Here is a 44,529-nt window from a genome sequence, read left to right on the forward strand (position 1 = left end):
TACACCTGTTCCCATTCCGAACACAGTAGTTAAGCTCGTTTACGGTGACAATACTTGGCTGGCGACGGCCCGGGAAGATAACTCAACGCCTACACTTTAGCAGCAACGAAAGTTGCTGCTTTTTCTTTTTTATTCTAAAAAAACAACGAGTTTTTGCTTGTGGGGAAGAAAAAGCGAAAGCGTCGATTGGAGTACGAGAGAAGCCTTCTGATATAATGAGAAAGCGACGCCAGCCGTTTGCGGTTGGCGTCGCTTTTATGCGCCTTTAGGCGCTGCTATACCTTAGTTGGGTTGTTATGCATATCTGAGGAGGGGCTAAGTAAATAAGAAAGCTATGGGCGCGGTACGCTGCGCTGAACGCGTCTATCGCCGTTCTGAGAAGGAGCCGCTTCCGGACGACTTTGGAACGCGTGGGGCGTTCCTGCTTGCCGGCGGGACTGTTGTCCCGCCGGCAGTCGCAAACAGGAGGGATTTATGCCAGTCTGGAGAATACCATAACAGCAATTCCCAGTACGACGAGAATAACACCGGTCGCACGGTTAAGCGTTTTCGGTGCCGCCTTATTGGCAAAAACCGCTGCGATACGAGCCCAGACAAGCGTGAAAATCACGCAAAGCACCCACACAAGCGGATCCGGCATGCCGCCGATGGCGAAGTGCGAGACTGCACCGGTCAGCGCGGTGAACGTCATGATAAATACGCTGGTGCCGACTGCGGTTTTCAGTTCGTAGCCGAGCACGGAGGTCAAAATCAACAGCATCATCATGCCGCCGCCGGCACCGACAAAACCGCAGATAAACCCGATCAGCACACCGCAGACGATGGACTGCACAGCACGCCTGTGCGCAGATACGCCCATCATTGCCTCTTTGGTGGTCATAACCGGACGGACGATGAATTTTACGCCGAGCAGGAAGGTCATAAACACGGAAAAGCTGCCCATTGTCCGAGAGGGCAGCAGGCTGGCGATGTAACTGCCGACCACGGTGAACGTAAGCACGCTGACCATCATCAGCAGGCCGTTTTTCACATCGAGATTTTTGTTTTTACCGTAGGTGTAGGCGGACACAGCGCTCGCCAGTACGTCGGACGACAGGGCAATGCCGACCGCCATGTACGGGTCCATGTGCAGGAAGGTGATGAGCATGGGGCTGATGACGGCGGCAGCACTCATGCCCGCAAAGCCGGTGCCGAGTCCGGCACCCATGCCTGCGAAAAACGTAACAATAACCGTGAAAAGCAGGGTCATATCAGTGTACCTCCTGCAGAATTTCATCTAAATTGTGATTGATAACTGCGGCCGCATCGGCAAACGCCTGCCGCTGTCTTTCGCTCATGCCGGAGAGCAGCCGCGCGGCAAACTGTGCCTGCAGCGCGCGTCCCTTGTCGATGATCGGCTGCGCCTGCTTGGTGCACAGCAGACGGGTCTTGCGGCGGTCACCGGGCACGGGTTCACGGTGCAGATAGCCTTCCTCGACCAGTCGGTTGACGTTGACCGACACAAGATTCGCCTTGATCTTGCGCAGTTCTACAATGTCGCTTGCTGTGTCGCATTCCGGATTGTTAGCGAGGAACAGCAGGATGTCAAACGCAGTCTGCGGCAGGTTCAGCTCGCGGCACAGCGAGTGACACAGCGCACTGTATGCCAGATCGGTCTTGTGCGCAAATTCCATGTATGGATTCATGAAAACACCTCTTCAAAAATAGATAGTCTAAATTTGAAGTAATTATAACATGGGACAGCGAATGTGTCAATCACATATCAGCAGAAACAAAAAGAAATAAAAAATACCCTTATTCCGAAGAATAAGGGTATTTCTATTCACTGTATTACGCCAGTGGGCAACAATTACTTGTTGTCAACCTCTGCCATGTGCTCGATGAGCATCAGCAGCTTGTTGGAGTAGCCCCACTCGTTGTCGTACCAGGAAACAACCTTTACGAAGGTGTCGGTCAGGTAAACGCCAGCGTTAGCGTCGAAAATGGAGGTGCGCTCGTCGCCCAGGAAGTCAGAAGATACAACAGCATCCTCGGTGTAGCCCAGAACGCCCTTCAGGCCGCCCTCAGACAGCGGCTTCTCGGAAGCAGCCTTCATAGCAGCGCAGATGTCTTCCTTGGTAGCCGGCTTAGCCAGGTTAGCAGTCAGGTCAACAACGGAAACGTCCAGGGTCGGTACACGCATGGAGATACCGGTCAGCTTGCCGTTCAGCTTCGGGTAAACCTTGCCTACAGCCTTTGCAGCGCCAGTGGTGGACGGGATGATGTTGCCGCAAGCAGCACGGCCGCCACGCCAGTCCTTCTTGGACGGGCCGTCAACAACCTTCTGAGTGCCGGTTGCAGAGTGTACGGTGGTCATCAGGCCCTCGGTGATGCCGAATGCCTCGTCCAGTACCTTAGCGATCGGAGCCAGGCAGTTGGTGGTGCAGGATGCGTTGGATACGAAGGTCATATCCTTGGTGTAAGTGTTCTGGTTAACGCCCATTACGAACATCGGGGTGTCGTCCTTGGACGGAGCAGACATGATAACCTTCTTAGCACCGCCATCGATGTGAGCCTGTGCCTTCTCCTTGGTCAGGAATACGCCGGTAGACTCTACAACGTAGTCAGCGCCAACCTTGCCCCACGGAATGTTCTTCGGGTCCATCTCTGCAAAGAACTGAACCTTCTTGCCATCAACGGTGATGGAGTTGTCATCATACTCGATGGTGCCGTCGTAACGACCGTGCATGGTGTCATACTTGAGCATGTATGCCATGTAGTCCGGAGTCATGAACGGATCGTTTACCGCTACGAACTCAATGTTCGGGTTCTTCAGACCAGCGCGGAAAACCATACGGCCGATACGGCCAAAGCCATTGATACCTACTTTGATACCCATTTTACAGTGTTCCTCCTAAATGTTTTGATGAAGTTCTCTGTTGATGTTATTATTATACACTAAATGCGCAGTTTGCCGCAAGGTGTAATATTTGTGATTTTCTTGTCATTCTGCCTTGCATTTTTGTATAATTTTCTTTGCAATGACAGTAGCGGCAGTGGTATAATAAACACATCGTACAAAATATGGGGATTCGGTTTGTATAATCCCCCGATTTTCGGGATGAGAAAAGCACAGCGCGCGCCGTGCTGTTTTTTCACATCCTCGAAGACAGAGATTAGTATGCCAAATACCGCGCAGCATATACCGGACGCAGGAAAACATGATCGAGAATGACAGCAGCTTTCCCACAGTACAAAGGTAAAATTACACGGTGTTTTGGGAGGATAATGATGGAAGACGCATTTTTTTCGCAGCTGGACGGCAACGCAGTCCGCGAGCTGCTGCTGCGCACCGAGCTGCGGCATGCGGCGCTGTTCGCAGTGAGCGATACGCTGCGTATCGAGCGGTGCAGCGACGCGGCACAGCAGCTTTCCGGTCTGCACCCGATGGAGGAGCTGGATCCGTTCCTGAGCGGCAGCACGCGGAATATACTGCTCCGGTGCATAAATACACAGTCTGCCTGCACCGCAGAGGAGGACATCGACGGAACGGTCTACACGGTCGAGATGATCCCGCACCGCGGCGGTGCACTGCTGGCGTATCTGCGGCGCGACCGTGCCGCCTATGACGGCAGCCTGCGGGTCATTCAGGACAAAAGCTCGCGTTATCTGGGCGCTTTGATGGCCGAGGCCGAGCAGGTGGAGGATCCTGCATTGGCAGACGGGCTGCGGCGGCAGTGTATGCGGCTGTACCGGCTGCTGACGCACTCGGATTTACTGCACGATCCGCTGCTGACCGAGCAGCTTTCTCTGCGGCGCTGCGACCTGTCAGCGCTCTGCCGCGATGCCGTACAGCAGGCTGAGACGCATGCGCCTGTGGGCAGTGCAAAATTCATCGTACAGGTGCCGGAGCACGCAGACGCGCTCATTGACACGAGACTGGTGCGTACGGCAATCTATAACCTGCTGACAAACGCGCTGCGCGTAACACCGGAGGACGGTGAAATCACGGTTTCGCTGACCGATACGCGGGATTTTGTGACGATTGCGGTTGCCGATACCGGTCCGGGACTGGATCCGGCGAAGTTCGATGACCTGCTTTCCGGCTGGCGGCGCACCACCTCGATGGACGATTACCGGGCGCTCATGCGCGGCGGCACACCGCTTGGTCTTGGCCTGCCGCTCGTGGGTCAAATTGCGCAGGCGCACGGCGGACGGCTGCTGCTCACACAGAGAGAGGGCGGCGGCAGCGTGCTGCACCTGTGTCTGGCGCATTTGCCGCATACGCTCGAGGATGACCTGTTCCGTGCACCGACTATCATCGAGGACGGCTATACCGTCGAAGAAATTGAATTTTCCATCATGGAATGAAATAAAACAGCCTCAGAGGCGTGCAAAAATCACGCTCTGAGGCTGTTCTCTTATGTGTTGTCGGGAGAGGTGTACGAACCGCGGTAGACCTTAATGGACTCCGGCAGCCAATGCCCGTCCACAGGTTTCTGAATCTCGGTAATGGTGTATGCCAAACCGCGGTATTTGGCGTATACGATGGAGGTTTCGCCGTCGTACACGGCGATTTTCGTACCGTCAGGCATGGTTTTCTGCCGGACAGTGAACGATTCACCATCCAGTGTGCATGTACTGATAAAAAGCAGGCCGCCGGCCGGCATATAGCTGATGTTCAGACTTGCAGCCAGTACGCACAGCAGCGGAACGATCAGCAGGAATGCAATGCGTTTTTTCATAGAGCCGTCACCTCTTTCGCAGAAGCTGTCTCTCGGTATCTGCACTATAGCAGATAAAACGTATTTTTACAATTCGCGTTTTGACTGAAAACTGTGACGTGGAATTGACGTCCCAAAGACATAGCAAAACCACCTGTTATCACTGATAACAGGTGGTTTTGCACATTATTTGATCTGCTGAGACAGGTTGTACAGCACCTGTGCCAGCTCAACCGACTTGATCTGTCCCTTGGGATTGAATGCGCCGTGATTGTCGCCGTTCATCAGCTTGCTGGTCTGACAGAACGCAACGGCATCCTTCGCCCACGGAGCGATCAAAGAAGCATCGGTAAACGCGGTATTCGCACTCGTATCAGTCGAAACCGTAATCTTTCCGGCTTTTTCGAGCAGCGTGATGTAGCGCTGCAGCACTGCCGCGAACTCCTGACGGGAGATGGAGTCATAGGGACGCAGGTAGTGCTGGCTGTCACCGGTCATAATGCCGGATTCAAAGCAGAATGTCATGCCGGGACGATCAGATTCATAAATCTGGTTGTAGTCAGGTGCTTCCTTGATGGCCATGCCTGCATAGGATGCAGTCAGTTCAGGGTCAATGAGCTTTGCGCTGTTATAAATCGCGTTGGCAACCGCATAACGGTTCTCCGCCGGATTGAACCACGGGAAATATTCTTTACCGTCGATATGACCCGCCGGCAGCATGATGTTGTTCTCAATCACATAGCGGACTGCGGGCGTGAACCACGAGTTCTCCGGCAGCTCGTATTTCTGCTCGAACTCGGCATCGGTCAGGTCCTTGTCGTTCCTGGTGTAAAGGTTGTTTTCCTGCTCATCGGCGGTCTGTGTGGCGGATACGGTGGTATCAACGTTATCCGGAAGGTCGGCAGCGAGCGCGGTGGTGCTTATGGAGAGTGCCGTTGCACCGGTGAGGAAAAATGCCATTACCTGTTGAAATTTCATAGAGTGTACCTCCTTGTCTGCGGCAGAGCCGCAAGCCGATAGATGTATGACGTATATCATACTCTGTGACTATTATAGCATGGTCTGGCGGCAATACAAGCGGTGTAACACAGATGTAACGCAAACGACACAAAGTCGTCCGAAAGTTCCGCCCGTTGGTTGAAACTTTCTCCCTCTCAAAGTCAAAAAGTCAGCGCTATCCTTGCGCGGCTTCTTGGCCGCGCTGCGCGGTACACGCCCCGACTTTTGCTCTCATTAAATATTTTTAAGGATAGAGGCCTACGGGCTGGCATTTGCAATGCAAATGCTATTTAACATGCGCTATCGCGCGAAAATGTGTTAGCAACTGCCGTTATCGAAAAAAGAGCGGACCAATCGGTCCGCTCTCAGCGTATTCGCTTAAATGCTTTCGGTGATGATGTCCATAATTTCCTCGCGGGACAGCGTGCGCGGATCGACACGGAACAGGGCACCCATGGTGCTTGCTGCGTTGTCAGCAAGTTCGCCTGCGTCTTCCGGCTTTACGCCGTAGTCGGACAGGCGCAGCTTGTCCACGCCGCACGCCTGCTGCAGCTCAGCCAGCGCAGCGAGAAAATCGCCGTCCGCACGTCCAAGTGCGTGTGCAATGGCCTGCAGGCGGTCAGCCGAGGTGTCCTTGAAGCGGCTCCAGTATGCCTTGGACAGCATGATCAGACCCGCGCCGTGTGGCAGATCGGGATGGAATGCGCTCAGCGCATGCTCGATGGCGTGCTCGCCGCTGCAGCTCGACAGCGTTTCGACAAAACCTGCCAGTGTGTTCGCCAGTGCCACATCCGCGCGCGCATCGGCGTTGCTGCCATCCTTAACAGCCGCTGCCAGCGATTTGCCAATCAGCGTAATTGCCTGCAGCGCGAACATGTCACTCATGGGGCTTGCAGTCTTAGCCAGATAGCCTTCGGCCGCATGGAAGAATGCGTCAAAGCCCTGGTATGCCGTCAGATGCGGCGGAACGGTCATCATAAAGTCCGGATCGACGATCGAAATGGTCGGGAAGCACTTCTCACCGCCGCCGCCGATCTTTTCCTCACCGTTGGTGATAACTGTGAACGGGTCAGCCTCTGTGCCCGTGCCTGCGGTCGTCGGAATGGCAACAATCGGCAGCCCGGCATTGACCATGCGCTTGCCGCCGCCCGTGCCGCCGTGGATGTAGTCCCACCAGTCGCCGTCGTTGGTCGCCATAATGGCAACCGCCTTGGCTGTGTCGATGGACGAGCCGCCGCCGAGACCGACAACAAATGCAATGTTCTGCTCACGGCAGAGCGCAGCGCACTCGCGCACGCCCTCAATCGTCGGGTTCGGCTGTACCTTGTTGTATACCACGGTCGGATGACCGGCTTCCGCCAGCGTATCCGCCACCTGGGCTACATAGCCCAGTTTGGTGGTGGAGGTGCCGCCGGTGATGATCAGACCCGTGCCCTGCGGCAGACGTACCTTGGCCAGACGCTTGACCGATCCGGCACCGAAAAATAAGCGTGTCGGCATGTAAAAGCTAAAGTTTTCCACTATATAGACCTCTTTCAATTAATAATTAGGAATTAGTAGTTAGTAAATTTGTTAGAGTGAAGAGTAAAGAAAATGTAAGGATTTACCTTATTCTCCGCAAGCTTTCAGCAATCTGCTGAGATAGATTGTTTGTGCCACCCATTTCATGATGCTGTGGGCGCACACTGTGCGCCCCTACGGGTACACGGGTGCAAATGAATTTACAAACGGTGCGCCGAGGTCGTACCCCAGGGCACCTTCTCTTGCCCTAACAGGCAATTCACCTTGTCGCACCGTACGGTAAAGATTACTGATAATTGTAACTCGGAGGTGTCATCCGTTATATCCGGACCAGCGAGTTGCGCGCCATACCCGTGCCGCACCCGCGCGGCGTCAGCACAGGGTACGCTCGCTTCGCAAGCCCCAACACTTTTATTATACCAAATTCCACACTTGGAGAAAAGAGCCAAATCACCGAAATGAACGGCTTTTTGTTGTGCAATATGCAGCCTGAAAAGTCGTAAAAAACGCTTGACGTTGTGCAATATTGATGATATTATAATGACACAGAAAAGATAAAGGCAAACACCAAAGGCAAAGTAAAACAGGGGTTTTACTCCAAAAGGCGCAAACCTTCATCTAATCTGAAGGATGTCAATCCGGTTTGATACCCACGAAAGAGGTGAGTCCAATGGTATCAGAAGAGGCATCTTACCAGTTCGCGGGACTCGCCGCGGCGCTGTGACCGAAACGATCAAGGTGATAGCTGAAAAAATGAGCGAGTTCCAATTCCACAATTTGAACCGCCTGAAAAGCGCGATCGGCTTCTAAGCAAAGGTAACAACAACGGTAACTTTGGGGAAGCTATCCTCGTGAATTTAACTATCCGTACATGGCATACTAAGACAGTCAAGCGGATCGAGGCAGCAGGAAAGTAAGGTTCATACATGACAGAACCCTGATATTTGATGCGCCGGCGAACAAAACGAAGTATCTTACGATACCTGCCGGATGCTGCACCAGCCGATGGGCATACTGATGAGTATCTGCAGCATAGACATACCGCATCGGAACGAGATGATATCAAAGTCCGAGTAACATCCGGTTCGACAAGGCAGGCTGTATCACATCTTCCGCCGAGCAGTGACGCATCACCCACTGGAAATAGAGTTCCCGAATGTAGGAAAGGCAACCAAACGGATTATGTAGTTTGTGCAGTAAACGAACCTTAGCCGGGCGGTTCCGCGAACGTAAGATCGAAAGATGCCGAAAAAACAACCGAATACCAATCCAAATGCGATGGGAAATATCCTGTCGGGAAAAGAGGATCTATGGAGATTTGGAAGTAAAAGCCCTCGTTCATGTGTCTGTGAATGAGGGCTTTATTTTGTCCTTTTTGTCAATGGCAAAATAGATAAAATAAACGCTGAAAATCTGTATAACTGCACGAAAACACGGTTTTGGGTAAAGTTGCTTTGACGAAACTGTCAAAACCCTGCTATGATAAAAATGCGATGTAGTGCAATATATAGAGGAGCGATACTTATGAAAATAGACGGAAACGAACTGGCCATCCTGCAGAACGACCTTGATCGCGAGGGCAAGAAGGAAGAAGCGCTCAAGATTAAGCTGGAATTTCTGCGTCAGGTGCGCGAATCCGGTGACCACTGCCCGTGCAAGGAGGCGTGCCGCCATCACGGCAACTGCTTCGAGTGCGTGACTATCCACCGCGGACACCGCGACCATTTGCCGATGTGCCTGTGGGATATGGTAAATGAGCGGCTGGCGGCTCTCAGCCACATGACCGAAGGCACGCTGCGCGCCTACGAGGACCGCAAGGCCGCGGAAGGCACCGAGTGCGGTGACTGTTCCGACTGTCCCGGCTGCGGAGAATAAAAATATAACGGACAAACCAAAGCAGTTTGTCCGTTTTTATCTGCCGATAAGTGCATATGGCGCAAAGCCAATCAATTTGCGCGGCAGCGCGCGTTCCATTCCTCTTGTCGGCTGAAATGACGTTTTGTGACAGTATGAAAAAAGGACTTGAGTGAAAACTCAAGTCCTTCTGTCTGTCGAAAAAGTCGTATAGTCAGCATTTTTCAGCATTTCGCGCGGCAGCGCGCATGAAATAGCATTTGCTCTGCAAATGCTCAAAAAGGGGGAGCATGTATCACCATTTTTGAACTTCTGGAGGGAGAAAGTTTCTGTATAGGAACTTTCGGACGACTTTGGAACGGCCCACGGTCCGTTCCTGCTTGTCGGCGAAACTGTAGTTTCGCGACAGCCTCAAAGGACTTGAGTGAAAACTCAAGTCCTTTTGTGTATTCAGAAAGTATTCTTTACAGCAGCTCGTGCTTAATGCGGTCGAGTGCCTCCGGAGCCTGCTGATCCATCTTCTCCGGGAAGCCGAAGTAGGATACGCAGATGATATTGTCGCCGCCAACCTTCGGTGCGTCCGGCTTCAGCTGCTTGTTTGCGAAGTCCATATCACGCAGGGTCTCGAAGATGCCGTCGAAATCAACCTCGCCTTCACCCATAGCGGTGTGCTGATGGATGGTGTAGTCAGCACGGCCGTGCTGGTTCAGCCAGGGCGGATTTACGATGTAGCGGCAGTCCTTGGTCTGGTTCCAGGTGTCAGCCAGAAGAACGTGGGTCAGCTCATCGCCGGCGTACTTCAGCATGTGGCGAACGTCGCCCTTGCCCTGATCGTAGAAGAAGCCGTGGGATGCGGAGTAAACGTAGCCCAGGTTCTTGGAACGGAAGGACTTAACGATGTCGCAGGCCTCGTCGTTCAGCTCTACGAAGTCATACGGATGGGACTGGCACTCTACGCGGATGCCCTCACGCTCGATGATCGGGAGAAGCTCCTCCATAGACTTGAAGAACATGCCGTTGCAGATCTCCTGCTGGTTCGGGTCGCCGGAGAACTCGGTGTTGATGACCGGTACACCCATGTCAACCGCGATTTCGATCATACGCTTCCAGTTTGCAACTGCGTGCTGGCGCTGCTCCTCGGTCGGGCCGGACCAGCGGTAAACAACGATGAAAGAGGAAATCTCTACACCGGTCTCCTTGAGAGCCTGCTTGTACTCCTGCTGGCACTCCTTGGAGAACAGCGGGTGCTTGTAGAACGGGTTGATGCGCGGATGCGGGGACTGCTCGATGTACTTGTAGCCCCAGTCTGCTACCTTGTGAACATAATCGTTGATGGACATCTGCTTGGCAAGAACGTCAACGTCAAATGCGATTTTCATAAGAATGATCCTCCTTGTCTGTTTGCCATATCAAGGGTGGCTTCCCTGTTTGATGGCTCTATTATAAAGCGTTTCTGCCGTCTTGCCAATGATACAAATTACCCTAAACCTGCGAAATCCTGCTATTCGCTATTGCATCAAACGGATACTTCTGGTAGGATAGAGACAAGGAGAGTGACCGCTATGCTGATTCCCGAATTAGGTGTCCATCAGACCTCGGAACGGTACTTTTTTACGCCGTCTTCGCTTGCAAAGGAGCTTTTTTATTACCCAACGCGGCTCGGACATTACTTCTGCAGCAGCCGGTATTCCTTCAATCATCGGTCGGAAATTGCCTTGCAGGGTGACCACAACCAAAATATCATGCTGTTTTTTGTGCATGATGGCGCAATGGAACTGACGCTGAACGGTACGCCTGCCATCGCCGGCGCCGGACAGATTGTGCTGTTTGACTGCCGTGAGCCATACAGCTATGCCGCCTCGGACGGACTGGAGTTCACCTGGCTGCTGTTCAACGGCCTGAATGCCCGCGCATTCTATCAGAAAATCCTGCAGGCACGCGGCCGCAGGGCATTTTCGCCGGCCGCACCGGCGGAGATTGCGCAAATGCTGGATTCTCTGCGGAGCGCCTGCGCCGAGGACGCGCGGCTGAGCGAGGCACGGTGCTCGCAGCTGATCCACCGACTGCTGTGCCTGCTCTTGCTGGACGAGACCACCGAGAGCACCGCAGGCGGCGATCGTATTGCACAGGCCATCCGCTATATGAACCGGCATTTGTTCGAGCCGATCGGCGTGCAGGACGCGGCAGCAGCCGTCAGCCTGAGTCCATCGCATTTCTCACGGCAGTTCAAGGCGCGGACCGGCTATTCGCCATATGAGTATATCGTGCTGCGCCGCATCGATAAGGCGAAGTATATGCTGGCCTCTACCGAATTGTCGGTCAAGGAAATCGCCTACGCGACCGGCTACAACAGCGAGGAGAATTTCATTCACAGCTTCCGCAAGAACGTTGGCGTTGCACCCGGAATCTTTCGGAAGTATCCGGTCTAACCGCTTGACAAGTGCGAAAAACGCTGATAAAATAAAGCAGTCGAGTAGCAGAAGTGCGTAAATCCAGATGGATTTACGCACTTTTTTCTTTTGTGCAAAAGACAGGTTGTGGCAGCTTTCCGTAAAGACTCCGAAAATCCAATCAGGAGGTTTCGATATGGATCGGGACAAGGCAGAAAAACGAATGGCATCAGCGCCGGTGGGGAAGCTGATGCTGCAAATGGGTACGCCGATGATCCTCTCCATGATGCTTCAGGCGGTCTACAACATCGTGGACAGTTATTTTGTGGCGAACATGGCGGAGAACGGCGAGATTGCAGTCAATGCGCTGACACTGGCATTTCCGGTGCAGATGATGATGGTGGCGGTCGGCATCGGCACAGGCGTGGGCGCAAATGCGCTCATCGCGCGGGCGCTCGGTCAGGGCGACCGAGAAAAGGCGGGTGCGGCAGCAGGCAACGCGCTGAGCCTTATGGGTATCATTTACGTGGTGTGCCTGCTGTTCGGTGCATTCGGTGCGGGCGCGTATATCGGCTCGCAGACGAGTGACCCGACCGCACTGGCGATGGGCAGTCAGTATCTCCGCATCTGCTGCATGGCCTCGTTCGGTATTCTGTTTTTCTCAGTGTTTGAGAAAACCCTGCAGGCGACCGGCCGCTCACTCTATTCCACGATTGCACAGGTGGCAGGCGCACTGACGAACATCGTGCTTGACCCGATTATGATCTACGGTCTGCTCGGCTGTCCGAAACTGGGCGTAGCAGGTGCGGCATGGGCGACCGTGCTCGGTCAGATTGCGTCTCTGGCTCTGGCAGCCGTGTTCCATTTCCACCTGAACAGGGAACTGCCGTTCAGACGCAAGGCTCTGCGCCTGCGCCGCAGTATCGTCGGCGAGATTTACTCCATCGGCGTACCGGCCATCATAGCACAGGGTGCGATGAGCGTGATGAATTATTGTGTTAATCTGATTTTCGGCAGTCTGGACAGTTCGTATGTCACCGCTTATGGCATTGTGTACAAAATTCAGCAGTTTGTTTTGTTCGCGGCATTTGGTCTGCGTGACGCGATTACGCCGATTATGTCGTTCAGCTACGGCATGCAAAACGCGAAACGCATCCGCGAGGGCGTGCGCTGCGGTCTGTTGTATACCAGTGTTCTCATGCTGGTCTGCACTGCGGCTGTAGAAATTCTGGCGCAGCCGCTGGCAGGTATTTTCTCACTGTCCGCAGGCACGATGGGCCTGTGCGTGACCGGTCTGCGCGTGCTGGCGGTCAGTTTCGTGTTCGCAGGTGCAAACATTGCCATACAGGGCGTGTTCCAGGCCACCGAGGGCGGTGTGCAGTCGCTGCTCGTGTCACTGCTGCGTCAGCTGATCTTCGTACTGCCGGCGGCATGGCTGTTCGCGCGCCTGCTGCCGGCCGGCGTGTGGCTGGCGTTCCCCATCGCGGAGGTGCTGACCGCAGTAATCGCCGCCGTGCTGTTGCGGCATACCGCAGGGAAAGGCCGCCTGTCACAGCAGGATCACGCTGCTTCACTGAGCAAGTAAAATTCTGCCTGACAGAATATATGATTTTTTACACAGTTTTTTGTCGCTTCTCATGAATCATCCGACCGAGAGACTCGACACTGTGCACAAGCACAGAGGATATAATCTGTGAATAGTGCCCAAACGACTGAGAAATTGTGCTTATGTTAAGCGAAAAACGCTGAAAAATGAGAAAATCTATAAAAACCTCTTTTCTTTCTGCTGTTTTATGCTATAATGAAACTAACATAAAAGGGCTTCACGAAGTACAATCTCAGGAGGTAGTTATTATGACCAGAGGTATCCGTGTAAAGAATACGGACGACATTCAGAAGATCAACAAGATCGTAACCCGTTACGGTTTTGATATTTGGATTCACGGCAAGAGCGGTATGGTAGACGCAAAGAGCCTGCTCGGTATGTTCCTGCTGTCCCTGAACGAGCCGCTTCAGATCGTTCTCGAGGATGACGTTGATCCGACCGCACTGTTCAAGGATCTTAAGGATTACCTGGAGATCGACGACGAGGACTAATTTCTCTCGTATAACAGCTTTTGCAGTTCAATTTAACATTTTCGAAACGGTGCAGTCTTATTGACTGCACCGTTTCTGTTTTCTTATGCTATACAAGAGATTGAAATGATTTTTCCATTTCCTTTGCGCGGCTCCGGATGCTGTTCATACGGCGTATCCATTCCGGCGGATTACAAAACCCGAAGGGGGAAACTTCTTTACGAAGTTTCCCCTTCGGGTTTCTGTTTTATTTCACTGCAATCAGATGGTGTTGATATCAACCATTTCGCAGTTTTCGATCTTAACATCGCCCTCGAGGCAGCGCAGCAGCGCGGAAACCGTATCCATCGAGGTCAGGCACGGGATTGCACGCTCTACCGCGGTACGGCGGATGTGTACCGAGCCAAGCTCCGGATGACGGCCCTTGACCGAGGTAGCAACAACGTAGTCGATCTTGCCGGACTCGATCAGGTCGATGATGTTCGGGGACGGCTCATCCACATTGCGGATGGAGTTGGTTGCGACCATGTGACGGTTGAGCACGTTTGCGGTGCCGCTGGTAGCGTAAATATCAAAGCCAAGAGCCTCGAAGCGCTCACCGATGCGGATTGCCTCCTGCTTGTCCGAATCACGGACCGAGATCAGGACAGCGCCCTTCTTCTTCATCTGGAAGCCTGCGCCGGTCAGACCCTTGAGCAGTGCCTCACGGAAGGTCTTGGCAACGCCCAGAACCTCGCCGGTGGACTTCATCTCAGGGCCAAGCTGGGTGTCCAGATCACGCAGCTTCTGGAACGAGAATACCGGAACCTTGACCGCATAGTGGTCGCTTTCCGGATGCAGACCGGTGCCGCAGCCCATGTCCTTCAGCTTTTCACCGAACATGCAGCGGGTAGCCAGATCGACCATCGGCACGCCGGTAACCTTAGAGATGTACGGCACGGTACGGGACGAACGCGGGTTTACCTCGATAACGTAGATCTGATCGTTGTACAGAACGAACTGGATGTTGACCAGACCGAGAACAGCGAGGTTCTTTGCCAGAGCCTCGGTGTACTTAACAAGGGTGTCCTTGTGCTTCTGCTCGATATTGATGGACGGATAGATGGAGATGGAGTCGCCGGAGTGAACGCCTGCGCGCTCGAAGTGCTCCATGATACCCGGGATGAGGATGTCGTCGCCGTCACAGATGGCATCGACCTCGATCTCGCGGCCCATCATGTACTTATCGACCAGAACCGGATTCTCGACCTTGTTGCGGGTGATGACTTGCATGAACTCGCGGACATCGGCCTCCTTGTAGGCAATCTCCATGCCCTGACCGCCCAGAACGTAGGACGGACGAACGAGAACCGGATAGCCAAGCTCGTCAGCCGCCTTGACAGCTTCTTCCTCGGTCATAACCGTGTGGCCCGCCGGACGCGGGATACCGCACTTTTCGAGGATAACGTCGAACTTTTCACGGTCCTCAGCGGCGTCGATCGACCATGCCGGCGTACCGAGGATCGGAACACCGAGCTTCTCAAGGTGAGCCGCAAGGTTGATGGCGGTCTGACCGCCGAACTGTACGATAGCGTAATCCGGCTTCTCGGCCTCGACAACGCCGGTAACGTCCTCCGGTGTCAGCGGCTCGAAGTACAGACGGTCTGCGGTGTCAAAGTCAGTGGAAACGGTCTCCGGGTTGTTGTTGATGATAACGGTCTCGCAGCCCAGCTTCTGCAGCGCCCAGACAGCGTGAACCGAGCAGTAGTCGAACTCGATGCCCTGACCGATACGGATCGGACCGGAGCCAAGTACCAGAATCTTTTTCTTGCCGGACGGAGGTGCAACCTCGGTCTCATCATCGTAGGTGGAGTAGTAATACGGGGTCTCTGCCTCGAACTCAGCGGCACAGGTATCAACCATCTTGTATACCGGCAGACGCTTAACGTCCGAAATGTCCTTACCGGACAGCTGCTCGATGGTCTTGTCGAGGAAGCCCATCTTCTTGGCGCGGATATACAGATCGGAGTCGATCTTCTCTGCGGAAGCCAGCTCCTTTTCCATGTCGATGATATTCTGGAACTTATGCAGGAAGAACACGTCCATCGTGGTGATGTCGTGGATTTCTTCAATGGTCATGATGCCGCGGCGCAGAGCCTCGCAGATATGGAACAGACGCTGATCGTCTGTGCGTGCCACGCCCTTCTTAATCTCGGCGTCAGACTGCTTCTGGATGCGCGGCGCGATCATGCTGTCCAGCTTGATCTCACAGCCGCGAACGGCCTTCATCAGCGCGCCCTCAAAGGTGTTGTCGATGGCCATGACCTCACCGGTGGCCTTCATCTGGGTGCCGAGGGTGTTGTCCGCGTAAACGAACTTGTCGAACGGCCAGCGCGGGAACTTGACAACGCAGTAGTCGAGGGTCGGCTCGAAGCACGCCTTGGTCTTGCCGGTAACGGCGTTGGAGATCTCGTCCAGACCGTAGCCGACGGCGATCTTTGCCGTTACCTTTGCAATCGGGTAGCCGGTTGCCTTGGAAGCCAGTGCAGAGGAACGGGAAACACGCGGGTTTACCTCAATTACGGCGTACTCGAAGGATTCCGGGTTGAGCGCGTACTGCACGTTGCAGCCGCCCTCGATGCCCAGCTCGGTGATGATGTTGAGTGCGGAGGTACGGAGCATCTGATATTCCTTGTCGCACAGGGTCTGCGACGGCGCAACTACGACAGAGTCGCCGGTGTGTACGCCGACCGGGTCAACGTTCTCCATGTTACAGATGGTGATGGCGTTGCCCTTGTGGTCGCGCATTACCTCGTACTCGATTTCCTTCCAGCCTGCGATGCACTTCTCGACCAGAATCTCGTCAACACGCGAGTACATGATGCCGGAGGCCGCAATTTCGCGCAGCTGCTCCCAGGTGTAGGCGATGCCGCCGCCGGTGCCGCCGAGCGTGTACGCCGGACGGATGATGACCGGCAGACCGATCTCACGGGTGAAATCAACCGCATCCTCAACCGAGTGAACAACCTTGGAGGCAATGATCGGCTCGCCGATCTTCTCCATGGTGTCCTTGAACATCTGGCGGTCCTCTGCCTTTGCGATGGTGGTCGGATTAGCGCCGAGCAGCTTTACGCCCATTTTATCAAGGAAACCGTTCTCGCACAGCTCCATGGCGAGGTTCAGACCGGTCTGACCGCCGAGGTTGGGCAGCAGAGAGTCCGGATGTTCCTTTTTGATGATCTCCTGAACGGCTTCGACGGTCATCGGCTCGATGTAAACCTTGTCTGCCATGGCCTTGTCGGTCATGATGGTCGCCGGGTTGGAGTTTACCAGAACAACCTCCAGACCCTCCTCGCGCAGTGCGCGGCACGCCTGCGTGCCTGCATAGTCGAACTCGGCAGCCTGACCGATAACGATCGGGCCGGAGCCCAGTACCATTACCTTATGAATATCCTTGCGCAGCGGCATTACTGAGCGCCTCCTTTCGACTTTTCAATATTTTCGATGAACTTATCAAACAGATACGAGGTATCCATCGGGCCGGGGCATACCTCCGGGTGGTACTGAACGGTGAATACCGGACGGCCGATGTGCTCGAGGCCCTCAACGGTGCCGTCGTTCAGATTGACGTAGCGCACGCGGGCGATCTTCGGATCGACCGACTCGCCGACAACGGCATAGCCGTGGTTCTGCGAGGTGATGTAGGTGCGGTCCGCGTCGATGTCCTTTACCGGATGGTTGACACCGCGGTGGCCGTACTTCAGCTTGGTGGTCTTTGCGTCGATAGCCAGTGCCAGCAGCTGGTGACCGAGGCAGATGCCGAAGATCGGCATGTCGGACTTCAGCAGCTCCTTGAGGTTTGCCACGATCTCAACGTTCTCCGCCGGGTCGCCGGGGCCGTTGGACAGCATCACGCCGTCGTACTTGCCGACTACGTCCTCCGGCTTGGTGTATGCCGGAACAACGGTGACTTCGCAGCCGCGCTTGCACAGCTCGCGCTCGATGTTGTACTTTACGCCGTAATCGAACAGGGCAATACGGTACTTGGTCTCACCGTCAGCGGGATAAACGATATTTTCGTCGCAGGTTACGGTCTTAACCGCATCCTTGACAACGTAAGCCTTCATTTCCGCAATGGTCTGCTCATCCGGCTCAAAGCCCTCGGTGTAGATCACGCCGTTCATAACGCCCTCGCCGCGCAGCTTGCGGGTCAGACGGCGGGTGTCGATGCCGGCAAGGCCAACGACCTTCTGAGCCTTGAGGTACTCGTCGAGCGTTACCTTGCAGCGCCAGTTAGACGGGTATTCGCACATCTCGCGCATGATAAAGCCGGAAACCCAGCTTTTGCGGGACTCGTAGTCGTCAAAGTTGATGCCGTAGTTGCCGATGAGCGGGTATGTCATGGTAACGACCTGACCGTAGTAGGACGGGTCGGTCAGAACCTCCTGATAGCCTGCCATGCCGGTGTTGAATACGACCTCACCGATGCTCTGTCCTTCGTAGCCGACTGCGGTACCCTCGAACAGAGTGCCGTCCGCCAGCAGTAAGTATGCTTTTTTCACTATATCCACACGCTCCTAAATGAAATTCGCGGAATTTCTATTGTAATAGAACGCAGCTTGCTGCGTTCATAAAAAGTCGGGACATGTGCCTGACTTTTTATACCTCGACTCAGCGGCCTTGGGCCGCGTCCGGGGGTATCAAAAATCAGTTTCTACCGGAACTGATTTTTGTATATAGGGGGTATTGGATACCCCCTATAATCACTTAATGGCGTTTACGATGTCGTCGCGCATACGGATGGCTTCTGCGCGGGCGGCTTCCTTATAGTCCTCGCCGTTGTTACCGGTTTTCTTCCATGCGCACATGATGCCGCGGGAGGAGTTTACGATCGCACCGAGACCGTCGTCGTTAAACGCATTGGCGATGTCCTTTGCGGTCGCGCCCTGCGCGCCGTAGCCCGGTACGAGGAAGTAGCTCTTCGGTAGCAGCTCACGGATGATCTTCTGCTCCTCGGGATAGGTTGCGCCGACTACGGCACCGATCTGGTTGTAGCCACACGGCGTATCCAGACCCTCGCCCCACTTTGCTACCATCTCCGCCATGCGGGCGTAGAGCGGCTTGCCCTCCATGTCGCGGTTCTGCAGCTCGCCGGAGGACGGGTTAGAGGTCTTGACCAGCATAAACAGGCTCTTCTCGCGATTGCGGCACTCCTTGAGGAACGGCTCTACACCGTCGGTGCCGAGATAGCCGTTTACGGTAACCGAATCGCAGCCGTACGGTGCGATCTCGGTATCGCCGACGCGGGTCTTGCCGAGGTAAGCCTCTGCGTAAGCGGTTGCAGTAGCGCCGATGTCGTTGCGCTTGATATCGCCGATAACGTACATGCCCTTGGCGTGTGCGTAGTCGATGGTCTCCTTGAGCGCCATCGCACCGTAGGAGCCGAGCAGCTCGTAATACGCAGCCTGCGGCTTTACGGCCGGAACAATGTCGCACAGTGCGTCGATCAGGCCGCAGTTGAAGGCTACGACGCTCTCTGCGGCAGCGCGCAGCGTTTCGCCGTGCAGCATCATGTTGCGGCCGGAAATGTGCTGCGGGATGTACTCCAGACGGGCGTCCAGACCGGCTACGGTCGGGTTGCCCTTTTCCTTGATCTTTTCTACTAAGGTTTGGATAGACATTCGGTTCTTCCTTTCTCAGGTGCGATGTTGTTTTACGGATTGCGAGCTTGTATGTTTACACTGTCTTCGCCGTCCACTTCGGTCAGGCGGACAAAAACGCGTTCATCACGCGCGGTAGGCAGGTTTTTGCCGATATAATCCGGCCGCAGCGGCAGTTCGCGGTGACCGCGATCGACCAGCACAGCCAACTGTATGCGCTCGGCGCGTCCTCGGTGAGAGATGGCTTCGATGGCGGCACGCACGGTGCGTCCGGTGTACAGCACATCGTCCACGATGATGACGGTCGCGCCTGCAATACGCGGATCGAGATCGGGCAGAGGAGCGTCCGTGCGCGGCACGTCATCGCGCCACGGTGTAACGTCCAGCTCGAGCACAGGAGGTGCCTTGCCTTCGACCTCGCCCAGCTTGGCAGCAATGCGCTGCGCCAGATAGATACCGCGTGTTTTCACACCGGCGAGCAGCAGGTGCTCCGCGCCCTTGTTTTTCTCTACGATTTCGAACGCAATGCGGGTCAGTGCACGGCGAATGCCATCCTGATCGAGTATGATCTTCGGTTCGGTCAATCTGCCGCCTCCCTTCAAAAATGCAAAAAAATGACTCTCCGCCACAACAATTAGCAGAAAGCCGCACGAATACTACACCTGTCCCCCTTGTCTTACGGCTGACGGCGTATGCACTGTTTTCTGCCTTGCGCGGCTCACGGGCCGCACCTTAAAGGCGGATTGTTAGATATATTATATAATATGAACATGCGATTGTAAATAGTCGATTGTGCCAAACAAGCAATTTTTTGCTGTGTAAAATTTGAGGGACGAGCGGGCATACTGATTCTATAAACTTTATGAAAGGCGGTAGATCTTTTATGCGAATTTCACCTTTTGTTTCCGGCATTGCAACCGGAGCGATGGCAGGCGCGGTGGTTTCGATGGTAGCGGCCGGCGCGATGCTCAATCCGTCGATGCGGCGGAATGCCAAGCACGCGGCGCATAAGGCGGAGCATGCGATGCACAGGGCGGCAGACCGGGTGGAGGATTTCATCGGGTAAAGAGGTTCGCCATTTCTGGGCGAGAGATTTCGCACGCTGCGGCGTGCGGGGAACGTGCGCCGTCCGGCGCGGGAACAAAAAGGGTAGACACCTACGGTTTCTACCCTCTTTGAACACCCGTTTCCCTTGGGGTGTAGCTCGGGTGCAGATGGTAGACTGCGTAAGCGTAGAAAAGGGGAACGGCAGAGGATTTTTTCTTCCGCGTGGTATAACACCGTTTCGCATTTCGGCTGCCGTACTGCTACACAGGCGGTAAAATTAACGCAGGCGCGGCATGACAGTGCCGCGCAACGTTTTTACCTGTGCAGATTATCTAAATCCTGCGGTTGTAGCCAATTTGCACCAGAAAACGGTTTGCGCGGCACTGTCATACTCCAGAGTACCCTCTCTTGCCCTTCAGGCAATTCACCTTGTGCCGCGCCCTGCGTAGAATAGCCGGTATGTGTAGCAGTAAATTATCCGAAATGCGAATGTGAGGATACCACGCGGAAGAAAAAAATCCTCTGCCGGACTCTTTTTCCACGCTTACGCAGTCTACCATCTGCACCCAAGCCCTCTGAAGGAAAGGCAGGAGTTCAAAGAGGAAGGGAAACCATGGGTGTCCCTTCCTTTTTGTCCTCGCGCCGGACGGCGCAACGTCTCGCTGTACCGCGGCGCAACACCTCGCTCAGATAGGCGAACCGCCTGCGCGTTTCGGGCACACCGGACAGCGGGTGTCGAGAAATACTCGCCCAGAGGGAACGTATCGCTTCGCGGGTCGCGTGCCTCGGACAGCGCGTGCCGCTGTTCATGCAATTTCCGTTGGAAAACCCATCAAACAATGCTATACTATAACCACTACACAAAGGAGAACCGTAATTTATGAAAATTCTTATCGTAGTGGATATGCAGAAGGATTTTATCAGCGGCCCTCTCGGTACGGCTGAAGCGCGCGCTATCGTGCCCTATGTGGCAGAGAAGGCAAAAAATACACCGCGTGAGAACCTGTTTGTCACGCTGGACACCCACCAGCCGAACTATATGGAGACAAACGAAGGGCGTCATCTGCCGGTGCCGCACTGCATCGAAGGAACGGAAGGTCATGCACTGGACAATGCCATTGCTGCCGCTGTGGACGGCATTCCGGCGTCCCGCATCATCCGCAAGCCGACGTTCGGCTCGGTGGCCCTGCCGGACATGCTCCGCGCGCTGCCGGAACCGCCGACGGAAATTGAATTTGTCGGCGTATGCACCGGCATTTGCGTGATTTCCAACGCCATGCTGTGCAAGGCGGCATTTCCGGAGGCGAATATTGTGATTGACGCGGCACTCTGCGCGTGCGTCACGCCGGAGTCGCACGATACTGCGCTGAATGCGATGCGTCTGTGCCAGATGGAAATTCTGCATCAGGGTGAGGAGCCGTGGCGCAAATGAGCAGACCCAAGATCAAAATTACGCTGATCGACAGAAAAGGCAAGCACGGCTGTCACCGCGGGCACAAAATCGGCGACAGCTTCGACTTTGACACCGAGCGCGGGCAGCTTTGCCCGATGGCGATGCACGTTGCGTTCCCATATATCGACATTCTGCGTTACGGCGGCCATCTTCCCGGGCAGGAGGACGGCACGGCGGTGTTTTGCTGTCCCGATGTGGACACGATCAACGTATTCCGTATTGAAATGGTAGAATAATCGTAAGACGGAGGGCGAAAAAATATGGATATCAAAAAAGTTACGGGTGTGTATTTCAGTCCGGCAGGAAGCACAAAGACCGTTGTTGAAACAACGGTGGATGAACTGGCGCGTCTGTTTAAGGCAGAGTGCCGGTACATATCACTCAACACGCCGTCTGACCGTGCGCAGGAGTATCAGTTTGCCCCGGATGAGCTGGTCGTATTCGGCTGTCCGGTGTATGCCGGTCGGCTGCCGAACAAGATTTCGCCGGACTTTGCTCGCTGCCTGCACGGTGAGGGTACACCGGCGGTGGTGCTCGTTACCTACGGCGGCAGAGCGTATGACAACGCGCTTGCCGAAATGTGCGAGCTGCTGACAAAAAACAACTTCAAACCGGTGGCAGGCGGTGCTTTTTTGTGCCGGCATGTATTCTCGGACAAGCTGGCGGCAGGCCGTCCGGACGCGGCTGACCTCAGTGAACTGCGTATGCTGGCGCAGGGCGTGGCGCGCAAGCTGAGGAGCAAGGGCGAGTTCAAGGCACTCAAGGTGCCCGGCAATGCAGAGGCGGCTTACTACACGCCGCTCAAGACTGACAAAACGCCCGCAAAGTTCCTCAAGGCCAAGCCGACTACGGCGATGGTGCTGTGCGAGCACTGCGGTCTGTGTGCGAAAATCTGCCCGATGGGTGCGATTGACCCGAACGACCCGTCTCATATTCCGGGTACCTGTATTAAATGCTGTGCCTGCACGACCTACTGCCCGAGCGGTGCAAAGAAATTCGATGATCCGGATTTCCTGTCGCACACCGCTATGCTCGAGAAATTCTGGACCGAATTCCGTCAGGAGAATGCAGTTTTTCTCTAAGGCGTTGCCGTAATGACGGATAATGCGGGGAACGTGTGGTATCCTGTTATCGAAAACAAGATCGAAAAGAGGAAAATCCCCGCCATTGGCGGGGATTTTGTTATATGTTAGCTTTACTTGGATCGAATTGGTCTATTTGCAGAGTGGCGCGCAAGCCCTCGCAAGACCACATATAAGCAGAGGTATCAGTGTATTTACCGTTGACAGGTTCCGCATCGAATACTTGATTATAATATACATGACCATAGTAATTGTCGATTGCATTGATGGCAACATTGCCGCCGGAAGTTTTTTCACCGTCTGTATACGCCTGATATTGCTGTGTATCACGGAAGTATACACCTAAATAGCCGCGTCCGGAGTCATAAATCAGTGCGTGAATTTTGGCATCACTGGTAATGCAGACGAAAAAGCGACCTTTTCCGCCGGTTTGCAGGCTGGGAACCTCGGACAGCTTGGCAATTTGCTCATAACGGCTTTTTGCATCGGAAAGAATACCGATTGTTCCGGGAAACGAGGTTCCGTCTTTGCTTGCAATGGTTTTATAATATGCATTACCGCCATCGCTGGTGCCGAGGATAGGTGAGGTCTTCCAGTTTGTATTCGACCCATAAAGTTCGACCATTTCTGTTTGAATTGCCTCATGCAGCATTCGCGTTTCCGCGATGACCTGATCCTTTTTTGCCTTATCAATATATCCTGTCAGTGCCGGAATGAGCAGCGCCGCGAGGATCGCCAGAATGACCAGCACAACGATGAGCTCCACGAGCGTGAAGCCGCGTTTTTTGTTTTTGGAGTACAGCATTTGGAAAAGTTCCTCCTTCCCGATTGCGGGATAAAGTTCGGTTTTCTTAGTATACTCGAAAATATGCAATAAAGCAAGGAGATAGATACAGATAAAGTGCACAAAAAATAAAGGGTTCCTGCCAAAAACACAAAAAAGAAATTGGTTAAATCGGAGAAAGTGTTTTGTAAAGCCGCAGAAACATTGAGATTTACAGCAGGGTGTGATAAAATAATATCAACCTGATAAAAAAGAATCACCTGCAGAGACAGGCGATGAGCAGGTCCGCACCGCGTATACAGACGCAGGTGCGCGAGCGGCAGATGCCGACGGATTGCAGCCGGTCGGTTAGTGCCGCAGCTTTCGGCAGACGGAAGCAGGAGAGAGAAATGAAGAGAGAGTATTGGGTTACGGAAATGAAGAAATGGGGCATTGAAAATGCAAATCTATGACTGGGTCAGCATAGGCGTATTGTTCGTTCTCGGTATCTTGTTCTATTTCCGACCGGCATGGCTGTTGAGTGAAGACCGGCAGCAGGCCGATGGCGTGGTAAGCAAGGTACGCACTGTCAGCGCGGCTGCGGTGGTATGCGCCATGGTAATGACCGTGATCTGCGTGATCGGATAAAGAAAGAATTGGCTGCAAAAACGCTCCCGTTCGGAAGGTGGATTCCGAGCGGGAGTGTTATTTTTTACGACTTCGATTGCGGTCTGGACAGCAGCGCGAACAGACAGCCGAACACGATCGCGGCGGCAATACCGCCTGCCGCACCGGTCACGCCGCCGGTGAACACGCCGAGCAGACCGCTCTCCGCAACTGCTTTGGCGACGCCTTTCGCCAGCGAGTATCCGAAGCCGAGCAGCGGTACAGTCGCGCCTGCACCTGCGTAGTCCACAACTGCCTGATACCAGCCGAGCCCCTGCAGGATAACGCCGAGCACCACCAGCGAAACGAGAATACGCGCCGGTGTCAGCTTGGTTTTGTCAATCAGCACCTGACACAGCGCACAGATCAGTCCGCCGACCCAGAAAGCGTTCAGGTAGTTCATGCTTCGCTCCTTTCCAGCACGACGGCGTGGCAGATGCCCGCAATCGGCTGTCCCTGCTGCACCGAGGTCGGACTCATCATCGCACCCGTGCCCGCAAACACCAGCCGATGGATTTTGCCGCGATGCATATCGCGCAGCAGCGGTCCGCAGAGAACTGCCGCTGAGCAGCCGCAGCCCGAGCCGCCTGCATGCGCGTCCTGCTCGTCACCGAAAATCAGGCTGCCGCAGTCCGAGTAGACCGGGGACAGGTCGATGCTGTCGCCGCGCAGCAGCGTCAGCAGAAGGTCCGCGCCGATGTGACCGAGGTCGCCGGTAACGATGCAGTCAAAGTCCCGCGGCTGTGCGCCGAGATCCTCCAACAGCGCGGAAAGGGTGTCGGCAGCAGCGGGGGAAGATGGAGTTTTAGGACTATGCGGTCTTTCCGTGCTTTTGAATATAGTCCTGTGCTGCCGCATAGGCATCCGAAAATTTGAATTTTATCGTGATTTTACCGCCTTCGTGTACATAAATCATGTCGATCAGCTCAACAACGACCTCGCGCGTCAGCGTTTGTAGGCTGCGGTATTTGACGAACTGCGACAGGAACGAGTTGGTCTCGTTCACGCCGTTCTGCACCTCGTCGATGCGCGATTGCAGGGACGCAAGGCGCGTGTCCAGCTTGGCCTGCTGCTGCTCGAACTGCTCTTTCAGCCGATGGTATTCCTCGCGGGAGATGTCTCCGGCTTTCCAGTCCGGATACAGGGACAACTTCATCTGCTCGATGCGCTCGCGCTCGGTTTCAAGCTGTGCCCGCTCGGTCTGCAGATGGTCTGCGGAACGGCTGCACGCGCCGCTGCGGTTGATCTCGGCAATCAGTTCATCCATCTCGACCGCCAGAGCGATCTGGCTGCGGAGCGTTTCGAGCACGGCCTGCTCCAGACGGTCGCTGCGGATGGTATGCTTCGTGCAGGCGCCGCTGTGCTGCTTCTTAAACGTCGAGCAGATATAGTAGTAATAGTCGCGATGCGGCTGGGAAATCAGCTTTCGGTTCATTGCCTTGCCGCAGTCGGCGCAGCGAAGAAAGCCGGAGAACAGGTAGACTTTGGGCTGCGTTGGTGCGGTGCGCGTATCGCGCTCAAAAAGCGCCTGTGCTTTGTCGAACAGTTCGATGGGGATGATGGCCTCATGTGTCTGTGCAACAGTGATCCATTCATCCTCGGGCACGGCCTCGCTGATGTGCAGCTTGTAGCTTTTCATGCGGTTTTTGCCCTGTACCATCGTACCCGTGTACAGCGGATTGCGCAGAATGCGGCGTACTGAACTGTCCGGCCACAGATCATCCAGCCTGTCCGAGGTCGGATGGCGGTAGTTCATGCCTTGCTGCCGCTTGTAGGCGGATGGATTCGGGACGCCCTGTTCGTTCAGTCGCTTTGCGATGCCGAGTACGCTCGTTCCGCCGATGAACCAGTTGAAAATATCGCGCACGACCGCGGCGGCCGCCTCGTCGATCAGCAGCCGGCTGTGGTCGTCGGGGTCTTTGCGGTAGCCGTAGGACGCGAACGAGCCAATGAATTTGCCCTGGCGGCGCTTCAGGTCAAGCGAAGCGCGGACCTTGTTCGAGATGTCTCGGGCGTATTCATCATTTAGAATGTTCTTGAACGGTACGACGAGATTGTTCACCGAGCGTGGGTCAAGATAGCTGTCCACGCTGTCGCTGACCGAGATGAAGCGCACGTTCAGCAGGGGAAAAACGTGTTCCAGATACTCGCCGACGCCGACATAGTTTCGGCCGAAACGTGACAGATCCTTGACGATCACGCAGTTGATGATGCCTGCGCGCAGGTCATTGAGCATGCGCTGAAAGTCCGGCCGGTCGAAATCCGTGCCGGTGTAGCCGTCATCGGTATACAGACGGGGCGCAGCCATGTCGGTTTGCGTATTTGCAAACTCGGTCAGCAGTTCGCGTTGGCTGGCGATGCTGTTGCTTTCTTCGCGGTCGCCGTCCTCACGCGACAGGCGGATATACAGCGCCGGTTTCCACAGGGCTGTGGATAATTTTGCGGATGACGGTTCATATTTACTTTTTCGTGCCATTGGTGTGCCTCCTTCAAAAAAACAGGCGGCACGCTGATGGCTGTGTTTTGCACGTTTATTGTACCACAGTGCGCAGCGTACCGCAAGTTTCGGGACGTAATATCCGTTTTTTGACACTATTGCAGCTGCCTGCACATGTCGGTCAGGCAGGCTTGCAGGCTGGGCGCGCTGTCGTCGAACAGCACCTCGACCTCAGTGTCGCCGACGCGGAAGCGGTGCGGATCGCCGATGGCGGCGGCGAACAGGCGCAGCCGCTCGTTCACCGGCAGGGTCGGGTCGATGCGTGCTTCGCGGATGTCGGGGAGAGGGCAGGGAAGTGTGGACTTGAGCATAGGGTTGACCTCCTTTGGTTTGGGTGGATAACAGAGACATTGTATATTCTTTCCATTGTTATACTATATATACGACTGGTGGAGGATAATCGGATTTCGCCGTATCAGACACCTGCGGAACCGCGCCTGTGCTGCGGCTCGATGCCGCAGGTGCTATACTGAGATTGGGATTACTCGCGCGCCTGTTCTGCGAAAAGTTCATATTTCTCGGCGTTGTCACGCAGAGTCTGCACATCAATCCGCAGGACTCGCGGCAGAATGCGGCCTTTTTTATCTTTTCCCAGATGACAAGTGTTGCTCTTTTCCTCCTGCAGCGTCAGAGCACCGGTATCTCTCAGATAGTCGGTAATCTTTCGGCTGGAGTAGTTCTGATAACCGTTCTGATTGCGGATAAACTGCACGAGTGCGGTCGGTTTGATGCCGACCTCGACAGGCCTTCCGCGCTTGTCCTCCTTCCAGATAATGCCGTTCCGTTTGAAGAGGTTCGTCTTTTTGCGGCACAGATCAAACTCGTCGCTGTCGATTGCTTCGCAGAGGAGGAAAGCAATATTTCCTTCATTGAACTTCGATTGAATCCTGCGGAATTCCGTAACCTGCTTGCGGACAGATCGGTGAACCGCCTCCCAAAACTTCTCGTTGAGAGCATGCTCATCACTGGAAGGCAATTCCATGCGCGCTTTGATCATCTCAATCATACCCACAAAGGCCCACTGGAGCAGAGCGAGGTTATCCTGAATGCGGCGCTCGCGCGTAAGCAGTTCAGTGAACTCATCCGCACCATCAACTCGAAGATTTTTTAGAATATCCGGCGAGTCAGCGATTTTATGAAGCAGTTCGATGGCGTGCTCATAGTTATCCGCGAACCAGTCGGCAAAATCTTCAAGGATCGCTCCAATCAGAGCTGGACGGACGTCCTCGGACAGATTTAGCTGTTTATCAAGGTACACGAAAATGCTTCGCGTGAGCTCCGAAACGCCGTCCAGCACGAACTCAGCCGTCAGAGCAATTCCGGCAGCGCAGTCGTGATGATCGGTCTTACCGGAACTGTTTTTCTTAGTCGAGTCGCCTTCGTTGGCAGCCAGACGGAGCATGGCTCCGCCGAGCTTCCTGCGATGTGCTTCGATGCTACGCGTGGAGGACTTTGCGAGATCATCAATGATCACGACGCAGCCTGGATTCTCCGAAAGGGTATCGCGCACGGATGCCTCTGTGCTTACAGCCTCCAGCATAAGTGCCGGTTTACCCGGGGTTCCGATACGTTCCGTGTATCCGAAGATACGACGGGCAAGCGTCGTCTTGCCGCTCGACTGAACGCCGGTTATGTACAGACCGCCCTGCAGCGGATGCTGCTCGGCAGTCAGAACATCGCGACGCGAGACAAGCAGGGCATAGGCCACAGGCAAAACCAGAGCTGCATCGTTCCCTAACAGGGCGTTGACGAGGGTTTGCACTGGGTTTTCTATGCGGTTCACGATCTGATAATTGCTGTTCGGCTTGATTACATACGGAACCTTGAATTCGCTCGAGCCTGCGACACGTCCGTTCCACACGGTGATGTGCTGATCATCCGCCAGGCGGTAGGTTCCATTGCCCGGCAGGTAGAGACCGCGTTGGCACTCGCCGGGACGCCCTGCCTTGGAAAGCTGGTCAACGATGTACTTCTGTATGAGAGGTGCGTAGCCAGTCTTGAGGAGCACGGCGCGCGGCTCTTCGGCGACAATTCTGCGTGCCAGATTTGAGGTCATGGGTAGGGTAAGTCTGCGCATGGAACCGTCCTCTAAAATCAGCTCAATGCCCAGATATGCCGGGATGTCCTGCGGACCCTCCAGATTAAAATAAGCGGTTTCGATTACAGGGGTGAAATTCGTCGCCTGCTTGGGCTCGTGCTCGCCGTCCTGAACATACAGTGCGTAGTCAGTGTTATAAACTTCCATTTGTTACTCCTCCTCGAATTCGTCGATATTGGTTTCGGTCCAGTCCCAGCCTGCTGCTTCGTCCTCAGCGGATGCCGGAAGCGCCGGGCGATCGGTCAGCTCCTCCATTGCGGTGTCAGCAGCGATCACATCGGGCGGCGCCTCGACGGCAGTTTTGTCCGATTCCTGCTTCGGATGCAGGGAGGGGACAATGAACAAGTTGACGCTGCCGACAGCGCGGCGGCGCGCAGCCTTCTTGCCGTCGTGCGGTGGGTCTGACCAACGGTTGTAATGTTTGAGATGATTCATAGTATATTCTCCTTATATTTCGCTTATTTCCGGGGATTGTCCCCGGAAATAACATGGTTCACACACTTGCTCCTTTGCAGGGAGAGAAGGTGAGGGAACGGGGGGGGGGTACATGAGCTGACATGAGAGAGACCTCTGATGCAGGAGATCAATGTGGCCATCATTGACCTCGGTGAAAGGGCTGACGTGGTTTGTCATCCCTTTGTCTTGACGAGGTATAGTATAATCTAAGAAGAAAAGATGTGTTCGTTGAAAAACGAAAAAAATAAGATGAATTCTGGTGCTTTTCAACGAGTTAATGCAATGGTATGAAAGGACGATATGATGGAACAAATTGATAGAACGTTCTGTGATAACGTATTTGATTTTGGAAGTGCTAATTTATCGAAGAAAAAACTTCGACGTAAGCTCGAACAGCTGATGCCTGAATTTGCGAAATTCGTTGAAAACAGTAATATTCCGGGATACAAGGATAAAAATTTCCGTATTCTTACAGCTCTTCTGACCGAGCCCAGCAAAAGGGAAGGCTTGAGCACGGATGGGCTTCAGTTTCTCTATATGAGACTTGTTTTGGGGACGGAAGAAGATATTACCAAAATTAATATGCGCAGCTATGATGATGAAGCCGACATGAAGTCCTACAGACTGCTGTTGAAAATTCATGATGAAAATGATTACCTGTTTCAGGCAATCAGTAATATGGCGCATCTGCTGAGCCGTTCAGAGACGAGCAACAAATGGCATGACTATGAGGATAATGGAAAAGAAAACCTGATAAAGAAAATTACAGAGGATATCAATAATTGCTATCGACGATTTGATAACGAATTGCTGTACAAAGGCGTGCCTGTAAGGAAGAGAACAGTTTGTAGTAAGACAAGGTGCAACGTAGTTTTTTCGACACCTTATATCTACCCTGTACTGCCACTGCTGTTCGTATTAAATGCTATATATAAAGTCAAGGGGGACGGGAATAAGCACGATAAAGCGGAGCTGCTGAAGTACAATACCTCATGCTCTTTAACAGATAATGTGTATGAAACTTTTGTAATAAGCGAAGCGGCTGAGCACCTTCTGGAGAGAGTAGAGGATGTGCTGGTAAAACATTTGGTTCTGTATAAAAGAACTGTATTTCCCATTCGAAAAGATTGTTATGAAGATTTTGACTATCAGGAATCGAAAAGGAATGAAAGCACTTTGTTCAATCGACGTATAGCGTTTGCGTTTCCTTTTTGCAGGGTGAGAAAACTAGCGGCGGATATCGTAAAGGAATGCTCTTTGGATGATAGACAAGCAGCAGAACTTACCCGAAATTTGCCAAAGTATCTGCTGAACAAAACATATGGAGAAAGCAAGATTGAGGAGAAGTATGGGAAAAAGACGCTGGATATTATAAAGGGCTTTCGGATTCTTGCGGATCCGACAACATATTATCAGGATAAAAAACTCACTGAAATTTATAAAGCAGACGTATGGAGTAAGCTGAAAGTATCCACAAAAAAGATGTTCGTCAATCCGGATGCAGACCTCAAAAATTACCCGGAAAGGCTGTATGGTTTCCTTGGAAAGTATTTCGAGTATCTTTCTTTGTCGAAATATATTCTCTTTCATTCAGCACCGTATTACCCGCTGTATGGGAAGGAACGGCTGCTGCCTGAACATTACAGAAAGCTGTTTCATGAGTTTAAAAATAACTGTCGAAAAGATGAATACAAGGATAGAGAAGAAATATTCGAAGATATCAAATGGGAAAACGTTAAGGAAATGCGTCCAAGCCTGAAAAGTGATATCCTGCGTTCTTTTACGCCCCAGAGCGCTATAGATTATTTGCTTGCTGATCTCGAGCGAAAACCAAACGATGAATCGAATTTACTGCAGCAGATTAACATATATCTGAGCAAACATACTACGATTGAAAGGTTTCAGAAGGGCAGCAATGCCCTTTGCGCTGTGCATAAGCTGATGCGGAAAACGGCGGTTAACGTTGTTGGTCATTATGCGGCTGCCATGATTGTATCCTTGCATATTCAGGAACTGCAACGTCGAAATTGTGAAGAGGAGTGACATGAATTCAAAAGGCTTTTAGACATTTTTCACCTGTTCTGTCCAAAATTCCTTGACATTTTCATAGTAAACGAGTATGCTTAAAAAGCATTTGTATTAAAATTCGAAGGAACGGTAAAATATCCATCTTTGAATGATAAAGACAGGTGTAGAAATCCTATATTTACCACGAAAGAGGGAGTACACATGAAGAAGAGAGCGGCCAGCATCGCGCTGGTGCTTTCCATGATCCTGTCGTTCACCTGTCAGGCGGGCGCTGTTGATGCAAACAGCGGCGATGACGGACAGCAGGTATCGACCTATGCGGCGCTCGAAGCTTCGGCACAGAGCGGCGGCTTGACCAAACTGAATGCGGTCAAGTACATTCTGCTGGATTGCGGTATGAAGGAAACGCAGTTCCCGAGCGGCGACAGCGACTACATCGCTATGGCGAAGAGCGTAGGCATCGCAGATGACAAGTTCGACGGTTCCGCAGCCTGCTCGCTGGAAGAGCTGCACACGATGGAAAACAGCACGGCAGCTGTTAACCTGCGCAATGCAGTAAAGAACGGCACTCCGCTGTTCGTAGACGGTGTGGCACAGCCGATTTTTCCATACACGAGCGGCGTTCCGACCAAGGACGGCTACAGCAATGATAAGAGCGACATCATCCGCTACTCGGTTTACGTCGAGACCAACTACGACACCGACGGTGATGGCAAGCTTGATCTGGTAAAGGCTCTGGTGCAGATTCCCCGTGCTGCAGCTAAGAACCGGGATAATCACAATTTTGCAACCATTATGGACGCACGTCCGTATATTACGGGCTGCACGGATAACGGCGATGACCGCAAGTTCACCTATAAGGAGGGTGATCTGGGCTACGACTTGAATAGCCTGTACGGTTCGGCAAAGTATCAGCGCGTTTCCACTGGAGAAATGAGCACGATGGACGCGGCCGAGAAAGCAAAGGCAGGAGAGTGGTACTATCTCAGTCCATATGAAAGCTCTCCTAAATACCCGTTCTACGATTACGAGGACCTCGACTGGTACGACTACTTCCTCGTTCGAGGCTACGCGGTGGTTGAGGTAGGCGGTCTGGGCACCCGTGGTTCCGAAGGCCTGGAGACTTGCGGCGCTGACGTTGAGACCGACGCATTCAAGTGCGTTATCGAGTGGCTGACCGGTGACCGTGCTGCTTATACCGACAGAACCAGCAATATTGCAATTAAAGCCGACTGGTCGAACGGCAATGTCGCTATGACCGGCCGTTCCTACGGTGGCACGACTGACTTCGCAGTCGCTTCCACTGGTGTTAAGGGCCTTAAGACCATCGTTCCGGTTGCAGGCATTGCAAGCTGGTATGAGTACACCAACTCGCAGGGTATCTCTACTGGCAGTAATCCGGCATATTCGGATAACCTCGGTTTCTACTGCGCTGGCCGCTACATTGACGAAGATGACTGGAACAGCATCAAAGACACCTATCAGGCATATCTTAACCGTATTTATAATGACCAGATTGAGCTGAACGGTGACTACGGCACGCACTGGGCAACCCGTGACTACACCGCAGGCAACGCAGGTAAGAGAACTGATGATAAAACCACCTATGATAACTTCAAATGCCCGGCGCTGATTGTTCACGGTCTGAACGACGATAACGTTCGCACCAAGCAGTTCCAGCTGATGTATGACGCATTTAAAGGTAAGGGTCAGGACGTCAAGCTGCTCCTGCATCAGGGCGCGCATATCACCCCGGATTACGATTCTCATAAGACTTCGCTGCTGATTGGCGACGAGACCTACAACAGCATTCTGAACAAGTGGTTCAGCCATTATCTGTATGACCAGGACAACGGTGCAGAGAAGATGGCAACCGTTACCGTACAGAGCAACATTGTTGACGGCGGCTGGTCCACCTCGGATACATGGCCGACCTCGGATGAAGCATCGGCATATGCCAATACGCTGACTCTGACCAACAATGAAACCGGTACGACCACCATCAACAGCAACATGACCGGTATTTCCAGCTGGCGTGATGCGTTCACGGCTGCGTCCACCTCCGCGAGCGCAATGTACACCTATGATGTCAAGGACGATACCGTTATCAAGGGTACGGTCAAGGTAAAAATCAAGGCGACTCCGATTCAGCATCCGGATAAGCAGGCTGTCGAAGCAGCTGATTTCGATGCAGTCGAAGCTGCTCCGCGCGGCGTGGATCATGAAGAGATCATGAATCCGGACAATCAGGTTGCGGACGAAGAAGAATATGACGCTGAAGATGAGTATGGCATTGCAGTCATGAGAGCAGGCAGCAACAGCCGTGATGCGCTGATGATGAGCGCAATGCTGGTTGACGTATCTGACGAGGCATTCCAGAGCTACACCACCAGCGTCACCGAGGACAAGACCGGTGCGGTCAACTGGGTCGGCAGCGGTGCTGAGGATTACGATGTAATCAAGTTCAAGCCGACTACCTCCAAGTACAAGATTATTGCACGCGGCTGGATCGACCTTGCAAACCCGGACGCAGGTTTCAGCTCTGCTTCCGCAGCGAACGAGATCGAACTTGAGGATGGCACGTACAACAACTACACCGTATATCTCCAGCCGAACTACTACACCGTAAAGGCAGGTCACAAGCTGGCTCTGGTTGTTTACACCTACGAGCCGGGCAAGGTAGATGACGAACACTTCGAGAACTACGGCATTACGATTGACAATACTGCACTGTCTGCCGTTATTCCGGTAGAAAACGGTCAGTACACTGCGACTATGTCCGCAGTAGACAACAAGTACTGCGTAAGCACCAGCGCAAAGAACGGCAAGGTTACCGGTCTGGAGAGTAGCATGGTTGCAGCAGGCACGGAAGTCACCCTCACCGCGACCGCAGACAGCGGCTATGACTTCAGCGGCTGGACGGTAAACGGCGAGGCAGTTGAGGGCGGCGCTACGAAGACCTTTACCATCAACAGCAACACCACCATCACCGCAAACTTCACCGTGCATCATTCGAGCAGCGGCGGCGGCTCGTCCTCCGGCTCGAGCACCACGGTTTCCGCTTCCAAGTCGGATAACGGTTCGGTTTCGATCGACAAGACCTCGGCTTCCAAGGGCAGCACGGTTACTGTTACCGTAAAGGCAAAGGACGGCTACAAGCTCGACAAGCTGACGATCACCGACGCAAAGGGCAATACCGTCGAAGTGACGGACAAGGGCAACGGCAAGTACACCTTCACCATGCCGGAGGGCAAGGTAACGGTTACTCCGACCTTCGTTGCCGACAACGGCAGTCAGACCGAGAGCAAGTCTTACTCTGACGTCAAGACCGGCGACTGGTATGCTGACGCGGTCAAATACGTTTCCGACAAGGGCCTGATGAGCGGCACGGGCAGCGACAAGTTTGCGCCGAGCGCAACCACGACCCGTGCAATGCTGATGACGGTTCTCGCGCGCTACGCAGGCGAGGACACCACCGGCGGCGCTACTTGGTACGAGAAGGGCATGAACTGGGCGAAGGCCAAGGGCGTTTCCGACGGCACCAACCCGAACGCCAACATCACCCGTGAGCAGCTCGTTACCATGATGTACCGCTACGCCGGCTCTCCGAAGGCAGATGGCAAGCTCGACAGCTTCTCTGATGCAGCTTCCGTCAGCACCTATGCAGCAGATGCAATGCAGTGGGCAGTTGCCAACGGCATTGTCAACGGCTCCAATGGCAAGCTGAACCCGCAGAACAACGCAACCCGCGCACAGGTTGCCGCAATCCTCATGCGCTTCTGCGAGATGAGCAAGTAAAAACTGAAAAAGTAAATCAGTAACATGCAGCCGCCGGGTTCCCCGTATTTGGGAGACCCGGCGGTATTTTATCCTGAGATTCGAGATAACAGCTATTGCATCATAGCATTATTAGAGTATAATATAATTATGATATTACTATATGGAGGTGCTTTTATGAATATCAAACCGAGTGCAAGTATTCGTCAGAATTACAATGATATTGCCGAGCTGTGCAGATCCACCGGAGAGCCGGTTTATCTGACCAAGAACGGCGAAGGTGATCTCGTTGTAATGGATATCAATTCATTTACAAAACGCGAAAAAATGCTAAAGCTACGCGAGGAACTGCTTGCTGTTGAGGAAGACCGCTTACACGGTGCACCGGACTACTCGGTGGATGAAGTCGCTTCCATGATGGATCAGGCAATTCGGGAGACCTGCCATGCCGGAGCTTGAAAACAAATTCCAGGTTATCGTATCCAAGCGAGCAGCGCAGCAGCTGGTTGAGCATGCGGTATTCATGGCACGGTTAGAAGAACGATTGGCACGCCAATTGGCAGCTGACTTCTGGAAAGCGGCAGATTCTCTGCAAAGCTTTCCATATCGAAACCCAATCTTGCGTTCGAGTGTTTTCGTAACAGAAAAGTATCGCAAAATGGTGTTTGGTAAATGGTATCTACTCATTTATCAAATTAAAGGCGAACGAGTTTTTGTTGAATACGTGATTGATGGACGGCAGGATTATCAATGGCTGATTCAGTAAAATTCCAATACAACATCTGACGAGCGCAGGCAGAAATGTCTGCGCTCGTTCTATAGCGCTTACTCGTACTCGCATTATATGGATTGGATGCGTTTAAGCGCAAGAGAAGTCTGGGAGCACCTGCGGTAAAATGTGTTTGCCTTCAGTCCTGTCTGTCGCATGGCCTCGGCTGCCGTAATCTCTCCTGCCCGCCAGCGAGCAACCACTCGCTCGAAATTGTCCGGCAGAGGCATTGGCTTGCGGCCGGTGTATTTACCTTGCTCTTTAGCAATAGCGATGCCCTCGCGCTGACGCTGGAGGATATACTCGCGCTCAAGCTCCGCGACCGCCGCGAACACGGTGAGCATAAACTTGCCGGTAGGTGTGGTTGTGTCAATAGCCTCTTTGCGGCTGACAAATTCTACTTGTTTCTCGGTCAGCTGTTTCACGAGATCGAGCAGGTCGCGCGTGTTTCTCGCGAAACGGCTGATTGACTCAATAATCACGGTATCGCCGCGCCGGACGTAGTTCATCATGCGGGTAAGCTCCGGGCGGTCCGCGTTTTTGCCGCTCGCCTTGTCGATGAAAACCTCGTCAACACCGAGTTCGCGCAGTAGAACTTCCTGTCGAGCGGTATTCTGCTCCTCGGTGCTGACACGGATGTAGCCAATTTTCATGGTGTATCTCTCCTTTAAGTATGGTATAATGAAAATAATAAGGACGGTGACGCTGATGGATAAGACAATCGAACAGGTAAAACGGTTGGCGCACCGTTATGGAGTGCCGAAACTGGTATTATTCGGTTCGCGTGCCCGCGGCGATTATCGCGCCCGTAGCGACTACGATTTTGCGGTCTGGGGCTGCACAGCGCAACAGCGTGCGCAATTCAGCGATGCTGTCGAAAATGATCTGGACTCGCTGTATTCGGTTGATCTGGTGTTTGTCAGCGAACATACCGATGCCGCATTGCTTGAAAATATAGAAAAGGACGGGATTTGCTTGCTGGACCGTTACAATACGAAATTCGAAAATCTCACCAATGCTGTAGAACGCTTGCGTGAAGGCGTGCAGGCGTATCAAGAGAATCCGGCCAAAATCATTCGCGATGGTGTAATCCAGCGTTTTGAGTTCACCTGCGAACTGGCGTGGAAAACCACTCGTGAGTTCTTACTTGACCAAGGTTTTACAGAGTTGAACAGTCCGAAAGCAACGATGCGCAAGGCGTTCTCGTATGGCCTGATTGATGATGAACAGGCGTGGGTTGTATTGCTGAATGCTCGCAACCAAACCTCGCACCTTTATGATGATGCAACCGCACAGGAAATTTACTCGCAGATTGAGAGCGAGTTTGTATCGCTGTTTGACAAGCTTATCGAGCAGTTGAAATGCGGTTAATTTGAGAATTGCTTACTATGCCGAATATACAACAGACTAAGATTACCGAAATTCTTAATAACATTGCCATGTCCTGCCGCATGGAAGGACTGGAGATGACCGATGAAATACGGGCAATGTGCCTTGCTATCTATAACGGCAGCACAACTTTACAGGATTGCCTGCATAAGATCAATGCGAAATACCTTTGAAACTCATTTATGTCAATAGGATCGCCGCACATTTTGACATATTTCAAAAGCCCGAAAACGACCCTATTGACATAGTTTTTCGTTGTTTCAGATGGGCATAGCCTAATGACACGCTCAAAAAATACCGGCTCTTGATGAGTCGGTATTTTTGTGTTCAATCATCGTCGATAAGGTCGGCGAGCAGACCGATGATGGTCAGCGCACCGAGAATGACTTTTCCTGCGTTCATCTGTTCACCTCACTTTAGCTATCCGAAAAGTTTTCGACGGCTTCGATGATAAGATCAACCACCGCGCCTACAGCCTGGAAAATTGGGCCTAATGGAATCATAAGCAGCATCTCCTTTCCTTAATACGCGTAAAGTAATTCGCCGGTCATCTCATGGAGCAAGGTCGGGTCGTACAGCATTTCCTCGACTTCTTCCTCGGAACAGCCATAGTCGAGAAGTGCTTGCACTTCGTCAGCGGTTACGCCGAATGCTTTCGCCACGCTGAATAAATCATCGTAGCTTACAGGCGTGTCCTCGTAGTAGTTGCGGTAATAAGGATAGTGTCGCCACCAATGTTCGTAGCTGGTTTTCGGTGTAAATGCGCCAGTGGTGATACGGCCTGCTCGGTCGATTTTCAAAATTTCACCCTCCTTCGGCTCCAGAATGTCAGAGGGCGCTTTCAGCCGCAGTTTCTTGATGGTCTTACAGAGGATTTCCTGCGTCGAGGCGTAAATCAGAAAGCCATCATAGAACATCACGCACAGTGGATTGTCCCCGACGACGAACCAGATGGAGTTATCCTTATCCAGAACCGTAAACACAAAAGAACCCTCGACTGCTTCAGCCATAGATTTCAGGCTGCCGAAGTCGAGGGTCTTGTTTTTCTCTAAAAGCTGCACCGCAACGTAGCTGTCCGTCTCAACGCTCGTCATCGGGAGATTTTCTTCCATGCGAAGCTCCTTGTCATTCCAGAGCACGCCGTTATGTGCGAGGGCGAAGCTGTTTCCGTCAACGTGACCAAGGAACGGGTGGTTATTCTGGTTAAACTGCGCATTACCCTGTGTGGTCATACGCGTATGTCCCATGACCACGTTTACACCGTGCGGAATATGAATCTTCATCTTTCGAGCAGGCAAAGGACGTTTGTAGATCCGCAGACGGTCATTGAAGTTGTAGGCAATGCCGGTCGCATCCGTGCCGCGCACCTGGCATTCACGCGCTAACGTGTTCAAAATTTTGTTCTTCGTATGGGTGCTCAGGCACTCCTTAAAGTCGATTAAGCCGAATAAACTGCACATATTACTCCTCCTCCGAAGTGTTTACAGGTTCATTAACATAAAGCCGACGCTCTTTCAAATACTGAATAAGCTCCGGCTCGTTGATATCGTCCAGAAAATCAAACCAGCTAAGCTCCTGTACAGCGGTGTCAGACATAGAAACAGCCACCTCGACGAGATGGTTGACCATCTGCAAGGTGGCTTTGAGAGTATTCAGTTTGAGCGTGCCGCGGAACATCCGGATTTCAACGGTATCTGCGTTCGTGAGATTGACCGCCGTGTAACGTCCGGCACAGGAGTTTTTAGCGTGGCTCATTTGTTCGGACGGCGTAAGGCGAATGCCGTACCGAGCGGCCCAACGGTTCATCTGGCTCTGTGTGCGGCGGCTGAACCGCAACAGCTCCGCCCAGAATTTTTCGACGAAGTACAGCAGGCGAGCAATCGCGGCCTCCTGCTGCTCATAAGTGCAGCCAAACGCCAGACGTGAGATATGAACGTGCAGTCCGCAGGTTCCTGCCGCATGGCTGAGGTACCCCATGCTCTGCGCTTTACGCAACACCTCCGCCCACGGCATTTCGTTCAAATGGTATTCGAGCGTCATTGGATGGGTAACAAGCTCCAAGCCTTCATCCAGACTGCCGTCCGTCTTGATGTAGAGATTTTCTGCGTCCTTGTTCGCGATGTCGAGCAGCTTCTGCGCATTGCTGTTGACCGTACCGCCGTCGTCGATTTCAAGCTCAACGCCGAAATGACGCAGACCTTTGCCGTGGAACACGAGGTCGGGCGTGTAATTGTACTCGTGAATAATTTGACAATGCTCATCCCAGCAGGATGCGCAGTAGGCGTTGTCGTCATTGTCCCAATACGCGCGGTCACGATGAATAATACGGTTGCAGTCCTCACAGCGGACGTAGTATTCATCAAAGCAGTGGTCGCAAAGCGTGTGCGTGTCATCCTCGACGGCATTTTCCTCGTAAACCCGCTCGGCACAGTGGTCACAGATTACGGTCAGGCAATCCGCGCAGTCCTCGCAGAGCCAGTCATTTTCCACTTGGAACATTTCGTCGATCGGATGCTCCGCACCACAGTTTGCACAAATTCTTGTTTCACTCATTGGTTAGTCCTCCTTTTTGTTTAGTGAATGTTAATATTCTTCAGCAAGCAGCATAGTAGAATGCGTCAAATCGTCGATGATGAACACCTTCGCGTCTACGGCATCGTCACAAGGGACATCAAGCTCGTAACGGTATGTCGGCTGTTCCTGCTCGTGGACGATGTGTTGGCCAGTCGGTGTTTTCGTCAGCGTGAATACCTGCAGGTAATCTTTTTTCTCGATTTCCATTGTCAGAACCATGTGCCACATAAGATGAACAAGCCATGCGGGAATCTCGCTTTCTATCCCGCGCGTCAGAAATTTTTGATCGTCGAACATTTTCGCTTCCTCCTTTTTGACAAAAAGTAAGCTCCTGAGAATATCCCAGGAGCTTCTACATCTATAATATATGTCCAAAAGTGGCGGAAACACAGAAAAAAACATGGTTCAAGCTATGCTTTTCTCATATTATTCTGTCAATGCGTTGTAATGAATACAGTTTTCCGAAACTGATACGGTGTAAGACCGGTACTTTTCTTAAATGCACGAATCAGATTAGAAGCAGAGCAAAACGCACAGTCATAAGCAATCTCTTCTATGCTGTCATCCGATTCTGAAAGCTGTAGTTTTGCATAGGATAGCCGCAGATTGAGCAGATACTCATGCGGCGATAAACCGGTTTCCTCGCGAAATCGGCGAGAAAAGTAGAACCGGCTAAGCGATACCTGCGCAGCAACTTCTTCTATTTGAATATTTTCATGAAAATGCTCGTCCATCCAGTCCTTTGCCGCCTGTATCTGCGGCGAAACGTTGTGTGCCGCGTGCCCTTGGGTATTCAGCGAGGAAAGTATATGGTGAATGACGACCGACATGCGATCGTCTGCATTGGCATCAAGTGGCAGCATCTGCATGATCTTTTGAAAGTCCTTCTCCAAGCCATACTGCTTGCTGAACAGCGCACCGTTGTTCTTCCACAGAAGATCGCAGTACGCCTGTGAGGCATTGCCGTGAAAATGAAACCAGCTGAACTGCGCCTCTCTCTTTGTATAGTAGTGGTGCGGAAAATTGCAGTCGATGAGCACGATATCATCGGCGCTTGCTGTGAATGTCTGATCCCGATATGTGAACTGCATTTCACCCGAATGAATGTAAAACATCAAAAATGCGTTCAAATGTTTTCTGCGCACGCTGTACGGCGCACTGCAAAGATAACGTGCACCCCAGAGACCATAAAACAGGTGCTGCTGCGCAAAAGCCGAAGCAGTATGAAAATAGATCCCTTCTTTTTCTATGATACCGGGTTCAAATCGAATAACACCCTGCTGACGAATATCCATAACAGCACCCCTAATGTCAGAGCAAAAATTGCATATTTTGTGCACGCATTACACGTGACAGCTTTCGTCTCTTATGATATCATAGGCACAACAGAAAGGCAAGAAACCTTCCGATCGTTCAAAAGGAGAAGATACTTATGAGCAAGGAAATTAAAATCGGTCTGATCGGCGCTGGCTGGATGGGCAAGGCTCACACCACCGCATTCCACAACGCACGCATGATCTTCGGCGATGATATGCCGGTATTTGAGCTGGTAAGCGACGTCAGCGAGGATGCAGTAGCAAAGTTCGCCAAGAACATGGGCTACAACCGCTACACCACCAACTGGATGGACGTTGTCACCGATCCCGAAATCGACCTGGTTGACGTTGCAACCCCGAACTGCATGCACTACGAGATGGCAAAGGCTGCTCTGGAGCACGGCAAGCATGTTTTCTGCGAGAAGCCGCTGTCTCTGTCTGCTGAGCAGTCCCGCGAGCTGGCTGATCTGGCCAAGGGAAAGGGCGTAGTCAACTACTGCGGTTTCTCCAACATCATGAACCCGGCAAACCAGTACGTTGCAGAGCTCGTCAAGTCCGGCAAGCTGGGCAAGATCATGCGCGTACACGCTACTTACGATCAGGATATGCTGCTCGATCCGTCCATTCCGATCGCATGGCGTCACATCAACAAGCTGGCAGGTTCCGGCGCACTCGGCGACCTGTGCAGCCACCTGCTGAGCGTTTCCCAGATGATCATGGGCGACATGAGCGAGGTGCTCGGCGTGCAGTCCATCGTTATTCCGGAGCGTCCGGTCAAGGCAGGCAGCACTGAGATGGGCAAGGTTGAGAACGACGACCTCATCACCTTCCTCGTTAAGTATGAAAACGGTGCAATTGGTGACTTCTCGTCCTCCCGTGTTGCAACCGGCCGCAAGAACTACTTCTATTACGAGATTCAGGGCACCGAGGGCTCGGTAGTATACGATCTGGAGCGCATGTGCGAGGTTCAGGTTTACTTCAAGGCTGACGCAGACAAGGACAACGGCCGTGACTGCGGCTTCCGCACCGTACTGCTCAACCCGCAGCACAAGGGCTTCAAGTACTTCCAGCCGGCAGGCGGCATCGCAATCGCATTCGACGATATGAAGACGCTGCAGGCTCACGCACTCATGCAGGCTATGCACGGCGGCGAGTACATCTGCAACTTCGAGATGGGCGCCAAGGTTGACGGCATTATCAACGCAGTGCTCAAGTCCGTTAAGTCGGGCACTTGGGAAAAGTGCTAAGGGAGGTTCAAGGCTATGTTTAATAATGTAAAACTCGGCATTGCGCCGATTGGCTGGACGAATGACGATATGCCGCAGCTCGGCGGCGAGCTGACCTTCGAGCAGATGGTTTCCGAAGCGGCTCTGGCAGGCTTTCAGGGCACCGAGGTCGGCGGCAAGTTTCCGACCGACCCGGCGGTGCTGAACAAGGCGCTCGACCTGCGCGGCATCAAGATTGCATCCCAGTGGTTCTCGAGCTTCCTGTGCTCGACCCCCTACGAGGAGAACGAAAAGGCATTTATCGAGCAGCTGGACTTCCTCGAGGCTGTCGGTGCAAGCCGCATCAACGTATGCGAGCTGACCCGCTGCCTGTTCGCAGAGGAGTGCTCGATGTTCGGTGACAACAAGCCGATCGCCACCGACGAAGAGTGGGATAAGCTGTGCGACGGTCTGAACAAGCTGGGCAAGATTGCTGCTGACCGCGGCTTCAAGCTGTGCTTCCATCACCATATGGCAACGGTTGTACAGACCTTCGAGGAAACCAAGCGCCTGATGGACAACACCGATCCGCGCTACGTTTACCTCTGCTTCGACACCGGCCACTTCACCTTTTCCAAGGAAGATGCCGTCAAGGCAGCCAGGGAGTTCGGCCTGCGTATCGGCCACGTTCACCTCAAGGACATCCGTCCCGACATGATGGAAAAGGCTTACGCCGAGGGCTTCAAGTTCCGCAAGGCGGTTCTGGAAGGCTGCTTCACCATTCCGGGTGACGGCTGCGTCGACTATCCGGGCGTATTCAAGGCTCTGCACGATGCACACTACGAGGGCTGGTTCATCGTAGAGGCCGAGCAGGACCCGGCAAAGGCAAATCCGCTCGAGTATGCCAAGATGGCACGCGAGTATATCAAGAAAACCGCAGGTATCTGATTACAGACTGTAAAAGCAGAGAAAAGAGAAAACAGAAAACAGCATACGTGCTGACTGATAGGAGGAAATAAAAATGACTAAGATGACGAAACGAATTGGTGCAGCAATGCTTAGTACAGCGCTGCTTCTGGGCGCACTGACCGGCTGCGGTGGCAATACCTCGTCATCGACGGACGGCGATAACGCTGCAAGCACTTCCACCGAGAATCCGCACATCACCGTTGTTCTGAAAACCTTGGCTTCCGAGTACTGGGCCTATGTAGCCAAGGGATGCGAGCAGGCTGGCAAGGACCTCGGCGCTGAGGTTGATGTACAGGGTGCGACCTCGGAGACCGCGTACGACGAACAGCTCTCCATGATCGAAACCGTACTGAACGCAAGCGGCACGGATGCAATGGTCGTTGCACCGCTGCAGTCCGAGACGGTTGCAACCCAGATCGCAAATGCGGAAATTCCGATCATTGCGATTGACACCAACGTAGAATCCGATAAGGTTCTGAGCTTTGTAGGCTTCGATAACGAGGCTATGGCCTCCATGGGCGGCGAAGCTGCAGTAGAAGCAGCTAAGGAAGCCGGCTGGGATACCATTACCGCAATTGGTATTGCGGGTGTACAGGGCGACTCCACCTCCGAAGCACGCATGGGCGGCTACAAGGCAGGTGTTGAAAAGGCTGGCGGCACTTATCTGGATGCGGAGACCCAGTACGCTGACGGTGTATCCGACAAAGCTGTAACCGCAATGGAAGCGATCATCCAGAGCCATCCGGAGGGTATTGCGATCGTTGTCTGCAATAATGACGACATGGCCGTCGGCGCTGCACGTGCAGCAGCTTCCTATCCGGCTTACAAGAACACCATTTTCGTTGGCTGTGGCGGCAATGTTGCAGCACTCGATGCAATCCTTGCAGGTCAGGAGACCATGACCGTTGCTGTTGACGGCTACGACGTAGGCTACCGCGGTGTTCAGGCAGCAGTTGACGCACTGAACGGCAAGACCCTTGATAAGTTTATCGCTTCTACCGCTTCTATCGTAACTGCCGACAACGCAGAAGAGCAGAAGGCGATCGTTGAAAAGAAACAAAACGGCTAAACCGAATTCTGTCATCACAGATCCGTAAAAGCAGGCGGGCATATGTGCAAGCGTGTGCCCGCTTCTTCATTTTGTGAAAGAAAAGAGTGAAAAGATGAGTGAATACGTAGTAGAACTGAAAAACGCGACCAAGCGTTTTCCGGGCGTAGTGGCTCTGAAAAACATGCAGCTTTCCGTCAAGCCGGGCGA

General features: G+C 53.1%; 42 protein-coding genes and 1 rRNA gene. 20 read left to right on the forward strand and 23 right to left on the reverse strand.

Annotated elements, in window-relative coordinates:
* A 5S ribosomal RNA gene (gene rrf, locus C7386_RS11825) occupies positions 1–94 on the forward strand; the annotation flags it as partial.
* A gap of 378 nt (positions 95–472) precedes the next feature.
* Here the strand turns inward: rrf and C7386_RS11830 are convergent.
* From C7386_RS11830 to gap, 3 genes are all read right to left on the reverse strand, one after another.
* On the reverse strand, positions 473–1,249 hold the full coding sequence (locus tag C7386_RS11830; RefSeq protein WP_116705597.1) for a sulfite exporter TauE/SafE family protein: 777 nt from the start codon (positions 1,247–1,249) through the stop codon (positions 473–475).
* A 1-nt stretch (position 1,250) separates the two neighbouring features.
* Positions 1,251–1,685, reverse strand: a complete 435-nt coding sequence (locus C7386_RS11835) for a MarR family winged helix-turn-helix transcriptional regulator (RefSeq protein ID WP_110435897.1) — start codon at positions 1,683–1,685, stop codon at positions 1,251–1,253.
* Between the two features lie 164 nt (positions 1,686–1,849).
* Complete coding sequence (gene gap / locus C7386_RS11840) at positions 1,850–2,878, reverse strand: type I glyceraldehyde-3-phosphate dehydrogenase (RefSeq protein WP_110435898.1); 1,029 nt, start codon at positions 2,876–2,878, stop codon at positions 1,850–1,852.
* Positions 2,879–3,270: 392 nt separating this feature from the next.
* On the opposite strand from gap, the gene C7386_RS11845 reads away from it, so the two are divergent.
* Positions 3,271–4,350 (forward strand): sensor histidine kinase, encoded by a 1,080-nt coding sequence (locus tag C7386_RS11845; RefSeq protein WP_158575625.1) that lies wholly within the window; start codon positions 3,271–3,273, stop codon positions 4,348–4,350.
* 50 nt (positions 4,351–4,400) lie between these two features.
* Here the strand turns inward: C7386_RS11845 and C7386_RS11850 are convergent, their stop codons facing one another.
* The 3 genes from C7386_RS11850 to C7386_RS11860 form a co-directional block, all read right to left on the reverse strand.
* Positions 4,401–4,724 carry a hypothetical protein gene (locus C7386_RS11850; protein WP_116705599.1) on the reverse strand — a complete coding sequence of 108 codons (324 nt, stop codon included), beginning with the start codon at positions 4,722–4,724 and terminating at the stop codon, positions 4,401–4,403.
* A gap of 165 nt (positions 4,725–4,889) precedes the next feature.
* A complete protein-coding gene (locus C7386_RS11855) occupies positions 4,890–5,681 on the reverse strand; it encodes an S-layer homology domain-containing protein (RefSeq protein WP_158575623.1) in 792 nt (263 codons plus the stop codon).
* Between the two features lie 399 nt (positions 5,682–6,080).
* Positions 6,081–7,202 carry an iron-containing alcohol dehydrogenase gene (locus C7386_RS11860; RefSeq protein WP_116705606.1) on the reverse strand — a complete coding sequence of 374 codons (1,122 nt, stop codon included), beginning with the start codon at positions 7,200–7,202 and terminating at the stop codon, positions 6,081–6,083.
* Between the two features lie 1,545 nt (positions 7,203–8,747).
* Here C7386_RS11860 and C7386_RS11865 point away from each other — a divergent pair.
* A complete protein-coding gene (locus tag C7386_RS11865) occupies positions 8,748–9,098 on the forward strand; it encodes an LPS biosynthesis protein (protein WP_181967716.1) in 351 nt (116 codons plus the stop codon).
* A gap of 443 nt (positions 9,099–9,541) precedes the next feature.
* Here the strand turns inward: C7386_RS11865 and C7386_RS11870 are convergent, their stop codons facing one another.
* Complete coding sequence (locus C7386_RS11870) at positions 9,542–10,456, reverse strand: sugar phosphate isomerase/epimerase family protein (RefSeq protein ID WP_110435902.1); 915 nt, start codon at positions 10,454–10,456, stop codon at positions 9,542–9,544.
* A gap of 183 nt (positions 10,457–10,639) precedes the next feature.
* Here C7386_RS11870 and C7386_RS11875 point away from each other — a divergent pair, with 183 nt between their 5' ends.
* The 3 genes from C7386_RS11875 (at position 10,640) to C7386_RS11885 (ending at position 13,564) form a co-directional block, all read left to right on the forward strand.
* Positions 10,640–11,506, forward strand: coding sequence for an AraC family transcriptional regulator (locus C7386_RS11875; RefSeq protein WP_110435903.1), 867 nt, complete (start codon positions 10,640–10,642; stop codon positions 11,504–11,506).
* A gap of 157 nt (positions 11,507–11,663) precedes the next feature.
* The gene (locus C7386_RS11880) at positions 11,664–13,052 is read left to right on the forward strand and encodes an MATE family efflux transporter (RefSeq protein ID WP_110435904.1); all 1,389 of its coding nucleotides are present in this window, start codon (positions 11,664–11,666) and stop codon (positions 13,050–13,052) included.
* Between the two features lie 269 nt (positions 13,053–13,321).
* Positions 13,322–13,564, forward strand: coding sequence for an HPr family phosphocarrier protein (locus tag C7386_RS11885; RefSeq protein WP_110435905.1), 243 nt, complete (start codon positions 13,322–13,324; stop codon positions 13,562–13,564).
* A 240-nt stretch (positions 13,565–13,804) separates the two neighbouring features.
* On the opposite strand, the gene carB is transcribed toward C7386_RS11885, so the two are convergent.
* The 4 genes from carB to pyrR all read right to left on the reverse strand — a co-directional run bounded on the left by carB (position 13,805) and on the right by pyrR (position 19,766).
* Entirely contained in the window at positions 13,805–16,990 is a 3,186-nt protein-coding gene (carB, locus tag C7386_RS11890) for a carbamoyl-phosphate synthase large subunit (RefSeq protein WP_110435906.1), read from the reverse strand.
* Positions 16,990–18,084, reverse strand: a complete 1,095-nt coding sequence (locus C7386_RS11895; RefSeq protein ID WP_110435907.1) for a carbamoyl phosphate synthase small subunit — start codon at positions 18,082–18,084, stop codon at positions 16,990–16,992. The genes carB and C7386_RS11895 overlap by 1 nt, the downstream gene beginning before the upstream one ends.
* Positions 18,085–18,285: 201 nt before the next feature.
* A complete protein-coding gene (pyrF, locus tag C7386_RS11900) occupies positions 18,286–19,203 on the reverse strand; it encodes an orotidine-5'-phosphate decarboxylase (protein ID WP_110435908.1) in 918 nt (305 codons plus the stop codon).
* 32 nt (positions 19,204–19,235) lie between these two features.
* Positions 19,236–19,766, reverse strand: coding sequence for a bifunctional pyr operon transcriptional regulator/uracil phosphoribosyltransferase PyrR (pyrR, locus tag C7386_RS11905; protein ID WP_110435909.1), 531 nt, complete (start codon positions 19,764–19,766; stop codon positions 19,236–19,238).
* Positions 19,767–20,065: 299 nt separating this feature from the next.
* Between pyrR and C7386_RS11910 the strand changes: the two genes are divergently transcribed.
* The 4 genes from C7386_RS11910 (at position 20,066) to C7386_RS11925 (ending at position 22,764) form a co-directional block, all read left to right on the forward strand.
* Positions 20,066–20,248 carry a hypothetical protein gene (locus C7386_RS11910; protein ID WP_110435910.1) on the forward strand — a complete coding sequence of 61 codons (183 nt, stop codon included), beginning with the start codon at positions 20,066–20,068 and terminating at the stop codon, positions 20,246–20,248.
* Between the two features lie 861 nt (positions 20,249–21,109).
* On the forward strand, positions 21,110–21,661 hold the full coding sequence (locus C7386_RS11915) for a cysteine hydrolase family protein (protein WP_110435911.1): 552 nt from the start codon (positions 21,110–21,112) through the stop codon (positions 21,659–21,661).
* Positions 21,658–21,918: a TIGR04076 family protein gene (locus tag C7386_RS11920; protein ID WP_110435912.1), complete on the forward strand. Its 261-nt coding sequence runs from the start codon at positions 21,658–21,660 to the stop codon at positions 21,916–21,918. The genes C7386_RS11915 and C7386_RS11920 overlap by 4 nt, the downstream gene beginning before the upstream one ends.
* Before the next feature lie 24 nt (positions 21,919–21,942).
* Complete coding sequence (locus C7386_RS11925; protein WP_110435913.1) at positions 21,943–22,764, forward strand: 4Fe-4S binding protein; 822 nt, start codon at positions 21,943–21,945, stop codon at positions 22,762–22,764.
* 100 nt (positions 22,765–22,864) lie between these two features.
* Here the strand turns inward: C7386_RS11925 and C7386_RS11930 are convergent, their stop codons facing one another.
* Entirely contained in the window at positions 22,865–23,569 is a 705-nt protein-coding gene (locus C7386_RS11930; protein ID WP_110435914.1) for a prepilin-type N-terminal cleavage/methylation domain-containing protein, read from the reverse strand.
* 411 nt (positions 23,570–23,980) lie between these two features.
* Between C7386_RS11930 and C7386_RS11935 the strand changes: the two genes are divergently transcribed.
* Positions 23,981–24,175 (forward strand): hypothetical protein, encoded by a 195-nt coding sequence (locus C7386_RS11935; RefSeq protein ID WP_110435915.1) that lies wholly within the window; start codon positions 23,981–23,983, stop codon positions 24,173–24,175.
* A 64-nt stretch (positions 24,176–24,239) separates the two neighbouring features.
* Here the strand turns inward: C7386_RS11935 and spoVAE are convergent, their stop codons facing one another.
* From spoVAE to C7386_RS11965, 6 genes are all read right to left on the reverse strand, one after another.
* A complete protein-coding gene (spoVAE, locus tag C7386_RS11940; protein ID WP_110435916.1) occupies positions 24,240–24,596 on the reverse strand; it encodes a stage V sporulation protein AE in 357 nt (118 codons plus the stop codon).
* The gene (locus C7386_RS11945) at positions 24,593–25,057 is read right to left on the reverse strand and encodes a hypothetical protein (protein ID WP_110435917.1); all 465 of its coding nucleotides are present in this window, start codon (positions 25,055–25,057) and stop codon (positions 24,593–24,595) included. The genes spoVAE and C7386_RS11945 overlap by 4 nt, the downstream gene beginning before the upstream one ends.
* A complete protein-coding gene (locus C7386_RS11950) occupies positions 25,005–26,669 on the reverse strand; it encodes a recombinase family protein (RefSeq protein ID WP_110435918.1) in 1,665 nt (554 codons plus the stop codon). Before C7386_RS11950 ends, C7386_RS11945 begins: the two co-directional genes overlap by 53 nt.
* Before the next feature lie 116 nt (positions 26,670–26,785).
* Positions 26,786–27,001, reverse strand: a complete 216-nt coding sequence (locus C7386_RS11955) for a DUF6870 family protein (RefSeq protein WP_110435919.1) — start codon at positions 26,999–27,001, stop codon at positions 26,786–26,788.
* Between the two features lie 170 nt (positions 27,002–27,171).
* A complete protein-coding gene (locus C7386_RS11960; RefSeq protein WP_110435920.1) occupies positions 27,172–28,935 on the reverse strand; it encodes a P-loop NTPase family protein in 1,764 nt (587 codons plus the stop codon).
* 3 nt (positions 28,936–28,938) lie between these two features.
* On the reverse strand, positions 28,939–29,223 hold the full coding sequence (locus C7386_RS11965) for a hypothetical protein (protein WP_110435921.1): 285 nt from the start codon (positions 29,221–29,223) through the stop codon (positions 28,939–28,941).
* A gap of 321 nt (positions 29,224–29,544) precedes the next feature.
* Between C7386_RS11965 and C7386_RS11970 the strand changes: the two genes are divergently transcribed.
* The 4 genes from C7386_RS11970 to C7386_RS11985 all read left to right on the forward strand — a co-directional run bounded on the left by C7386_RS11970 (position 29,545) and on the right by C7386_RS11985 (position 35,815).
* Complete coding sequence (locus tag C7386_RS11970; protein WP_110435922.1) at positions 29,545–31,287, forward strand: hypothetical protein; 1,743 nt, start codon at positions 29,545–29,547, stop codon at positions 31,285–31,287.
* Positions 31,288–31,473: 186 nt separating this feature from the next.
* Entirely contained in the window at positions 31,474–35,070 is a 3,597-nt protein-coding gene (locus C7386_RS11975; protein ID WP_110435923.1) for a CocE/NonD family hydrolase, read from the forward strand.
* A 156-nt stretch (positions 35,071–35,226) separates the two neighbouring features.
* Complete coding sequence (locus C7386_RS11980) at positions 35,227–35,508, forward strand: type II toxin-antitoxin system Phd/YefM family antitoxin (protein WP_110435924.1); 282 nt, start codon at positions 35,227–35,229, stop codon at positions 35,506–35,508.
* A complete protein-coding gene (locus C7386_RS11985) occupies positions 35,495–35,815 on the forward strand; it encodes a type II toxin-antitoxin system RelE/ParE family toxin (RefSeq protein ID WP_110435925.1) in 321 nt (106 codons plus the stop codon). The genes C7386_RS11980 and C7386_RS11985 overlap by 14 nt, the downstream gene beginning before the upstream one ends.
* A gap of 74 nt (positions 35,816–35,889) precedes the next feature.
* Here the strand turns inward: C7386_RS11985 and C7386_RS11990 are convergent, their stop codons facing one another.
* Positions 35,890–36,471 carry a recombinase family protein gene (locus C7386_RS11990; RefSeq protein WP_110435926.1) on the reverse strand — a complete coding sequence of 194 codons (582 nt, stop codon included), beginning with the start codon at positions 36,469–36,471 and terminating at the stop codon, positions 35,890–35,892.
* A gap of 55 nt (positions 36,472–36,526) precedes the next feature.
* Here C7386_RS11990 and C7386_RS11995 point away from each other — a divergent pair, with 55 nt between their 5' ends.
* On the forward strand, positions 36,527–37,189 hold the full coding sequence (locus C7386_RS11995; RefSeq protein ID WP_165815552.1) for an HI0074 family nucleotidyltransferase substrate-binding subunit: 663 nt from the start codon (positions 36,527–36,529) through the stop codon (positions 37,187–37,189).
* Between the two features lie 17 nt (positions 37,190–37,206).
* Positions 37,207–37,380: a hypothetical protein gene (locus tag C7386_RS13530; RefSeq protein ID WP_165815553.1), complete on the forward strand. Its 174-nt coding sequence runs from the start codon at positions 37,207–37,209 to the stop codon at positions 37,378–37,380.
* Between the two features lie 348 nt (positions 37,381–37,728).
* Here the strand turns inward: C7386_RS13530 and C7386_RS12000 are convergent, their stop codons facing one another.
* The 4 genes from C7386_RS12000 to C7386_RS12015 all read right to left on the reverse strand — a co-directional run bounded on the left by C7386_RS12000 (position 37,729) and on the right by C7386_RS12015 (position 41,076).
* Positions 37,729–38,667: a class II glutamine amidotransferase gene (locus C7386_RS12000; protein ID WP_110435928.1), complete on the reverse strand. Its 939-nt coding sequence runs from the start codon at positions 38,665–38,667 to the stop codon at positions 37,729–37,731.
* 1 nt (position 38,668) lies between these two features.
* Positions 38,669–39,760 (reverse strand): amidoligase family protein, encoded by a 1,092-nt coding sequence (locus C7386_RS12005; RefSeq protein ID WP_110435929.1) that lies wholly within the window; start codon positions 39,758–39,760, stop codon positions 38,669–38,671.
* A 30-nt stretch (positions 39,761–39,790) separates the two neighbouring features.
* Positions 39,791–40,078 carry a DUF960 family protein gene (locus tag C7386_RS12010; RefSeq protein ID WP_165815554.1) on the reverse strand — a complete coding sequence of 96 codons (288 nt, stop codon included), beginning with the start codon at positions 40,076–40,078 and terminating at the stop codon, positions 39,791–39,793.
* A 137-nt stretch (positions 40,079–40,215) separates the two neighbouring features.
* The gene (locus tag C7386_RS12015; RefSeq protein WP_116705602.1) at positions 40,216–41,076 is read right to left on the reverse strand and encodes an AraC family transcriptional regulator; all 861 of its coding nucleotides are present in this window, start codon (positions 41,074–41,076) and stop codon (positions 40,216–40,218) included.
* 137 nt (positions 41,077–41,213) lie between these two features.
* On the opposite strand from C7386_RS12015, the gene C7386_RS12020 reads away from it, so the two are divergent.
* The 3 genes from C7386_RS12020 to C7386_RS12030 all read left to right on the forward strand — a co-directional run bounded on the left by C7386_RS12020 (position 41,214) and on the right by C7386_RS12030 (position 44,340).
* Positions 41,214–42,344 (forward strand): Gfo/Idh/MocA family protein, encoded by a 1,131-nt coding sequence (locus C7386_RS12020; RefSeq protein WP_116705603.1) that lies wholly within the window; start codon positions 41,214–41,216, stop codon positions 42,342–42,344.
* A 15-nt stretch (positions 42,345–42,359) separates the two neighbouring features.
* Entirely contained in the window at positions 42,360–43,250 is an 891-nt protein-coding gene (iolE, locus tag C7386_RS12025) for a myo-inosose-2 dehydratase (protein ID WP_116705604.1), read from the forward strand.
* Between the two features lie 73 nt (positions 43,251–43,323).
* Positions 43,324–44,340: a sugar ABC transporter substrate-binding protein gene (locus C7386_RS12030; RefSeq protein ID WP_116705605.1), complete on the forward strand. Its 1,017-nt coding sequence runs from the start codon at positions 43,324–43,326 to the stop codon at positions 44,338–44,340.
* The last annotated feature ends 189 nt before the right edge of the window (positions 44,341–44,529 follow it).

It is taken from the genome of Agathobaculum butyriciproducens (genome assembly GCA_003096535.1).
GTDB lineage: Bacteria > Bacillota > Clostridia > Oscillospirales > Butyricicoccaceae > Agathobaculum > Agathobaculum butyriciproducens.

Excerpts from the sequence above, each read along its gene's own strand:
- carB (WP_110435906.1), bottom strand. The coding sequence starts at position 16,990 with ATGCCGCTGCGCAAGGATATTCATAAGGTAATGGTACTGGGCTCCGGC.
- spoVAE (WP_110435916.1), bottom strand. The coding sequence starts at position 24,596 with ATGAACTACCTGAACGCTTTCTGGGTCGGCGGACTGATCTGTGCGCTG.
- C7386_RS12030 (WP_116705605.1), top strand. The coding sequence starts at position 43,324 with ATGACTAAGATGACGAAACGAATTGGTGCAGCAATGCTTAGTACAGCG.
- C7386_RS11850 (WP_116705599.1), bottom strand. The coding sequence starts at position 4,724 with ATGAAAAAACGCATTGCATTCCTGCTGATCGTTCCGCTGCTGTGCGTA.
- C7386_RS11960 (WP_110435920.1), bottom strand. The coding sequence starts at position 28,935 with ATGGAAGTTTATAACACTGACTACGCACTGTATGTTCAGGACGGCGAG.
- C7386_RS11980 (WP_110435924.1), top strand. The coding sequence starts at position 35,227 with ATGAATATCAAACCGAGTGCAAGTATTCGTCAGAATTACAATGATATT.
- C7386_RS12005 (WP_110435929.1), bottom strand. The coding sequence starts at position 39,760 with ATGAGTGAAACAAGAATTTGTGCAAACTGTGGTGCGGAGCATCCGATC.
- C7386_RS11870 (WP_110435902.1), bottom strand. The coding sequence starts at position 10,456 with ATGAAAATCGCATTTGACGTTGACGTTCTTGCCAAGCAGATGTCCATC.
- C7386_RS11830 (WP_116705597.1), bottom strand. The coding sequence starts at position 1,249 with ATGACCCTGCTTTTCACGGTTATTGTTACGTTTTTCGCAGGCATGGGT.
- C7386_RS13530 (WP_165815553.1), top strand. The coding sequence starts at position 37,207 with ATGCCGAATATACAACAGACTAAGATTACCGAAATTCTTAATAACATT.
- C7386_RS12000 (WP_110435928.1), bottom strand. The coding sequence starts at position 38,667 with ATGTGCAGTTTATTCGGCTTAATCGACTTTAAGGAGTGCCTGAGCACC.
- C7386_RS11885 (WP_110435905.1), top strand. The coding sequence starts at position 13,322 with ATGACCAGAGGTATCCGTGTAAAGAATACGGACGACATTCAGAAGATC.
- C7386_RS11990 (WP_110435926.1), bottom strand. The coding sequence starts at position 36,471 with ATGAAAATTGGCTACATCCGTGTCAGCACCGAGGAGCAGAATACCGCT.
- C7386_RS11865 (WP_181967716.1), top strand. The coding sequence starts at position 8,748 with ATGAAAATAGACGGAAACGAACTGGCCATCCTGCAGAACGACCTTGAT.
- C7386_RS12010 (WP_165815554.1), bottom strand. The coding sequence starts at position 40,078 with ATGTTCGACGATCAAAAATTTCTGACGCGCGGGATAGAAAGCGAGATT.
- C7386_RS11855 (WP_158575623.1), bottom strand. The coding sequence starts at position 5,681 with ATGAAATTTCAACAGGTAATGGCATTTTTCCTCACCGGTGCAACGGCA.
- C7386_RS11985 (WP_110435925.1), top strand. The coding sequence starts at position 35,495 with ATGCCGGAGCTTGAAAACAAATTCCAGGTTATCGTATCCAAGCGAGCA.
- C7386_RS11915 (WP_110435911.1), top strand. The coding sequence starts at position 21,110 with ATGAAAATTCTTATCGTAGTGGATATGCAGAAGGATTTTATCAGCGGC.
- C7386_RS11880 (WP_110435904.1), top strand. The coding sequence starts at position 11,664 with ATGGATCGGGACAAGGCAGAAAAACGAATGGCATCAGCGCCGGTGGGG.
- C7386_RS11950 (WP_110435918.1), bottom strand. The coding sequence starts at position 26,669 with ATGGCACGAAAAAGTAAATATGAACCGTCATCCGCAAAATTATCCACA.
- C7386_RS11975 (WP_110435923.1), top strand. The coding sequence starts at position 31,474 with ATGAAGAAGAGAGCGGCCAGCATCGCGCTGGTGCTTTCCATGATCCTG.
- C7386_RS11875 (WP_110435903.1), top strand. The coding sequence starts at position 10,640 with ATGCTGATTCCCGAATTAGGTGTCCATCAGACCTCGGAACGGTACTTT.
- C7386_RS11920 (WP_110435912.1), top strand. The coding sequence starts at position 21,658 with ATGAGCAGACCCAAGATCAAAATTACGCTGATCGACAGAAAAGGCAAG.
- C7386_RS11965 (WP_110435921.1), bottom strand. The coding sequence starts at position 29,223 with ATGAATCATCTCAAACATTACAACCGTTGGTCAGACCCACCGCACGAC.
- C7386_RS11925 (WP_110435913.1), top strand. The coding sequence starts at position 21,943 with ATGGATATCAAAAAAGTTACGGGTGTGTATTTCAGTCCGGCAGGAAGC.
- iolE (WP_116705604.1), top strand. The coding sequence starts at position 42,360 with ATGTTTAATAATGTAAAACTCGGCATTGCGCCGATTGGCTGGACGAAT.
- gap (WP_110435898.1), bottom strand. The coding sequence starts at position 2,878 with ATGGGTATCAAAGTAGGTATCAATGGCTTTGGCCGTATCGGCCGTATG.
- C7386_RS11860 (WP_116705606.1), bottom strand. The coding sequence starts at position 7,202 with ATGCCGACACGCTTATTTTTCGGTGCCGGATCGGTCAAGCGTCTGGCC.
- C7386_RS11970 (WP_110435922.1), top strand. The coding sequence starts at position 29,545 with ATGATGGAACAAATTGATAGAACGTTCTGTGATAACGTATTTGATTTT.
- C7386_RS11995 (WP_165815552.1), top strand. The coding sequence starts at position 36,527 with ATGGATAAGACAATCGAACAGGTAAAACGGTTGGCGCACCGTTATGGA.
- C7386_RS11845 (WP_158575625.1), top strand. The coding sequence starts at position 3,271 with ATGGAAGACGCATTTTTTTCGCAGCTGGACGGCAACGCAGTCCGCGAG.
- C7386_RS11910 (WP_110435910.1), top strand. The coding sequence starts at position 20,066 with ATGCGAATTTCACCTTTTGTTTCCGGCATTGCAACCGGAGCGATGGCA.
- C7386_RS12020 (WP_116705603.1), top strand. The coding sequence starts at position 41,214 with ATGAGCAAGGAAATTAAAATCGGTCTGATCGGCGCTGGCTGGATGGGC.
- C7386_RS11930 (WP_110435914.1), bottom strand. The coding sequence starts at position 23,569 with ATGCTGTACTCCAAAAACAAAAAACGCGGCTTCACGCTCGTGGAGCTC.
- C7386_RS12015 (WP_116705602.1), bottom strand. The coding sequence starts at position 41,076 with ATGGATATTCGTCAGCAGGGTGTTATTCGATTTGAACCCGGTATCATA.
- pyrF (WP_110435908.1), bottom strand. The coding sequence starts at position 19,203 with ATGTCTATCCAAACCTTAGTAGAAAAGATCAAGGAAAAGGGCAACCCG.
- C7386_RS11835 (WP_110435897.1), bottom strand. The coding sequence starts at position 1,685 with ATGAATCCATACATGGAATTTGCGCACAAGACCGATCTGGCATACAGT.
- C7386_RS11945 (WP_110435917.1), bottom strand. The coding sequence starts at position 25,057 with ATGCCTATGCGGCAGCACAGGACTATATTCAAAAGCACGGAAAGACCG.
- C7386_RS11955 (WP_110435919.1), bottom strand. The coding sequence starts at position 27,001 with ATGCTCAAGTCCACACTTCCCTGCCCTCTCCCCGACATCCGCGAAGCA.